This is a genomic window from Terribacillus saccharophilus (assembly GCF_046592895.1).
Classification (GTDB): Bacteria; Bacillota; Bacilli; order Bacillales; family Amphibacillaceae; genus Terribacillus; species Terribacillus saccharophilus_D.
Map to the genome: position 1 here is coordinate 115,344 of NZ_JAWVPU010000003.1, position 57,671 is coordinate 173,014.

At 42.7% G+C, this 57,671-nt stretch carries 59 protein-coding genes and 1 riboswitch (2 of these 60 cut by a window edge); of the genes, 7 read left to right on the forward strand and 52 right to left on the reverse strand.

Annotated elements, in window-relative coordinates; all coding sequences use genetic code 11:
- On the reverse strand, positions 1-14 hold the 5' portion of the coding sequence (locus SFC66_RS11475; protein ID WP_411218866.1) for a helix-turn-helix transcriptional regulator. Its footprint begins 196 nt before the window's first position; 14 of the gene's 210 nt are visible here — the first part of the coding sequence; it begins with the start codon at positions 12-14; its stop codon lies beyond the left edge, outside the window.
- A gap of 140 nt (positions 15-154) precedes the next feature.
- The gene (locus tag SFC66_RS11480) at positions 155-3,838 is read right to left on the reverse strand and encodes a 5'-nucleotidase C-terminal domain-containing protein (RefSeq protein WP_411218867.1); all 3,684 of its coding nucleotides are present in this window, start codon (positions 3,836-3,838) and stop codon (positions 155-157) included.
- 172 nt (positions 3,839-4,010) lie between these two features.
- Here SFC66_RS11480 and SFC66_RS11485 point away from each other — a divergent pair, with 172 nt between their 5' ends.
- Positions 4,011-4,226: a hypothetical protein gene (locus SFC66_RS11485; RefSeq protein WP_411218868.1), complete on the forward strand. Its 216-nt coding sequence runs from the start codon at positions 4,011-4,013 to the stop codon at positions 4,224-4,226.
- A 197-nt stretch (positions 4,227-4,423) separates the two neighbouring features.
- Positions 4,424-5,767, forward strand: a complete 1,344-nt coding sequence (locus SFC66_RS11490; RefSeq protein ID WP_411218869.1) for an MATE family efflux transporter — start codon at positions 4,424-4,426, stop codon at positions 5,765-5,767.
- A gap of 69 nt (positions 5,768-5,836) precedes the next feature.
- Here SFC66_RS11490 and SFC66_RS11495 read toward each other — a convergent pair whose 3' ends face one another.
- The 11 genes from SFC66_RS11495 to SFC66_RS11545 form a co-directional block, all read right to left on the reverse strand.
- Positions 5,837-6,064 carry a YczI family protein gene (locus SFC66_RS11495; protein WP_411218870.1) on the reverse strand — a complete coding sequence of 76 codons (228 nt, stop codon included), beginning with the start codon at positions 6,062-6,064 and terminating at the stop codon, positions 5,837-5,839.
- A gap of 21 nt (positions 6,065-6,085) precedes the next feature.
- Positions 6,086-6,739, reverse strand: a complete 654-nt coding sequence (locus SFC66_RS11500) for a hypothetical protein (protein WP_411218871.1) — start codon at positions 6,737-6,739, stop codon at positions 6,086-6,088.
- 113 nt (positions 6,740-6,852) lie between these two features.
- Positions 6,853-7,194: an SdpI family protein gene (locus tag SFC66_RS11505; protein WP_411218872.1), complete on the reverse strand. Its 342-nt coding sequence runs from the start codon at positions 7,192-7,194 to the stop codon at positions 6,853-6,855.
- A 666-nt stretch (positions 7,195-7,860) separates the two neighbouring features.
- A complete protein-coding gene (locus SFC66_RS11510; RefSeq protein WP_411218873.1) occupies positions 7,861-8,553 on the reverse strand; it encodes an ArsR/SmtB family transcription factor in 693 nt (230 codons plus the stop codon).
- 276 nt (positions 8,554-8,829) lie between these two features.
- Positions 8,830-9,813, reverse strand: coding sequence for a tRNA dihydrouridine synthase (locus SFC66_RS11515; RefSeq protein ID WP_411218874.1), 984 nt, complete (start codon positions 9,811-9,813; stop codon positions 8,830-8,832).
- 178 nt (positions 9,814-9,991) lie between these two features.
- Positions 9,992-10,318, reverse strand: coding sequence for a hypothetical protein (locus SFC66_RS11520; protein ID WP_411218875.1), 327 nt, complete (start codon positions 10,316-10,318; stop codon positions 9,992-9,994).
- Between the two features lie 25 nt (positions 10,319-10,343).
- Positions 10,344-11,120, reverse strand: coding sequence for a lysozyme inhibitor LprI family protein (locus tag SFC66_RS11525; protein ID WP_411219110.1), 777 nt, complete (start codon positions 11,118-11,120; stop codon positions 10,344-10,346).
- A 201-nt stretch (positions 11,121-11,321) separates the two neighbouring features.
- Positions 11,322-12,005 (reverse strand): N-acetylmannosamine-6-phosphate 2-epimerase, encoded by a 684-nt coding sequence (locus SFC66_RS11530; protein WP_411218876.1) that lies wholly within the window; start codon positions 12,003-12,005, stop codon positions 11,322-11,324.
- Positions 12,006-12,125: 120 nt separating this feature from the next.
- Positions 12,126-12,515, reverse strand: a complete 390-nt coding sequence (locus SFC66_RS11535; protein WP_411218877.1) for a DUF6792 domain-containing protein — start codon at positions 12,513-12,515, stop codon at positions 12,126-12,128.
- A 5-nt stretch (positions 12,516-12,520) separates the two neighbouring features.
- Entirely contained in the window at positions 12,521-13,129 is a 609-nt protein-coding gene (locus tag SFC66_RS11540; RefSeq protein WP_411218878.1) for a hypothetical protein, read from the reverse strand.
- A gap of 639 nt (positions 13,130-13,768) precedes the next feature.
- Complete coding sequence (locus SFC66_RS11545; protein ID WP_411218879.1) at positions 13,769-14,296, reverse strand: TetR/AcrR family transcriptional regulator; 528 nt, start codon at positions 14,294-14,296, stop codon at positions 13,769-13,771.
- A 145-nt stretch (positions 14,297-14,441) separates the two neighbouring features.
- Between SFC66_RS11545 and SFC66_RS11550 the strand changes: the two genes are divergently transcribed.
- Positions 14,442-15,374, forward strand: coding sequence for a ketopantoate reductase family protein (locus tag SFC66_RS11550; protein ID WP_411218880.1), 933 nt, complete (start codon positions 14,442-14,444; stop codon positions 15,372-15,374).
- A 462-nt stretch (positions 15,375-15,836) separates the two neighbouring features.
- On the opposite strand, the gene SFC66_RS11555 is transcribed toward SFC66_RS11550, so the two are convergent.
- Positions 15,837-16,157: a carboxymuconolactone decarboxylase family protein gene (locus SFC66_RS11555; RefSeq protein WP_411218881.1), complete on the reverse strand. Its 321-nt coding sequence runs from the start codon at positions 16,155-16,157 to the stop codon at positions 15,837-15,839.
- 24 nt (positions 16,158-16,181) lie between these two features.
- On the reverse strand, positions 16,182-16,547 hold the full coding sequence (locus SFC66_RS11560; RefSeq protein WP_411218882.1) for a tautomerase family protein: 366 nt from the start codon (positions 16,545-16,547) through the stop codon (positions 16,182-16,184).
- A 137-nt stretch (positions 16,548-16,684) separates the two neighbouring features.
- Between SFC66_RS11560 and SFC66_RS11565 the strand changes: the two genes are divergently transcribed.
- Entirely contained in the window at positions 16,685-17,563 is an 879-nt protein-coding gene (locus SFC66_RS11565; protein WP_411218883.1) for a LysR family transcriptional regulator, read from the forward strand.
- Between the two features lie 216 nt (positions 17,564-17,779).
- Here SFC66_RS11565 and SFC66_RS11570 read toward each other — a convergent pair whose 3' ends face one another.
- From SFC66_RS11570 to SFC66_RS11615, 10 genes are all read right to left on the reverse strand, one after another.
- Positions 17,780-18,736 carry a DNA/RNA non-specific endonuclease gene (locus SFC66_RS11570; RefSeq protein WP_411218884.1) on the reverse strand — a complete coding sequence of 319 codons (957 nt, stop codon included), beginning with the start codon at positions 18,734-18,736 and terminating at the stop codon, positions 17,780-17,782.
- A 1,105-nt stretch (positions 18,737-19,841) separates the two neighbouring features.
- On the reverse strand, positions 19,842-20,159 hold the full coding sequence (locus tag SFC66_RS11575) for a hypothetical protein (RefSeq protein WP_411218885.1): 318 nt from the start codon (positions 20,157-20,159) through the stop codon (positions 19,842-19,844).
- Between the two features lie 21 nt (positions 20,160-20,180).
- On the reverse strand, positions 20,181-20,636 hold the full coding sequence (locus SFC66_RS11580) for a hypothetical protein (protein ID WP_411218886.1): 456 nt from the start codon (positions 20,634-20,636) through the stop codon (positions 20,181-20,183).
- A complete protein-coding gene (locus SFC66_RS11585; protein WP_411218887.1) occupies positions 20,633-21,136 on the reverse strand; it encodes an RNA polymerase sigma factor in 504 nt (167 codons plus the stop codon). Before SFC66_RS11585 ends, SFC66_RS11580 begins: the two co-directional genes overlap by 4 nt.
- A gap of 507 nt (positions 21,137-21,643) precedes the next feature.
- A complete protein-coding gene (locus tag SFC66_RS11590) occupies positions 21,644-21,829 on the reverse strand; it encodes a hypothetical protein (protein ID WP_411218888.1) in 186 nt (61 codons plus the stop codon).
- Positions 21,830-22,780: 951 nt separating this feature from the next.
- Positions 22,781-23,008, reverse strand: a complete 228-nt coding sequence (locus SFC66_RS11595) for a DUF6792 domain-containing protein (RefSeq protein WP_411219111.1) — start codon at positions 23,006-23,008, stop codon at positions 22,781-22,783.
- 130 nt (positions 23,009-23,138) lie between these two features.
- On the reverse strand, positions 23,139-23,747 hold the full coding sequence (locus SFC66_RS11600) for a hypothetical protein (RefSeq protein ID WP_411218889.1): 609 nt from the start codon (positions 23,745-23,747) through the stop codon (positions 23,139-23,141).
- Between the two features lie 215 nt (positions 23,748-23,962).
- On the reverse strand, positions 23,963-24,157 hold the full coding sequence (locus tag SFC66_RS11605) for a hypothetical protein (RefSeq protein WP_411218890.1): 195 nt from the start codon (positions 24,155-24,157) through the stop codon (positions 23,963-23,965).
- Positions 24,158-24,244: 87 nt separating this feature from the next.
- Positions 24,245-24,838, reverse strand: coding sequence for a hypothetical protein (locus SFC66_RS11610; RefSeq protein ID WP_411218891.1), 594 nt, complete (start codon positions 24,836-24,838; stop codon positions 24,245-24,247).
- 241 nt (positions 24,839-25,079) lie between these two features.
- Positions 25,080-25,568, reverse strand: coding sequence for a hypothetical protein (locus SFC66_RS11615; protein WP_411218892.1), 489 nt, complete (start codon positions 25,566-25,568; stop codon positions 25,080-25,082).
- A gap of 803 nt (positions 25,569-26,371) precedes the next feature.
- On the opposite strand from SFC66_RS11615, the gene SFC66_RS11620 reads away from it, so the two are divergent.
- The gene (locus tag SFC66_RS11620) at positions 26,372-26,740 is read left to right on the forward strand and encodes a hypothetical protein (RefSeq protein WP_411218893.1); all 369 of its coding nucleotides are present in this window, start codon (positions 26,372-26,374) and stop codon (positions 26,738-26,740) included.
- Between the two features lie 676 nt (positions 26,741-27,416).
- Here the strand turns inward: SFC66_RS11620 and rlmD are convergent.
- Both rlmD and SFC66_RS11630 read right to left on the reverse strand, forming a co-directional pair.
- The gene (gene rlmD, locus SFC66_RS11625) at positions 27,417-28,802 is read right to left on the reverse strand and encodes a 23S rRNA (uracil(1939)-C(5))-methyltransferase RlmD (RefSeq protein ID WP_411218894.1); all 1,386 of its coding nucleotides are present in this window, start codon (positions 28,800-28,802) and stop codon (positions 27,417-27,419) included.
- Between the two features lie 109 nt (positions 28,803-28,911).
- Complete coding sequence (locus SFC66_RS11630; RefSeq protein ID WP_411218895.1) at positions 28,912-29,829, reverse strand: diacylglycerol kinase; 918 nt, start codon at positions 29,827-29,829, stop codon at positions 28,912-28,914.
- A gap of 307 nt (positions 29,830-30,136) precedes the next feature.
- Here SFC66_RS11630 and SFC66_RS11635 point away from each other — a divergent pair, with 307 nt between their 5' ends.
- On the forward strand, positions 30,137-30,799 hold the full coding sequence (locus SFC66_RS11635; RefSeq protein WP_411218896.1) for an O-methyltransferase: 663 nt from the start codon (positions 30,137-30,139) through the stop codon (positions 30,797-30,799).
- Between the two features lie 235 nt (positions 30,800-31,034).
- Here the strand turns inward: SFC66_RS11635 and gatB are convergent, their stop codons facing one another.
- The 11 genes from gatB to SFC66_RS11690 form a co-directional block, all read right to left on the reverse strand.
- Positions 31,035-32,465 carry an Asp-tRNA(Asn)/Glu-tRNA(Gln) amidotransferase subunit GatB gene (gatB, locus tag SFC66_RS11640; protein ID WP_411218897.1) on the reverse strand — a complete coding sequence of 477 codons (1,431 nt, stop codon included), beginning with the start codon at positions 32,463-32,465 and terminating at the stop codon, positions 31,035-31,037.
- Positions 32,462-33,928 carry an Asp-tRNA(Asn)/Glu-tRNA(Gln) amidotransferase subunit GatA gene (gatA, locus tag SFC66_RS11645; protein WP_411218898.1) on the reverse strand — a complete coding sequence of 489 codons (1,467 nt, stop codon included), beginning with the start codon at positions 33,926-33,928 and terminating at the stop codon, positions 32,462-32,464. The genes gatB and gatA overlap by 4 nt, the downstream gene beginning before the upstream one ends.
- Positions 33,929-33,939: 11 nt before the next feature.
- Positions 33,940-34,230, reverse strand: a complete 291-nt coding sequence (gene gatC, locus SFC66_RS11650; RefSeq protein ID WP_411218899.1) for an Asp-tRNA(Asn)/Glu-tRNA(Gln) amidotransferase subunit GatC — start codon at positions 34,228-34,230, stop codon at positions 33,940-33,942.
- Positions 34,231-34,488: 258 nt separating this feature from the next.
- The gene (locus SFC66_RS11655; RefSeq protein ID WP_411218900.1) at positions 34,489-34,629 is read right to left on the reverse strand and encodes a hypothetical protein; all 141 of its coding nucleotides are present in this window, start codon (positions 34,627-34,629) and stop codon (positions 34,489-34,491) included.
- Between the two features lie 14 nt (positions 34,630-34,643).
- Positions 34,644-35,909 carry a helix-turn-helix domain-containing protein gene (locus SFC66_RS11660; protein WP_411218901.1) on the reverse strand — a complete coding sequence of 422 codons (1,266 nt, stop codon included), beginning with the start codon at positions 35,907-35,909 and terminating at the stop codon, positions 34,644-34,646.
- A gap of 217 nt (positions 35,910-36,126) precedes the next feature.
- Positions 36,127-37,350 (reverse strand): CamS family sex pheromone protein, encoded by a 1,224-nt coding sequence (locus tag SFC66_RS11665; protein WP_411218902.1) that lies wholly within the window; start codon positions 37,348-37,350, stop codon positions 36,127-36,129.
- Positions 37,351-37,363: 13 nt separating this feature from the next.
- The gene (gene ligA, locus SFC66_RS11670) at positions 37,364-39,370 is read right to left on the reverse strand and encodes an NAD-dependent DNA ligase LigA (RefSeq protein ID WP_411218903.1); all 2,007 of its coding nucleotides are present in this window, start codon (positions 39,368-39,370) and stop codon (positions 37,364-37,366) included.
- A 14-nt stretch (positions 39,371-39,384) separates the two neighbouring features.
- Entirely contained in the window at positions 39,385-41,604 is a 2,220-nt protein-coding gene (gene pcrA / locus SFC66_RS11675; protein WP_411218904.1) for a DNA helicase PcrA, read from the reverse strand.
- 13 nt (positions 41,605-41,617) lie between these two features.
- Positions 41,618-42,307 (reverse strand): heptaprenylglyceryl phosphate synthase, encoded by a 690-nt coding sequence (pcrB, locus tag SFC66_RS11680; protein WP_411218905.1) that lies wholly within the window; start codon positions 42,305-42,307, stop codon positions 41,618-41,620.
- A 138-nt stretch (positions 42,308-42,445) separates the two neighbouring features.
- Complete coding sequence (locus tag SFC66_RS11685; protein ID WP_411218906.1) at positions 42,446-43,438, reverse strand: Gfo/Idh/MocA family protein; 993 nt, start codon at positions 43,436-43,438, stop codon at positions 42,446-42,448.
- Between the two features lie 14 nt (positions 43,439-43,452).
- Positions 43,453-43,755, reverse strand: a complete 303-nt coding sequence (locus SFC66_RS11690) for a YerC/YecD family TrpR-related protein (protein ID WP_411218907.1) — start codon at positions 43,753-43,755, stop codon at positions 43,453-43,455.
- 161 nt (positions 43,756-43,916) lie between these two features.
- Between SFC66_RS11690 and SFC66_RS11695 the strand changes: the two genes are divergently transcribed.
- The gene (locus SFC66_RS11695; RefSeq protein WP_411218908.1) at positions 43,917-44,144 is read left to right on the forward strand and encodes a YgaP family membrane protein; all 228 of its coding nucleotides are present in this window, start codon (positions 43,917-43,919) and stop codon (positions 44,142-44,144) included.
- 37 nt (positions 44,145-44,181) lie between these two features.
- Here SFC66_RS11695 and purD read toward each other — a convergent pair whose 3' ends face one another.
- From purD to SFC66_RS11765, 14 genes are all read right to left on the reverse strand, one after another.
- Complete coding sequence (gene purD / locus SFC66_RS11700) at positions 44,182-45,435, reverse strand: phosphoribosylamine--glycine ligase (RefSeq protein WP_411218909.1); 1,254 nt, start codon at positions 45,433-45,435, stop codon at positions 44,182-44,184.
- 18 nt (positions 45,436-45,453) lie between these two features.
- Positions 45,454-46,980 carry a bifunctional phosphoribosylaminoimidazolecarboxamide formyltransferase/IMP cyclohydrolase gene (gene purH, locus SFC66_RS11705; RefSeq protein WP_411218910.1) on the reverse strand — a complete coding sequence of 509 codons (1,527 nt, stop codon included), beginning with the start codon at positions 46,978-46,980 and terminating at the stop codon, positions 45,454-45,456.
- A 5-nt stretch (positions 46,981-46,985) separates the two neighbouring features.
- Positions 46,986-47,555, reverse strand: coding sequence for a phosphoribosylglycinamide formyltransferase (gene purN, locus SFC66_RS11710; RefSeq protein ID WP_411218911.1), 570 nt, complete (start codon positions 47,553-47,555; stop codon positions 46,986-46,988).
- Positions 47,552-48,577: a phosphoribosylformylglycinamidine cyclo-ligase gene (gene purM / locus SFC66_RS11715; protein ID WP_411218912.1), complete on the reverse strand. Its 1,026-nt coding sequence runs from the start codon at positions 48,575-48,577 to the stop codon at positions 47,552-47,554. Before purM ends, purN begins: the two co-directional genes overlap by 4 nt.
- Positions 48,578-48,587: 10 nt before the next feature.
- Positions 48,588-50,000 carry an amidophosphoribosyltransferase gene (purF, locus tag SFC66_RS11720; RefSeq protein WP_411218913.1) on the reverse strand — a complete coding sequence of 471 codons (1,413 nt, stop codon included), beginning with the start codon at positions 49,998-50,000 and terminating at the stop codon, positions 48,588-48,590.
- Positions 49,976-52,198: a phosphoribosylformylglycinamidine synthase subunit PurL gene (gene purL, locus SFC66_RS11725; RefSeq protein ID WP_411218914.1), complete on the reverse strand. Its 2,223-nt coding sequence runs from the start codon at positions 52,196-52,198 to the stop codon at positions 49,976-49,978. The genes purF and purL overlap by 25 nt, the downstream gene beginning before the upstream one ends.
- A complete protein-coding gene (purQ, locus tag SFC66_RS11730; protein ID WP_411218915.1) occupies positions 52,182-52,865 on the reverse strand; it encodes a phosphoribosylformylglycinamidine synthase subunit PurQ in 684 nt (227 codons plus the stop codon). The genes purL and purQ overlap by 17 nt, the downstream gene beginning before the upstream one ends.
- The gene (gene purS, locus SFC66_RS11735) at positions 52,862-53,113 is read right to left on the reverse strand and encodes a phosphoribosylformylglycinamidine synthase subunit PurS (RefSeq protein WP_411218916.1); all 252 of its coding nucleotides are present in this window, start codon (positions 53,111-53,113) and stop codon (positions 52,862-52,864) included. Before purS ends, purQ begins: the two co-directional genes overlap by 4 nt.
- A complete protein-coding gene (gene purC / locus SFC66_RS11740) occupies positions 53,110-53,823 on the reverse strand; it encodes a phosphoribosylaminoimidazolesuccinocarboxamide synthase (RefSeq protein WP_411218917.1) in 714 nt (237 codons plus the stop codon). The genes purS and purC overlap by 4 nt, the downstream gene beginning before the upstream one ends.
- Before the next feature lie 25 nt (positions 53,824-53,848).
- Positions 53,849-55,144, reverse strand: a complete 1,296-nt coding sequence (gene purB / locus SFC66_RS11745) for an adenylosuccinate lyase (protein ID WP_411218918.1) — start codon at positions 55,142-55,144, stop codon at positions 53,849-53,851.
- Positions 55,141-56,268 (reverse strand): 5-(carboxyamino)imidazole ribonucleotide synthase, encoded by a 1,128-nt coding sequence (gene purK, locus SFC66_RS11750; protein WP_411218919.1) that lies wholly within the window; start codon positions 56,266-56,268, stop codon positions 55,141-55,143. Before purK ends, purB begins: the two co-directional genes overlap by 4 nt.
- Positions 56,255-56,746, reverse strand: a complete 492-nt coding sequence (gene purE / locus SFC66_RS11755) for a 5-(carboxyamino)imidazole ribonucleotide mutase (RefSeq protein ID WP_411218920.1) — start codon at positions 56,744-56,746, stop codon at positions 56,255-56,257. The genes purK and purE overlap by 14 nt, the downstream gene beginning before the upstream one ends.
- A gap of 102 nt (positions 56,747-56,848) precedes the next feature.
- Positions 56,849-56,948, reverse strand: a riboswitch (purine riboswitch).
- 109 nt (positions 56,949-57,057) lie between these two features.
- Entirely contained in the window at positions 57,058-57,276 is a 219-nt protein-coding gene (locus tag SFC66_RS11760; RefSeq protein ID WP_411218921.1) for an NETI motif-containing protein, read from the reverse strand.
- Positions 57,239-57,671, reverse strand: partial view of a DUF2179 domain-containing protein gene (locus tag SFC66_RS11765; protein WP_411218922.1) — the 3' portion only. Its footprint extends 143 nt past the window's final position; the window shows 433 of its 576 coding nt (coding positions 144-576); the start codon falls outside the window, past its right edge; its stop codon occupies positions 57,239-57,241. Before SFC66_RS11765 ends, SFC66_RS11760 begins: the two co-directional genes overlap by 38 nt.

Sequence of the window (57,671 nt, forward strand, 5' to 3'; positions counted from 1 at the left end):
TTGACTTTATTCAAGTCATACACCCTCTCCAGTGCAGTAAAGGTACATTATATGTGACAATTACCAAGTATGTCAATTATATATTACATTATCTATCCTCTCCAATATATGTATAAGAGCCATGAAGACACAGCTTCATGGCTCTTATACATCCTTATCTTTTTACTCTCTTTTGATGAACAATCAAAACAGTTCCGCCCAGCAAAATAGTCAAGCAGCCCATTAAGATCCAATTATAAATTGGTGTAGCAGTATCAGGCAATTTCTTGCCCTCTTCTGTTTCATTATCAAGCTGTGTTCCATCACTTATTGGCACTGTTATTTGGTTGCCAGCATTTGATGGTTTCGGTTCAACCACTAAATTTTTATCCGGCTGTTGTGTGTCAGGATCTTTGGTACCTGGATCGTCTGTTCCTGGTTCTATTCCTGGATCATCTGTTCCTGGCTCGCTTCCCGAATCATCTATTCCTGGATCATCAGTTCCTGGCTCTGTTCCTGGATCATCAGTTCCTGGTTCTTCTGTCCCTGGATTCTCTGTTCCCGGATTTTCTGTTCCTGGTTCTTCTGTTCCTGGTTCCTCTGTCCCTGGATTCTCTGTTCCCGGCTCTTCTGTTCCTGGATTTTCAGTTCCCGGTTCTTCTGTTCCTGGTTCCTCTGTCCCTGGATTCTCTGTTCCCGGCTCTTCTGTTCCTGGATTCTCTGTTCCCGGTTCTTCTGTTCCTGGTTCCTCTGTCCCTGGATTCTCTGTTCCTGGATCTGTCCCTGGCTCTTCTGTTCCTGGATCCTCGGTTACCGGTTCTTCAGATGCTACAATGTCGCTCACGCCACGTGGTTTTAACTGAATGGTACCGTTGAACTGACTGGATACACCAGTAATCGTTACATTACAGTCATTTTCAAATGCAAAATCACTGAAGACTAGCCCTGTACGATTATCCACTCGTACAAGTACTGATTCTCCGTTTTCACTCGTAGCTGTGAATTCGAATGTTCCATAATCATTGACTTGCTGCAGATTCGAAATGGTGACATTTTCAAGCTGTACAAGCTGCGCTTCATTTTGCGCAGAAATCGTTGCAGGAGTTACCTGAATTGGTGCCGGCACCTCGGCATCGCCAATTTTTTCCTGGCTAGTAGGAGAAGCTATTTGCATTTCCCCGCCATATTGCCCCTTCACGCCTGTTATGCGGACCAGATCACCGGGTGCAAAATCCTTTGCGTTTTGGAATACATAAATTCCAGCAGTCTCGTCTTGTACATAAAATCCTTTGCTGCCCCAGCCGCCTGTATTGGTAGTGACTACTCCTTCAATAGTGACTTCTTCACCGTCTTGGATTTGACGAGCATCCGAGATAGCAATCGTCTCCTTAGGCTCTCCTGGCTCTGTAGGATTTTCAGGACTTTCTTCTTCTACAAACTCGTATGTTGATGGTGTCTTCAAGCCTGGTACGGAGAAGTAAGTTTCCAAGTCCCCAGTTATTTGAACTAATTCACCTAAGTTATCAGGGTTATCGACTAAATTCAATTCACTTCTGATGGATCCTGTCGGCAATTGAACAGGAATAATTTTTTCCATATTTCGTTCATTCGGTGAATCAGCTAACATCAGGTTTGTTGCAGTAAAGTCGCCATCAAACTTACCTGTCATCGTACCGACAATGTAGCCTTGTACTGTTTTTGTTCCTTCATTTGCTGCAATCGCTTCTGCAACTGTCACGTAATTTCTTTCTTCCGGCAATGTTTCAGAAGAATTATCGGTAATGCTGATACGAGTTCCTTCTCTATAATCAATGGCGTTTTCTTGACTGCTGACGTACTTGACTACCGTTTCCCAAACCTTCCCGTAGTCACCGTCAACTGTCTGATCGGCTAGATTATAATAACTGCCGCCATGCATATAATCGTTATATGCTACCGTATATTCTTTGGATTCATCCAACGGACTGCCATCTGGCAGTGTAAAGATAACATCCGTGAATTTATTATTCTCTTTGATCAATTCATAGTGTAGTCCGGATACTTGTACATCAATGCTATTGTGATAATTAGATTGTGTCAGGATAACTTCTTTCAATTTATCCAAAGTCGTTTTCACAACTGCTACTTCATTCCCAAAACTATCAAGGAACTCAATTTGTTTGTCTGTAATGGTACCTGCTGGAATATTGCCCGCTACAGATGAACCGTTTAGAATGGCAAAATCAGCATCCGTTGCCGAACGAATGGAATCAGTATACAAATTACCTAATCCCGAATCACCTGCTCCATTATTTGCAGACGATAGACCATTTTCCGTACGCCCGATTTCAGTTCCATCAATCGGAGCCTCATTGGATACTTGCGTTGTGATGCGCTCGTTTCTGGAGTAGTTGATATTCTCCCCTTCAGCAGTCAGATGTTTTGCATAAGCGATCATCGCATCGGTCATTGTTCCCGATAATGCTTCAAGTACTTTTCCATCAAAGTTATAGCCACTTCCACCTGTACCGATATAGTCGCCCACTGCAACAATATAAGTTTTGTCATCTTCTATCGGCGCACCATCAACTTCTAGTTCTGCATCGATATATCTGCCAGTGTTGTTTGTGATGATTTTGTAATGTAATCCAGATGTTTGCAGATCAACGGAGCTGCGACGTTCATAGGAATATTTGATAACTTCTTTCAGTGCTGCACCAGTCATCTCATATTTCATGATTTGGTTTGCAAAAGGTTCGATTGTATAAATGTCATTGACGGTTACTTTTCCTGCTGGTATATTGGCTCGAATTCCGCCATTATTCGTCAACGCCACATCCGATTCCGTTTTGAAACGCATGGCATCTGTCCAGAAGTTTCCCAGTGCTGTATCAAGGCTTCCACTTCTGCTTAGCCCAGTATCTGTATGGCCAATCTCCTCGGTTAATAATTCTTCCATTTCTGCGTTATATTGATCGACCTTGCTTTGTATTGCAGCATCAACTTCTGTCAATGCGCTGACTGGCTGCAAGAAGCCATCTACTTTTTCCACCGCTTGTGTTTGCGGATTATAAGTAATCGTCAAATTACCCACATTTGTACCATTTGAACCTGTTTGTACAATCGGCGTGCCATTGACAACTTTCGGTTCGTTTAATGTCGTATGAGAATGCGCACCGATGATGACATCAAATGAATCCACTTCTGCTGCCAATTTCTGGTCTTCTGAATAACCAAGATGTGAAAGTGCAATGAATACATCTGTCTCATCTTCTAAATAACCGTATTTTTTAGCTGTCTCGATTGGATCCTCAAACGTTATTCCTGTCGTGTTATCAGGAGAAGTGGATGGAGGCGTCTCGGTCAGCGAGAGCACGCCCACTTTCAGACCATCAACGTCGAAAATCTTATAAGGCTCTGGCTGAGGAAAGTCTGCTGCTGCATTTTCACCAACGATTGTATTTGCGCTCAACCACGGGAATTTAGCTTCCTTCATTCTATTGATCGTTTCTTCTTGTCCGTAATCAAAGTCATGATTACCCATGGTCATGGCTTGTACGCCCATGTCATTCAACAAATCGACAATAGGTTTACCGTATTGAAGATCTACAACCGGATTACCGCTGAATATATCACCAGCATCCAAGTACAAGGAACGATCCGCTTGCTCTCTTTCAGCATCTATATAAGCGGCAATCTTGCCAAAATCATCTATATTGGCGTGAAAATCATTCGTATGTAAAACTTTCAATTCAATAGATTCATCTCCGCTAGCGCCTAGGACGACAGAAGGAGAAAACACCCCAAACAAAGAATAAAATAACATGATCAAAACGGCAAAAACAGCAAACATCCTTGGTGCGTACTGCACACTCCTCATACCTTTTGCTCTCCCTTTATCTTCTATTTTCTTTGAACACATACTATGTAACTATATACTAATGCCCAAAAAATTCTGTAAATTAAATGTTAAATAGTGTAAATGTTTCGTTCCTACTTGAATAATTGCGTATAATAAATTGATATAATATTCACTTGACAGGAGATTCAACATGCTAGTATCCATAAATGGCAGCAAGATCACCTTATTCCAAGGCGCCACCCTAAAGCATGCATTATTAAAAACTGACCAAAATCTCTACGAAGCCGTCATGAATAAGCAAGCTGTTATCAAAGACCAAGAAGGCAATCTAACCAATATCAATGGTGCAGCGGCAGATGGATGGGCTTATACCATTGAGACGACAGAAGCATACAAGCAGTTATGAAATGATTTACTTCACCTGTTAAAAAGACCCGCACAAATCTGGCTGTCTTCTTAGATTGTGCGGGTTCTTGATTTATGTGATAACCTATTTTAGTGTTTTATTTCTGGAGTTGTTGTTTACGTTGTTCGCATGTTTTTACAGCAAAGTGATCGTTAGACGCAACACTGGCATCATACCAATAAGGAGTGTCAACCAACTTGGTGCAACAGGATTTTACGAAAGGTCGGATCGTGAAGCAGCTTATCACTTTTGCCGGTCCTATCATGCTTACGAACTTACTACAAGTATCCTATCAATTCATCGACAGTTTGTGGGTCGGAAATCTACTTGGCGCAAATGCATTAGGTGCGGTAACTGTTTCCTCGACCATATTGCTGACAGTGCTTGCATTCATCATTGGAATCAATAATACTACACTGACAGTTTTGTCCCAACAGCGAGGACGAGGTGACACACAAGGCCTGAAAGATTATCTTAATGCCTTTGTTGTGGTACTTGGTTTATTATCCATATTTGTAGGAATATTTGGTTTGCTGTTTTCCCGGCAAATTGTCGTCATGCTCCATACTCCAGCTGACATGGTCGAACAAGCAAAAGTATATCTGCAAATCAACTTTGTCGGCATTTTATTCCTGATGGGATACAATTTCATCGGTACTGTTTTAAGAGCGCTTGGAGATAGTAAGACACCGCTGAAGTTTGTACTCATTGCGGTCATCTTGAACACAATACTGGTTCCGGTATTCATCTCAGGTTTCGGCTGGGGAATCCAAGGCGCAGCATATGCCACTGTACTGTCGCAAGCAATCTCTTTTCTTTTAGGCTTGGGCTATATGCTTCGCAACAAACTTGCTCCATTGTCGGTTCCTTATCTGCCAACGAAAGAACAAGTATTACTTATCTTAAAACTGGGTATTCCCTCTGGATTGCAAATGATGGTCATCTACGCTGGTGTAACAGCAATCATGAGTGTGGTCAATTCATTTGGCGGAGCGGTCGTTGCTGGATTCGGGGCTTCCCAGCGAATTGATAGTCTGATCACGCTGCCTGCCATGGCATTAGGTACAGCCGTCAACAGCATGGCTGGCCAGAATATCGGTATCGGCCGCTGGGATAGAGTAAAGGAGATAGCGAAGTACGGCGCATTGTACAATTTAGCCATCATGCTCATCATTGCAGTGCTCGTCTTTTTACTGGCAGAGCCGCTGACCAGCTTGTTCATTGGAGAAAAAGGTGCTGTTTCGTTCGGTACCGATTATTTGAAAATCATCGCCTTCTTCTATCCATTCATCGGACTGAATTTCATTTTGAACGGGATCGTCCGCAGCTCAGGTGCGATGTATCAGGTACTCGTTTTAAACGTCCTTTCCTTCTGGCTGCTGCGTTACCCGCTGACATCTATCTGTTCCCATTTCCTCGGAGAACACGGGATTCCACTAGGAATGGGGATTAGTTTCATCTTAAGCAGTATCTTTTCTTTTTCTTATTATAAGTGGGGAAAATGGGATAAAAAGCAGCTTTTCATAGAGGAGAAGCGTTGAATAAACATAGGACCAGACCAAGCTTTTTTCTGCTTGATTTGGTCCTGTTTTTTTTGTGTCATGAAACAGTTAAAAACTAGTGTAGACAGCTACAAAAAGCACGAATAAGGCAATACCAAACAGTGTGATGGCCATTGGCTTACGCTCTCTCTTTATTTCAGAAAACCCCATTATAATTAACATCAATCCCATCAAATATTGTAAATAAATAAGGGCATTAGATTTGCTTGTTAAAATACTATAAACCGAAAGAAATACTACAATTACCGCCAAACCTATATGCATTGCTTTTAACAATACTGCACCCCTCCAAAAGACTTAGAGTTCCCGATTCATTTCACCAGATTTAATGATGACATCTACCTCCCATGCCTGCCCCCATTCGATATGATTTGCCGTGTTCGAAACATCGATTTCTTTATTTATTTTCACTATTTTCCTTTCATGCGGCATCAATTCGACTTCATATGGCTCACCATTGTTCATAAGTGATACCATTGGCGTTTCACCTTCAGGAATATCTTCATATAATTCGACGGTGAACTGTACCTTGTCATTGCTGTAATTCTCAAAAGGCAGTTCACATTCTCCGTCCATGGTTGATTCACCTACCATCTCTAATACACACGAACTCCATTCTTGCTCGTAATTCACGGCATGAACACCCGTAGCAATTGTATGTTGGTAGGCACTTACAAGCATGGTGGGTACGAAAACAATCACTACAATAGCTAACACGACTACCCGCTTATGATACCTTTTCAAAGATCTTGTCAGGAAAAATAAACTTATAATAAATAGAAGAATGGCTGCTATATTCACAAAATGCAACCCATTGTAGGTTGCCGGAATATCCAACTGCATTGCAATTGTTTCGCCTAAAGGATATCGATTTGGAAAAGGAAAAGTCATTACTGCAGATAGAGTGAAAAGAACCAGTCCAACCACTAACAATTTCATATTTTCAATCAAATAAACTCCCCTTTCCGCTCTTTAATAACAATTATCTAAAACGTATACGAAAGTCATACTTTTGCGTTTCAAATATATGTTAATCAGTTAGTAATTTATCAAATTAACCCTTGTCAATCTGTCTGTTGTTTCATCTCTTCTTCTTTCCGCTTCAATTCCCATTCCGTTAAACCAAAAACTAAAAATAAACACACAATCACCCACAGCAATTCAGCAAACACATAAAACTCATTATCATAGCGGAGAAACAATAATACCAGCCCGCCAATGATACTATTCATCACCCCTGCCAACACAAGCAGCTTCCCAGCATATGACTGTCCTAAATTCCATAACACATCACTTTTCATGGAACGTTTCGTTCGATAGCCTGCTATTCTGCTGATATTTCCTGTTTCTGTTCTGAGGATAAGACTAGCCATCAAGTGACCGATACCGCATATGAGAATCAGCATATTAAATCACCTACTGTCTTTCACAAATTTAGTGACAAATCAACATTAAGGCGGATTATATTAATTGTACGAGAAGGTTTAACTGCATTGCGAGGTGGTATATTTTGTAAAAACGAGATGATTTGATTGCACCTTACTTTTTTTACAGGAGGCTTCAAAATGGGTACCGAATCAATTTAAGTTGATGGTATATTTGTGCTTTACATGTGATTATAAGAACATTATGATGGAGCTAAACCAATAAATGGAATGGGTGTTTTGATGACTGCTACCGGCTGGCTCATTTTAGGCGTATGGATAATCGGTCTTTTAATATGGCTCATAACAAGAAGATTGTCTTATATGTTTCTTTATTTCGCATTGTTTTCCTTGGTTTCGTTCATATACAGACTAAGCACTGGATACACATTTAGTGATGCTTTTTTCAGCGCGTTCGGTTTGGTGGACATTGTGGTTCTTGTTGTAGGTGCAGGATTGCTGATAGAGAAAATAAAGGAAAGGAAATCTGAGCAATCATGAACAGATCATCCGATAAGTCAGACTTCCTTCTCCTATCCACGTTTTACATGTAATTTTTTGATGTAAAAATTTCCCTTTGTCTACTGTTCCAATCTTCCTATGTATGCATCTACTGGCGCATGCATTCCACCTTTATTCAAGAAGCATTCAATCTACAGTTTCCAGTCCAAAAAAGTCGTTAAACCCTATTTTCCCCGCGGCAGTTATCCTGACTTCACGAGATGCTGCGCCGCTCTCGATCCATCCTAGTTCCGTATACCTCTGCAGCAGCCCATTTCCCAGAGCCCCTCCAACATGGTGACTGCGTTCACTCCAGTCAAGGCATGTGTGTGAAAAGGAACGCCGCTTTTTCGCCATGCTCTTTATGTCTACTCCTAATTCCTTAAAAAAGACTTCTCCCTTGGAGGTCACGATGAATTCCCTTTCATTTCTTGCTATATAATCTTCCCGCTGCATGATATCAGTCAATTGGACGCTGACACGCCCTGCTAAATGATCATAGCAAGTTCGCGCATTTTCTAACCTTTTCAATTGACTTGATTGCCTTAACGATCGAACTTCAGGTGGGGGAGATATGGACATGAATATTTCAAGGGTATGTGCCACTTCATCATTTGCTAAGCGAAAGTAACGAAATCTCCCCTGCTTTTCCGTGATGACAATACCATTTTCAAGCAATTTTCCAAGATGAAAACTCGCTGTCTGAGGTTTGATAGCTGCCATATAAGCCAGTTCACTGGCCGTATGGAATTTTCCATCCATCAGCGCTGCCAGTATGGTTGCTCTCGAATTTTCCGTGAGGAGAGAAGTCAGTGCCGCTATGTTAGGACTTACACTCATTCATTATCACTCCCGTAATCCATACTTCGATGAGTATCTTCTTATTTCCATTTTATACTATTCCAGATAATTCTCAATGGGAGGGTTAAAGCTAAGCTACCGGAAAATCAAACAATGAATTCGGAGTGATTGAGGCTTGAAAAGCTATATAATCAAGGGATTGATAATTTATAAGTAAGTAATATTCAAAAGAACCTTCGTTTTCAATATAACGAAAAGAACTGGATTTCGGAGATAAATACCGAAATCCAGTTCATATTAAACTTCGTATAAACCTTACTGCTCTTCCGCTCCAACAAGATACTTACTCTCAAATTCATCGAGTAAGGCACGCACTTCATCTGTCGACTTCGTGTTCATGCATTGATTCCTCAACTCACTTGCCCCTCGGAATCCGCGGAGATAAATTTTGAAAAAGCGTGGAAGTGGTTTGTAGGCACGCGCTTCTTTTTTAGAATATTGATCATGCAGGTCTAGGTGCAGTCTTAAAAGATCCAGCAATTCCTTGCTGGAATGCTCTTTTGGCTCCTTTTCGAAGGCAAAAGGATTGGTGAAAATACCCCGTCCAATCATAATTCCGTCAACGCCGTATTGTTCAGCAAGCTTCAAGCCAGTTTCGCGGTCTGGAATATCGCCATTGATTGTCAACAACGTATCCGGAGCTATCTCGTCACGAAGCTTCTTGATCTCCGGAATCAATTCCCAATGTGCATCCACTTTACTCATTTCCGCTCTTGTACGCAAATGAATGGAAAGATTGGCAATATCCTGCTGCAATACATGCGTCAGCCAGTCACGCCATTCCTCTATATCCGTGTATCCTAGTCTTGTTTTCACACTTACTGGAAGCCCGCCTGCTTTGGCAGCTTGCACCAATTCAGCAGCAACTTCCGGACGGCTGATAAGGCCGCTTCCTTTTCCGTTACCTGCAACGTTTGGAACAGGACAGCCCATATTGATATCTACACCTTTGAATCCCATTTCCGCCATGCCGATACTCATCTGGCGGAAGTTTTCAGGCTTGTCTCCCCAAATATGCGCCACCATTGGCTGCTCGTCTTCCGTGAACGTCAATCGGCCTCGCACACTATCGATCCCATCTGGGTGACAATAGCTCTCTGAGTTAGTGAACTCCGTAAAGAATACATCTGGTCTGCCAGCTTTGCTTACTACATGACGGAACACAACATCCGTCACATCCTCCATCGGCGCCAGCACAAAAAATGGTCGTGGTAAATCACGCCAGAAATTATCTATCATATAAAAAATCCTCTCATTATAAATACAAGGAAAACTATAATCTTAAAAAAATCTTCTTTTACACTTATAGCATGATGCAGCACACTTTATCAAATCACAGTATATTTCGAAAATAAATATGTTCACTAAAAAAACGCACAGTGTAACGAGAATTATTTCCGCTACACTGTGCATTCAATTATGTTCCGAAAGTACGGAACATATTAGTAAAATGTAAAACAAAAAGCAAAATATAAATAATCATGAACCCTAACCAAATTGAGAATGCACCAATTGCGCTATGTATAACTATCATACTTATTCTGATCCACAAACGCTTAATATGAAATGCATAAATCACACCGAGAATTGGAAGCGTGATAAGAACTAAGGCAATCATAACCATAACGATAGGATGAAGCTCATCGATATACACTTCGATTAAATTCCATGCGCCAGATGCGGTAATCCCAACCAAAATTGCAATATAAAATGACCAGTTTTTCTTAGAAAGGTACTTCAACAAATCCTCCTCTCCTTTGTATTAGATACTATTTCATATAGTTCTCCAGTAGTTCAAAGCACCGCTCCTCCGTAAGGTTTACCAATACAGTCGTGTACTCCAATTGTTCCTCCGTACCGCCTTCATATTTTAACGACGCTTCTTTTGCGCTACTATCACGATAATTTATCCATTCACGCTGATCTTGTCTGACTTGCTCCATATCTTCCTGACTTAGCTGGTTCTCCAGCACTTGGTATATTTCATTTAATAATCCATCCCAAGTATCAAAATTATTTCCTTCCACATTTTTCATCGCATATGTGGATGAATCTGCTGGATTATTTCTTAATTCTTCTGTTTCTGTGCTGGCTGCATGTAATTTTTCAAGATATACTGCTTTTCGGCTAGCAGCCTCTTCTGTTGGTGTAGCTTCCTCATTCTGAACTGTAGTTGAATTTGTTGCTTTCTCGCTTATATCTTCCCTGCTGACAGTTTCCGTTTCACTATCGGCATTTTCCTTCTCTTCATTCTTGTTTTCTGATTCATTCTTGCTAGCACCTTCATTCTCTTTCTTGTCTACATCCGTTTTCTCGTCACTACCTGTATCCTTCCCATCCTTATCTTTCTCCTCTGGGACAGCACTTGAATCATTTTTTGCAGAATCTGTTTCAGCCGGATCTTCGTTAGTGTTTTCTGTCGTATTTTGGTCAGGCACATTTTTATCTAGAGCAGCATTCGATTCGTTTGGCGCATTTCCACAACCAGCTAATACCAAGAATCCAGCCGTACACATCCCTAATAGAAATTTCTTTTTACTATTCATCACGATCCATTCTCCTTTTTTTATATATTTCCCTTCACAAACCGTAATCTAAGTTATGTAATCGGTTAATCCTTGTACATCTTACCATATATACCCAATTATTGTGAATGTATATATCTACAAGAATTACAACGAAAAAAAACAGAGCAGAATCCCAATGGACCTACTCTGTTGAAAATATGCTCAACTTACAACCTTCAGCTAATATGATTTTATTTCCTCGATGAATCTATTCGTGATCTGCTGCGGCCTAGTAATGGCACCACCAACAACCACCGAATGAGCACCAACTTGTAAACAGCGTTTAGCTAGCTCTGGCGTCAGTATGTTTCCTTCCGCAATGACAGGTAAACGGACATGTTCGATTACCTTCCTTAGAAAAGCAAAATCATCATCATAAAGCTTTTTGTCGTTCGTCTCCTCCGTGTACCCATATAGTGTCGTTGAAACACAATCAAAACCAAGCTGTTCAGCTTGTATCGCATCTTCCAAAGTAGCAATATCGGCCATCAATTGTATGGTTGGTGCAGTTTCTCGAACATACTGTACTAACTCACTTAACGCGATATTATCAGGCCTATTCCTTCTTGTAGCATCCATTGCAATCATCTCACACCCGCTAGCCAGCAATTCGTCAACCTCCTGATAGGAAGGTGTTATGTATACCGGGGAATCTGCATAATCACGCTTTACTATTCCGACGACTGGTAAATCTACTTCTTTCTTTATTTCAACGATGTCTTCTTTGGAATTCGCGCGTATACCTTTTGCTCCACCTTGCTTCGCAGCCAAGGCCATCTTGGACATGATAAATGAACTATGCAGCGGCTCATCGGGTAAAGCCTGACAAGATACAATCAAGTTATTTTTGACTTCACTTAGCATGTTGATTTCCCCCCCTGGTTATTGGATGCTGGTAGAAAAGCAGACTGGATTAACATTGCATCCAGCCCATCATAAAAAATTATGCATTTATACTTTTCTCTGAATCCTCCTCGATTTCTTTCACAGCTTTTGCAGGTACACCTGCCACAACCGTATTTTCCCCCTTACTAAGGCAAACATTTGAGATAGATTTTCTTCTTCCTTGAATAATTTTTCCACCGCTTCTCTGTAGCTTTCAATTAATGTATAACCGCTCTCAACATTAACTTTTAAATCGTGAATCTGTTCATCTAAGTCAGCATTTTGCAATGGTTCAATGACTTCTACCACAGATACGTGGTTTGAATCAGATGAATGATATATTTCTACATTACCTTCAAATAATTCTCCAGCTTCTTCTAGGTAAATGGATTTGAATTTGGTCTCTAAATCGTTAGAAACTAAATTATCGTACTCCGAGTTAACAAGTCTTAGCCATATGTTTGAGGAAGTGATTTTGTCTAAAGACATCTGCCTCACTCCCCTTCGTTCTGAGTAAGCTTAATAGATTGAAATACTCCAAGTATCCTTTCCTTCTCGGACTCAACAAGCTTACTACATTTATCTGTGTCTACATCTTCACCACAAGTAATATCAGCGAATATTTGTATATTCTCATCATTGTCATTCCAAATCAACGTAGCAAAGCCGGGGAAAGGACCAGAAGAATAATTAGCTACTTCTATTTTTTGATTCTCGTACTCAGATGAGACATTCTCGAAATTCAATTCATCCCTCATCTTCTTAGACATTCCCTGTTTGCTCGTTTCTTCATCTCCCATAAATCCGTAATATTTCAACTGGATATTTGTAATTACATCAAGGCTCTGATCAGTATGTGAAATAGTAATAAATTCACTATCATCCTTTGATGACTTACTATAACTTCTTTCATCTATAGTCATATCTTCAGGGAAATCCATCGTGAATTTCTCAGACTTTGCTTCGAAAGGATAAAACCCCTCTCGAACCGGTTCAGTTGATTGAAGATAGTCACGAGTAAATTCATCCTGAAATGCCGGTACATCCGGCAAGTATTTTTGATCCATCTCGGATGGAGAAGCAGTCCTTTTTTCGTTTGACATACTACATCCTCCTAACACAATAGCCGTTAAGATAATTAGCAGTAATTTAGTTTTCACAGAGTGATACCTCCGCTTTTTTGATGCTTGTTACGATAAATTGTACAAAACCAACAACTACAATCACAGGGATATAGTGGCTATTTGTAAAAACCATACTTTTGTATTGGGCATTATTACCAATACACTATGGGAACATATAATTAGATTTCAAATTTTTTTACTGATAAACACGATAAACAAACAATTTCTGGTGGTAAGCTAATACAGCTGCTCAAGGAACTGCTGAAATCGCTCAAGTAATCCAAAACAAATTTACTAAACTAGAAATCCTTGCACTACAGTATGCCGAAAAATAAAGGAATTCTATCACAAGGTACTAGAAAAAGTTGAAATAAAAGACCAAGATGTAGATGACTACTTAGAAACAATGATCTATAGCAAGGAATTCAAATCAACCCCTCATTACAATGTTGTATCTATGGATGCAATTCAAGGTAGTGATTATCCTAGCATTGTTAAGAAGACTTTGGATGCTATGGATAGGAAAAGGATATTATCACTAAAAAATATTTATTTTAATTAGAATAGTATACGGCTCGATAGTACTCCTCAGTTTTATTCATATCCAAGATTATGACCTTACCGAATAATTGAAAAGACTATCCCTTCTAATTCAGCAGCAATATCTGATGGAGATGCTTTCAATTCATCTTCTAATAACCACCATTCAATAACACCTAAGATAGTCGATGTGATAGCTTTTTTCTTCAGAATACTAACAACGTGAAGATCAACCAAATCCGAGGTTTCAATAAAAGTAGATATAGATGATTTTAGTTCGTTCTGGAATAATTGATATCCTTCATTCCTCAATAAGGGTTCAATAAATTTGTAATTATCCTTTAAGTAATCAAAAGCTAAAGTAAGTGCGTGGCTAATCTCTTCTTTATTATGAAGACAGTATTGGTTCATCTGATTTATATAGTCCTTTAATGTTTCTTCCAACAATGCATATTTATCCTGATAATGAAGGTAAAAAGTGCCTCTGTTAATATCGGCTGATTTTGTAAGTTGATTTACTGTGATTTTATCGAATGTTTTCTCATGAAGTAACTTAAGAAAAGTATTTATTATCAGCTTTTGCGTTTTTCTTTTTCTTCTTTCCATCTCCACACCTCAACACTTTTTATATTATGTTCATTAAACAACATACCTTCGCTTTTGATGATTTGTTCCATTTATTACTCATGATACTATTAGATCAACACCTGTTCAGTAAATAATGAAATGTTTGATCACTGGAGGGAATTCTATGAATATCTTAATTATTGGGCGTGGAGTGATTTCTACTCAATATGCGTGGACTTTCAAAGAAAACGGAAACAATATCGACTTCTATATCAGACCGGAATCTAAAGATAAGTATACCCCCATGCTCAGCTTGCAGCTCGAAGATAGGAGGAGAAAACGTCAGCTTGAAAAAGTAAATGTATCTTGGGAAACTAACTTACGCTATGAAATACCAGAAAACCATGACTATGACTTGATACTTGTGAGCATTAATATTGAACAAATCGGTTCTATTGTAGCAGCATTAAATAACAAGGTTAATAAAGCCACTGTATTGTTCTTTAATAATTTTTGGGAAGATCCCGCGAAGCAGACAGAACATTTACCACAATCCCAGCTTATATACGGTTTTCCTGGTGCTGGCGGCGGAACGGCCGGTACAAATGTAATTAATGGTGGATTTTCTTCTTCTATCATGATAGGTGATATAGGGACAGCTTCGAAGGAACGTGTTCAACAAGTGTACACGCTATTTGAGCAAGCTAATTTCACCGTCAAAAGACAAGCAGACTTTAAAAAGTTCTTAATGAATCACTTCCTCTTAAATGTAGCTATTGAAATAGAGGTTCTAAAAGAAGGTAGTTTCATAAGATTGATGGATTCCATCCATGGCTTGGGTAATATCTCCATTAATCTTCGACAACTGAAACCAATAATGAGGAATCGAGGAATGAAATTTGATGCCACGAATACTTTACTTTCAATGCTATCACCAAAGATGTTAGGCATCATAATGTCCAAGTTAATATTTAAAAATGGCAGTACAGCACGAGTTTTAATGGAAGGAAACAATACGATAACTGGGCGCAGTGCAAAATTAATTCTTGATGAAGCAAGAAGAAAAAACATACATATAAATACACTGGAAAATATCAGTAACCTCTTGCCGTCATAAAATAGTCTGGCAAGTTTGCACATTAATTTAACCAAGGGATACACTCTCTAAGTTATGTTCTAGCTCTCTTAATATTTTTGAACTGTACGTTACGCCGCTTTCCCCAAAGTCCAATGAAAAAGACAACTATATACGCCCATCTATATCTCCAAACGCAAAAATAAGTTTTAAAGTTACAGACAAAATAAATTGCCATTTTTACAAAATTGGCCGTTCTTCGCTCTTTTAAATATAGTTCTCCGATAAAAGAAGGAAGAGAGTGATGGGGATAGCTTGGAGTGGCAAGGGCTGCGCATGAAATAGAACTGGAAATCGGAATTTGTTTATTCTTCCGATTTCCAGTTCTTTTAAAATATGCTATAAAGAATAGATTTAAACTTTAACACGTCCATTCACACACATTAATATAACTCCTGAAGGATTATAATTAACTTCACTAAAGAAAAGAAATATAGCATCCCCTTAATCTCGAAAGATCATTTTAGCAGTCTCTAACGCTGATGCTGCTTTTGGCCAGCCGACATAAAAACTAAGATGTGTAATTACTTCTATAAGTTCTTCTTCTGTAACACCATTTTCTTTTGCCAAATGTAAATGGTACTTAAGCTGGTCTAAATTGCCTCCGCTTACCAGGGCTGAGACTGTCACCATACTTCGATCTCTGAGACAAAGTTCTTCTCTCCGCCACAAATCACCAAATAGTACTTGCTCTGAATAATCAACAAATGTTGATGCAAAATCCCCAAGGGACAATCTCACGGCTGGTTTTATTGGTTTGTGCATATCCTTTCTCCTTTCCTCCTACAATCACATTATCATTTGCGCAAGACCATCTCCAAAGGACCAATTCTCCAGACCTGCTTCCACTAACACAATAAATATATTTTCTTTAGGTATATCGATTTCATTGTGCAATCGATTAGCTAATTCCTTATATAAGGATTGTTTCTGTTGCTGCGTCCTTCCTGAACCACATGTGATTTGAATATACAAAAGACTAGTATTCCTATCATTGCTAAGAAGATAATTCGGGTCGTATATAAATTCTTCTTTTTTGTGAGAATGGTATACTTGAAAACAGTCCTTTTCCGGTACATTGAATTCTTTCATTAGTGCCTTCATTATCGTGTTGCTTATAAGAGATAAACTCTCTTTATCGTGCTCATTCTCCATATAACTCACTCTTACGAACGGCATTTGGATGTCCTCCCCTCTCCCTTGGTTAATTTAATTTTACGCCCCAAAACTTGTTCTGTATAATTGATTAATCTGCATAATATTATTCACAAATCGAATGGAGATTATTGACAATGGATTTAAAGGAGTTAAAAGCATTTCAAACAGTTATTCAAGAAGGTACATTTTCAAAAGCTGCCCAAAAACTGAATTATGCACAGTCAACTATCACCAATCAGATAAAAAGATTAGAAGAGGAATTGGGATTCAAATTATTTGTAAGAGGCTGGGAGGCTGAGTTGACCCCTTCAGGACAAATTTTTGCCAAAGAGATAGATCAACTTATCAACCACTGGGAATTTGTATTGGATAAGTCCCAAAGATTGCAAAAAGAAGAAGTTGGAACACTTCATATAGGTGTCATAGAGCCCGTTGCCACCTCTATTCTTCCCGCTGTCCTCCAAAAGTTCAGAAGTCAAAAACCCAATATTACATGCAATTTCATTATCGGTAATACTGACTTTCTCCACAAAGGACTGCTCAATGATGAAATAGATTTTGCCATTTCAGGGGAACCAGTCATGCACACACAGCAATTTGAAGAGCTATACAAAGAAGAGATTTCTTTCATCATGGCAAAGAAACATGCTGAAACAATTGGGGACATTTCCTCAATCAAGGATCTTTACGAGCACCCCCTTTTCATTGGTGGAGAAAGGTGCCTATATTACATGAAATTACATAAGGAACTCTCGCGGATGCATGCTAAACCCTTCACTTATACAATTGGGCAGATTTCTGCCATACCGGAATTCCTTGAAGTTTTCCCTTCAATTGGAGTGGTACTTTCCTCTTTAGCATTATCTGACAAATTCATCAAAGTACCGATTAAAATGGAGGACCCCTTTATCCCAATAGGTATCTTAAATAAAAATGAATCAAATCTATTCCTGAAAAACACAACGAATCTATTGTTTGAGCTATTTCGTCAAGAAACTTATCCATCCTCTTAATTTTTGCCTTAAAGGAGAAGAGAAAAGAACAGACAATAATAAGAATAGCTGTGCAAAAAAGACCCGGAAATCGGAAATGTTTATTTCCGAAATCCAGGTCTAATCAGGAATGTTTATTTTAGTTAGACAGAGTAGAAAAAATGGTATATCAATTGAATTTTAAAACAAAGTCCAGCGAGAATATGTTCTTTCATTGATTATTAAAGTTATGGCGGTTTATTCACCTACCATTCCGTCATTATCACGATCGTCCATATATGGGTATAACCAATGATCTTTTGTTATTGGCATACTAAAACCTGCCGCTTTTGCCTCTTTAATCGTCACCTGTCCATTACCGTTTAAATCAACACTAGCAATATCACCGTTTGTGTTTGAACTGGTTGGTTCGGAAGGCTTATTACCTGTTAATCCGAGTGATTCGTTCACTTCGTCCGGGTTCACATTGTCAAATGTATCAACAATCACTTCACCCTTTAAAGTATATGTATATTTATAACTTGACGGAATCTGCGTTTCTGTATCCGGATAGGTGATAATGGCTTCAAAGTCAGTGGCCCCTCCTGCATCACGGATACTTTTTTCCAAATAGGCTTGATCACCGTGCCGATTGAGCGTGCTGTCTTGAGGTGTGATGTTATAAGCATTCGATACACCGCCTAAAGAATCGGCAATGATATGTCCCTCATCCAACACGTCACTTTCGACACCAGGAACTTTCGCCTCGTCAGAATAGTATCTACCTGTCGATAATACAGGTTCGCTGCTGTCATCCTGTAGAATGATTTCGTCAGCAATGACACGTACTAGTTGCCCGTATTCATTAGTAAATGCCCAATATTCACGGTCTCCATAACCAATGTCAACAACGACGTTCGGTTGACGATAACCAGACAAGTCACCACCATCGACTTCAAGGATATCGTATCCTTGAAATTCTTCGTCATCTGCACCCGTTATAGCTTCTTTCTCTTGAGGAGGCTCCGCTCTTCCTGGTTCATCCGCAGCCTGCGCTTCAGCTTCTTGCTTTTCAGTTTTTGTATCTGAATTCTCTGCTGCTACTACTTTTGAAACTGTTTCTTTATTTGTAGTGGCTGTATTTTCTACATTTGTACAACCAACCATGAAGATGATTGTTAATAGTAAAACTAAATAGTTCATTTTTGTTTTCATTTTAGGATGCTCCTATAAGTTTCGTATTGTATTCGCTTGGGTGTAAATCCATGAGATCTGCTACGCTGCTTCTTTACCTTGACTTCCAAAGATATGTTTCTAACTCTTGTAAGGTTAATAGATCCATCCTTTATGTTTCTCCTATTAATATTTCTTTAAGTAGATTCTTGTAGTTGGATAACTGACTAGTTCAATTTTATCATATAGAAAACTTAATATGCTTACAGTAATTTCTTGATTAATATAATTCTTAGTAATACTTTAGGCCTCTTTTGCTGGACTTGATACAAACGACAATGTAAAAAACCCTTAAAATTAGTAGAAGTATTACTAATTTTAAGGGTCCTTTATAGGATGATCTTGTACATATACTAACTTAGCCGTCCAATAGCAATACAGGTTAGACATGAAGATAAGATATTCTAAGATACGATGTAAGACCTTAATTGATTTAACGTAATAGAGTGTCGCTATAATTATCCCCATAGATCATTCTCATATGTTCTTTATAAATCTTTTCAAACTCTTCTCGTTCTTTTTAGTAAAATGGTCAAAGCGTGAATCATTATATTTTGCTGATTTTGTGGCGGCGTCTTTTCATCAATTACTACTTCATTCCTTGTCACTACATAATTATAATTCTTTTCTAATCAACCCCGTCAACTCCTTAACTTCTGTTAAAGAGAGAAGAAAGTGTTGCAATCCTTATTTATTTAAATATTTATATCGTGTTTTTTGTTAATATTAGTGTTGGCGTTATTCTGCACATGAAACAACTCTATTCATCTTATCTATCCTAATGTGTTCTTACTTTTTAACTATTTGGATAAAAAGCTTTCCAATAGCCATTTATATAAGTGAGATTAATTGGAATACGTGGACAACTACCTTTGCTATATTTTTTCCTCATAGGATGTCTTTCCATTCGTATAACTATACCAATACCAAAATATACATATGTATAGGGTTGTGATTCGGTAATATTGTTTTAGGCATTCAAAATTATAGTTATCCAATTTAATTTTTAAAAAAAAGACAATCCAATTTGGATTGCTCTTCTGTAGACTTCACTTTATTACTACTTATAAGCTTTCATAAATGAGTTTTAGTCTGCAGCCTGCCTCATTGCCTGTTTTCTCTTTAATAATAGGTATACACCCGAACCAAGTGTTAAAATGCCTGGAATAACATATAGGACTGATAATCCATAAAAACCGGTGATAGTAGTAATTATCAATAAGATACTTGCAAGCACTGGACGCTTCTTCATTAATGAAGCGGCAATTATAGCGACAATGCCACTAATCATACCCACCATACCATCATTACCAAAACCATAAGAATCATCAACCACCGCAAACAACTGAGCCAATAAAGATATAAGAAACCCCAGAATACCACCAGTTAAAGCCAATGCTTTCATTATAAACACTCCTTTTTTATACTAAATCATCAGAAAGGCTAACAAGAACAGCACATCGAAACTTAATAAAGGCCAAAACACTCGCTTTCTAAATCCAATTAACGTTAAGATATTTGCAATTATGGACAAAGGAACGTAATAAAGAATTAAATCTGATTTAATCATACCTAAATTAAAATCTGGTCTACTTAACAAAGAGAATATCAATATCCCCCTTGATAGAATCAATAACCCCATAATCATTTGTCTAAACAACTTTAAAGATTTGAACTCATTAGTGAGTGCTTGTGAAGGGACCAATCTTTCTTTTTTATCATTCTCTTCCATGTAATTGAAGGAACTCAGTGACCTTATTTCTTTATATTCATCTGAATTCTTAAAATGATTATCCAATATAACTTTTACTTCAGGGTCAAGTTCATCATAAAAAACAAGTAATTCCTTAGCCAATATATGAAAATCCTCTTCTTTATTCATTTGTCTCCCTCCCTATATTTCAACCATCTTTTTTTCATCCGAAATAAACGAACTTTGAGTGTAGCCTCTGGAAGATTGAGAAAGACTGCTATTTCCTTAAAGGTGAATCCATAGTGTTCTTTAAGTAAAAAGATATTCTTATCGACTGCATTCAGATCTGAAAGAAGTTCATTGATTGCTTCAGATTGAATGATTTTTCGTTCCAGTTCATTCTTATCTGTGGCATTTGAATTTATTATAAAATCATCTTCAAGCAAATCTGGTCTCTTTTTCCGATAGTAATCGATTAATTTGTTTTTCGAAGCCTTAATTAGCCATCCCTCAAGTGATGCAGTTGAGTAAATCAATTCGGGCATTTGCAGTAATTTCGAAAAAACTTCGTGGATAATATCTTCTGCCAATTGTTCATCTCTGGTTAGTGTCATTAGATATCTTTTTAAGTTCGGGTAATTCCTTTCATACTCTTCGGTGATTAGATCCAGAGGTTTCCTCCTCGTCACCTTGAAAACCCCTTCCTGCTGACCAGCTTCAATTAGAAAACGAACCAGGTTTATAAAAAGTTACACACGGGTTGTAATTTTTTCCCTTCTAACACTTAATGGATAATATGATTAACGATACATCATATCCGAATCCCAATATCATTTGCGAAAAAACTAATTTCAAGAGATAATTTGAGTAATCAATTTGGGTTGGGAGTGGTGTATCTGAATACTCAAGAGAACGTAAAAAGAAAAAGTCTTAACTTACCCCTGGCGACTACTTGTGAATCAAATGGGGTAAAGCGGTTACGAAGAGAAAATGAACTCCTACTTAAAAGAATTCAAGAACTTCGATCTGGACCGTTTGGAATTTGTTCATGGTTTAATAAATGATCAAATATAACAAACGGCAACCTAACATAGGTTGCCGTTTGTTGTTTGTAAGACATTACTAAATAATAAAGATGGCCTATCTGTGATGAGATGAGTATCAAGCAAAAATAAAGAAGGAGGGAATTCCCTCCTTCACAAATCGTTATGTTCGTTCCGGTATTTAGCGGCTCGTGATAGATAAATTACAGCGACAATCATCAGCACCAATCCTATAATTAGTATAACTGGCATAGTGGCAAACGATCCCCATAACAATCCACCTGAACCTAATAGTAAAGCAGAAATTCCGGCACCCTTGTTAAACGATTTGGTACTCATAAAATCACTCCCATGCTTGTTCTAAACAAGATGCTGCTTGACCTGTAGCAACAGACGCTGCTCCCGCTGCGCAGACTAGACAACCCGTACCCGCTGTTACTGCACAAGCCACAGCACAGATTGAGCCAACAGTAGATGCAACAGCACCAGGAACACCTAAACAATCCGCCCATTCACTCCAATTAACTCCTTGTGTCGTGAAACCACCTGAAGAAGTAGGTGCGTCTGCATATGGTTCGTTTGTAGCTTCCTTTCCTACTTGCTCCCCATCATGATAATATGCAACTTCAAAATTTCCTTGCTCATTTTCATATACCTATAATTCTGATGCAGTAAACAAGGATTATCTTCATACAAAGCGATGGAGACATTACTTAGTTTATGATATTGGTCTTTTAGAGGGTAACTAATTACGTATAGTCCGGACTCCTTCTCTTGCATAACCATAGGAGAAGAAAAGTCTATGTCTGAAAGATCTATAGAGATATTAACTTGATTATTATTGATAAGGGTATCTACAGCTGCGTTTAATTCATTGACAGCGCTTCGTCACTAATTTTGTCATATTGTTGATACATATCTAAGAGCTTTTGTTCACCTTCCGCTGCTTGGTTACTTGCTGCAACGGAACTACTTGAAAAGGACATTGAGAATAATAAAATCAACCCTACAAATAGATTTTTTCAAAAAGATCTAGTAAAGGAGCAACTTTCGTATGCCACTCGGTAAAGAAATAAATCAAAACCTAATCAAGAATGCTAAGAAGATTGCAGCCAAACCTCAGAGGTTCAAAGAAAGCATCTAAAGCTTTTATCTCAATAACAGAGAAAAAGAGTATCAACAAAACCAACTTGAAATGTCACAGCTCTTAAAAGATTTAGATAGTAGACAACAACAATAGTGAATCTGTAGCAAAGTTTGTCCTTTATAACTTTTTGGTTAAAAAGGATTTTATAAAACTAAATCAAATCTACTTTGAAAGGAACAATACGTGATGAAGAATACGCCTTTGGCATTAAAAAACCAGTCTGGACCATTAGTTGAGCCTTGTGAGATGACATACATCTCTTTTCGGTTTCCGTCATCAACATAAATAGCTGTTCCATCATATCCAGTGGATTTGAGAATATCGTTATTGGAGTCTGTACTATCGAAGATTTTTATTTCCGCATTTAGTATCGAACCTGTATCTTAATATATTTGCTTTATTTTAGACTCCATTTCCCGGGCATCCATATTCTTATATTCTTCATCAGTCAGCCGCATAGATATATATATTTATAATCAAGTATATTCTGCGTCATTCAACTCACTTACCTTTACCATCAAGGAATTTTATAGATTTAAGGACTTCTGTTACTTTTTCCCTTTCCTCATCTTGTAATGAAGCACATTCATCTTTGTCGATATCTTTTCTACACATAATATCTGTAAATATCTGTGCTTGCTGATCATTGTCATTCCAAATAAGCGCAGCTAGTGTCAAGGTAGAATCATCCGGTTTTATTTCTGCCACTTCAATGTACTGATTCTCATAATCCGCTTCTAGTTTTTCAAAATTCAATTCCTGCCCGGCTCTTCTATTCATATAATCCTTACTCCATTCAATGTCAGATACAGGACTAATATAGTGAATGGTGAACTCATCCATCGCTGCTATATCATTGTCTTCATAATGGAATATGAGAGATTCATATAGTTCGTCTGGCTGTGCGTTACTGGTATCATCAACAACCATATCTTCAGGGAAGTGAAGAGTGAATCCATTCGTCTTAGAGATTAATGGGTAATAACCGTCTTTAACTTGTTCAGTAGACTGCATGTATTCTCTTGTATATTCATCTTGAAATGCCGGTACATCTGGTAAATCATTCGGATCCATCTCAGAAGGGGAGAGGGACTCTTTTCCATTACTCATACTGCATCCTCCTATAATCAGCGTTGTTAGAATCAGAAAGATTACAAATTTAAATTTCACGCAGTGGTACCTCCATAAGCTTCGGATTATTGCTGTAGTCCATAAAAATCATACAAAACACATCCAATCATTCCCAACAATTGTATAAGCCTTTTGCAAAAACGGTTCTTTAGTCTTGGGGATATGTGCCAGTGTTATTTTCCTGACAAATGCTATTATCCTTCTTCCTCCACATTTAATGGAATAATCTTGCCATTTGGGTACTCCTTTACCAACTTGCCATCCTTCTCGTATACAATATACGTATTATTCTTTTTTGCCTGTTCCATGGCCACTTCCCCGGTTCGTTTTATGTACTCATCCATCCACGCAAACTTCCTCTTTGGTCGATTGTTTTTGTTATCTGACATACTTGAACCTCCTATAAAAATTTTACTTCAGAAGACGCTCAGAGGCTCCTCATACAACTTTCACATTTCCCCTTTACTTTCGCCTATTTATCTCATTCTTGATAGCCCAATTGCCTTTCCACTTGCATTGTGAGCTGCTTTATAAAACGGGTTATACCTCTTTTCATCTGAATTTAGAGAGCTGACAATCAAGTCTATATCCGGATTAGAAAGAGAGAATAATTCCATCTTTTTATTTATTCTTTTAGCAACATCATTAATAAGTGGAAACTTCTCTAGTAGTATATCCTCATCATACACTAAGTCAATTCCATTCCAATCACTAATAATAATCACCTTTGAAGGTACTGCAATCAACTTTTCATTCAGTATGAAATCAAGATTCTTTAGCGCAAAGTCAACAGCCATAATCTCTCCATAGATACTTACTGTTTGCATACTGCTATTATATTGTTTTTTAGATTTTACAAATGTACATCCTTGTCCTACATAAATAGCTCCTAAACCAAATATACCTTGTCTTTTTAATTCTGAAGCATCAACAAACACACGAAGAGTTTCTTGATCCCATAACCAATTATCTGCTCTCTCTCTTGCTTCTTTTGGCGGCACCTTTTGTTCTCTATGAAGTGCTGCTTTGTTTCCATTCCCATTGTTTTGATACACTCTCCTATTCTTCAACGGAAATCCTCCTTTTACTATTGACTATAGGCAAAATAAAAACAGCTCACATCCGATTGAATGTGAGCTGTTTCGTATTTATTAGACTATCTGTACCTTTAATTTTAATAGTCATCTTAATTCCTGCTTCCTAAGAATCTTAACTATACTTTTCAGATCCAACTTATTAAATCTATTCTACCATTTTCATCCTTCATCTGATATTAATGAAATAATTTATTTAAAAAGACTTTCTAACTTTTTAGTTAGAAAGTCTTGGTGTCTGATTAATGGACAAGGAGTTAACAAGATCATCTTTATCTGAACCAACTACAAGGATACTCATATCTGGTACTCGGTTGAAGTCAATCACACCTTTTCCGGAAGTAGGAATTTCTTTAGGGTCACTAGATACTTTTCCACCCAGAATATCAATTAGGTTTTGTGGTTTATAAAGAGTAAATCCGGTGCTGTCTGTTGTTTTATTTTTAGTCGGAACACCATTTATGGTTGGAGTCCATGCTCTCACATTGTACATACCGTCTGGCGTATCCTCTGAAACATAAATACGTCCAGGTGTTTGGATGCCCATTGTGTAAGTGTCACTAAGCGTATATTCCACAACAAATTTATCTTTAGACTTCTCAAGAACACGAGGTGCAAACACTTGGTTTGTATTGTGTGTGCCGGAAGCAGATAGAACTTTACCATCGGATGTTTGGAAGTACACATCTTCTGGAATATTAGGCAAGACGTTTTGCGGTCTTACGCTAGTTCCTTTGCCTTTAGAATTACTAGATGCTGGCTCTGTTGAAGAATGGAGGAGATAATCCCACAGATTAAATCATATGGAACCCCTATGTAGAGCCTATTCTGATTATTGAGCCGATAACTTTTGATGGGCTTGAGTTAAATCATACAGCGAAATATAACAGATTTAGGATGATGTTATATCTCATAAATTTATCCGATTTCACCATAATGAAAATATGTATAAACCGTTTGGTTGAGCCATTTCTATATTCTCCTTTATTGGTAGGATTACTGGTACAGATTCGAGTTAAATATAACACTTTTGGGACAAGATAGATGGAAAAGATACGAATGAGCGAGCGTTTTTACATCGTTAGAAAAACAGTTGAAAAGGGTTGGTACTAAACACTGTATACACATACTTCTTAACTTTTTAGTTAAAAAGAAAAAGACAGCACTCAATATGGAACCAGCCTGAGTTTCTGTATTTAAGTTGATTGGCTTATACGACTGTCTGCCCTTCTTATTTACTCACGCTCTTTCCTCGAATGTACCGACTTTTTAGTAGGAGACAGAAGTATTTAGCAGGGAGACCGGAATGAAATAGAATCAGTAAAAAGAACATTAATAGAAAAGTTATAGGAACAAGATGAGTCACATAAGCGTACTTACTAGAAGGGGAGAGTTAAATGTTGCTTACATCTTGTTACCAAAAAATACCGCTGTAGATGCTATTGCAAATTTGAATAAAAAGATGTAATTTAATAAAGCTTGAATTTTTTAGTAAGAGAGGTCTTATTTATGAAAAAGTTGTTAGGAAGTTTAATTGCAGGTCTTTTAATCGTTGCTCTTGCAGCATGTGGCGGAGAGGCAGAGGAAAAATCAAAAGCTTGGTCCGGTGAATATACTGTGACTCAAGATAGATTTGATGATAGTGGTATGTACTATGCTACTGTTGAAGTAAATAACGTTGATAGCGAAGACTCACTCAATGCATTTATTGAAACCTTTAAAGAGGAAAACCCTAAATATACCGAAGGAGATTCCTTATTCATGAGAATCGACGATGGTGGAGATAACTGGAGTAGTTTTAAAGAAGCTAACAATCAAAGAGGTGCAGCACAAACTGGCCTGGAAGCCAATGCTTCCGAAACTGTATACAAAGATTAATATCGACTACACACAAGAAAGAGCCTAATTCAGGCTCTTTTTTTGATGATGTTATTATTCGTTGTTATATCGAGTAGAATATTTCGTTAATAATAACAAAGGTATAGGGAACCTATTATTTAATGGAGTATAAAAGAATGACAAAATTGATGGTGTTAGAAATAGGACATAGTATGAAGGATTTTCAGTTTTAGGTGGTTGAACAAACTCTTAAGGAACACATGAAAGAAATTGTTACATTCATTCCTTTCTATATGACCTCTATTTTAAATGTATTCTTTTCTCTTATGTCTCAATTTTTTATCTAAAGTTTAAATATTACAAACTTAACTGAAAATCTTAACTCTACTATGTACAACAATAATAAACATTTCCTAAAAAGACCCGCTCCAGCCCGCATTCCACCGTTCAAGTTAAAATAAAGATTTCCTACCAAACCCCCATTTTCAAACTTTTTCTGTTCAAAATTGGCCGTTTTTCACCCGCTTTTCCACCTGTTTTTTCACCTTTTTTCTTCAGATAAAATAAAGATCTCCGATAATGGAAGGAAGAGAAAATCGAGAAAAGACAGTCAGGACAAGGGATAATAGAAAAAGACCCAGAAATCGGAATTGTTTATTTTACCGAAATCGGGGTCTTATTAGGAAAAGTTTATTTTTACTGAGAAATGTTTATTTTAGTTAGACACCTTCAACTCAATCTCCGCCACACACTCAATGTGACCAGTTTGCGGGAACATGTCTACAGGCTGTACTTGCTTTGTTTCGTATCCGCCGTCTTCCAAGTAGCGCAAATCACGCGCTAGTGTGCTTGGGTTGCAGCTGACGTAGACGATGCGTTTTGGTTTCATGTCGATCATGGCTTGAAGCAGGTCTTCTTCACAGCCTTTACGTGGTGGGTCGACGACGATTACGTCTGGGTTGAGGCCTTGGGCTTTCCACCATGGCATGACTTCTTCGGCTTTGCCGACGTAGAATTCTGCGTTGTCCATGTGATTGAGCTTGGCGTTCATTTTTGCATCTGATACTGCTTGTGGTACGATTTCCACTCCATAGACTTTCTTCGCTTTTTGAGCTAGGAAAAGGGAGATGGTACCGATACCGGAATAAGCGTCGATGACTGTTTCATTGCCGCTCAGATTGGCATATTTCAAAGCTTGATCGTACAATACCTTCGTTTGGGCCGGATTGACTTGGTAGAAGGATTGTGCGGAAATAGCAAATTTGATATCTCCGATTGTATCGTAGATGTATTCTTCACCCCATAGCAGCTTTGTTTTGCGGCCAAGGATGACATTTGTGCGTTCTTTGTTGATGTTTTGCACGATAGACTTGATTTGCGGGTATGTTTCATGAAGCTCGGCTACGAGTTCTTTCGCATATGGCAGTTCGTTCATGCGTGTGACGAGTACGATCATCGTCTCATTTGTTTGCTGGCCAGTGCGGACCATGATGTGGCGCAGGTCACCGCGATGTGTTTCTTCATCGTAAGCAGAGATGCCTAGGCGGCTGGCGATGCGACGAACGGCTTCTACCATGCGGTCGTTGACTTCATCTTGAATGACACATGTTTCCATGTTCTCGATGATGTCGTGGCTGCGTTTGCGATAGAAACCAGTGATCATCTCTCCGTTCCGCTCTGCAGTCGGGATTTGGATCTTGTTGCGATAACGCCATGGATCATCCATACCTAACGCTGGGTGAACGGGTACATGTTCCAAATGACCGATTTTCTTCATAGCATTCTTCACTTGCTTTTGTTTCATCTCTAGCTGCAGCTGGTAACTCATATGTTGAAGCTGACAGCCACCGCACTGTATATAAACATCACATGGCGGTTCTACCCGCGCTGGGCTTGGCTTGGTAATCTCCATAAGCTTACCGAAGCCGAAGTTCTTTTTCGTCTTGATTACTTTCACTTGGGCTGTTTCACCTGGCAGTGCATATGGGACAAACAAGGGATAGCCGTCTACTTTGCCGACGCCGTCTCCATCATGCGTCAAGTCTTCGAAGGTCAGTTCGATTGTTTGATTCTTTTCAACTGGTGGCGTTAATTTTGCCATTTTCATCGTCCTTTTTGTTTTTGCTTTCAAGATTGTATCATATTGTGGCGGAAATCAGAAATCCGGGTCTATTGCCCGGGAAATATGTCGAAAAAAGAAACAAGACAGCTTAGTTCGCTAAGCTATCTTGTTTCTGGATGAATTCTTCTGTGACAAAGTATTCGATATGCTGGTGCAAATTGACGAATTCACCCGGCAGCAAGCCGCCATATTCCCCGTCAATATTCAGCTGCATCTTATCAGCAGGTTTGACCTTGATCCGATTCGCTCTTGTATAGAAGATAAGATCATGATCTAAGTGCGCTCCCCGTATAGCCAAGGAAGCGATGCGGATGAATTCCGCAATATTTGTCTTACGCAAGATGACAAGGTCGAACAAGCCATCATTCACGAGTGCATCTGGTGCAAGTTTTTCAAAACCGCCGACAGAGTTCGTGTTCGATACAAGGAATAACATGATTTCATCCTCGAACCATTTCCCGTCATACTCTATCTCTACTTTAATCGGGCGAAGCGATGGCAGCATCTCGATGCCTTTCAAATAATAAGCCATTTGACCAAGCATCGTTTTCGTCTTGCTTGGAACATCATACGTAAGTTCTGTCAGCTTTCCGCCGCCAGCGATATTCATGAAATAATGGTCGTTGACCTTCCCGATATCAAGCTTACGTGTTCTGCCTTCCACTATGATCTCGGCAGCCCGCTTGATATTGCGTGGTATGAATAATGCACGAGCCAAGTCATTCGTCGTCCCGACCGGAATGATTCCGAGCTTCGGCCGGTTAGGCTGTTCTGCCAAGCCTGAGACGACCTCATTGACAGTACCGTCCCCGCCGCATGCAACGACAAGATCGTAGCCCCGCTCCACTGCCAAGCGTGCTGCCGCCGTAGCATCTCCTTCACACGTGGTCGCATGCGCCGAAGTTTCATAGCCTGCCTTTTCAAAAATTTCTAATACATCCGGGAGTTCCCGTCTGAACGCTTCTTTACCTGAAGTTGGATTGTAAATGATCCGAGCGCGCTTCATTGTATTGCCTCCTACCAAACCTTACGTTCACATTGTCCAAGTCCTATCATAGCTTTTTTTTCCTATTTTGAAAAGGTCTTTGTCTGCTTCTGGAAGCCTATCACCAGTCAGTATGGGAAAATCAAGAATCATTTAACCCGTTTTCATGTAATTTCCCATTTCCGGGGATTAGTTATATCCTTTAGCCAAAACCAGTCGATCTTCTTTGTGCATCCAGGATAAAATTTATTGATTTCTTCCCCATGCAATGCATTTCTTTCTTACTTCCCTATACACTTAAAGTACAGAAAAGAAGGAGATGAAGTGAGTGGAAAACAAATGGAGTGGCGTAGACAGGCTTTTTTTGAATAGTTTGCTGACGAACGATGAAAATCTTGATTATGTACTTGAAGCAAATCGAGCTGCTGGTTTGCCCCAAATCGATGTTTCACCTCTACAAGGGAAACTATTGCATTTGCTGGCAAAGGTCAAAGGAGCTAAGCGCATTCTCGAAATCGGCACACTTGGCGGCTACAGCACCATTTGGCTTGGGAAAGCCCTTCCTGCTGACGGAAAGTTATACTCACTGGAAGCTCATCCTTACTTTGCCGAAGTGGCACGGGACAATATTGCCAGAGCTGGATTGCAAGACAAGGCAGATGTCATTATAGGAAATGCGCTAGATACCCTCCCCTCACTCCTTGAGCAAAATAGAAATATCTTTGATTTCATCTTCCTTGACGCTGACAAACCAAGCTATCCTGACTATTTGAAATGGTCCATCAAACTAGCAGCACCAGGTGCAATCATCATAGCTGATAATGTCGTCAGAGAAGGCGAAGTCGCAAATCCGCAAAGCACTGACGAACGTGTCCAGGGTATACAGCAGTTTCTCCAATTGATTGCCAATGAACCCCGCATCGATGCTACAGCGGTCCAGACGGTTGGCAGCAAAGGCTATGATGGATTTGTACTTGCATATGTTAAATAAACTTTTAAATCGAGAACGTATCAGTGAACAACATGCGCTTCGTATTTAGAAAACGGTGACTGTCAAAGCTATGAGGTTGGGGTTGACTTCCATTACTACTTCATCTATATAATCCCATTAAAATATTGCGGCTTCTTTTACGACATCCTGCCATCATAGTGCTTGAGAGCTTAATAGTCTGTAACTTAAACTTCAATAAACACACAAAAATCCCGCACAAGGCGGGATTTTCTAATTAGCGTTTATTCATTTCCGCAATCAGGATTTTGTTAACCATCGGCGGGTTGGCTTGGCCTTTTGTCTGTTTCATGACTTGGCCGACCAGGAAGCCGAGGGCACGGTCTTTCCCGTTCTTGAAGTCTTCGACAGACTGTTCGTTTTGATCAAGGATAGCTGTGATGATTTCAGTCAGCTGTCCTTCATCAGAGATTTGGACAAGTCCTTTATCCTTAACGATCTGCCCTGGATCGCCACCATTTTCAATAAGCTCCGCGAATACTTTTTTAGCTAGCTTAGAGGAAAGAGTGCCGTCTTCAATCAATGTGATCATCTTAGCTAGTCCTTCTGGCGTCAATGCTGTATCAGCAAGGTCTTTCTGCTGCTTGTTCAAGTATGCAGAAACCTCACCCATCAGCCAGTTGGAAGCAGCTTTAGGATCAGCATCAGCTTTCAATGTCGCTTCGAAGAAATCGGACATTTCCACGCTTAGCGTCAATACCATTGCGTCATACGCTGGTAAGCCAAGCTCGTTCACATAGCGTGCTTTACGAGCATCCGGAAGCTCAGGGATGGATGCACGGATGCGTTCCTTCCAAGCATCGTCAATGTACAATGGTACAAGATCCGGCTCTGGGAAGTAACGGTAGTCGTCAGATCCTTCTTTGATACGCATTAGGATGGTCTCTTTTGTAGACTCATCATAACGGCGTGTTTCCTGCAGGATTTCTCCTCCGGCAAGCAAGACCTTCTGCTGGCGTTTTTCCTCGAACTCAAGACCTTTTTGGACGAATGCGAAGCTGTTCAAGTTCTTCAGCTCTGCTTTCGTACCGAATTTCTCTTGTCCGATCGGGCGAAGGGAAATGTTGGCGTCACAGCGAAGGGAGCCTTCTTCCATCTTCACATCGGATACACCAGTGTACTGGATGATGTTGCGAAGCTTCTCAAGGTAAGCATACGCTTCAGCTGGTGTACGAAGATCTGGCTCAGACACGATTTCGATCAATGGCGTTCCTTGACGGTTGTAATCGACAAGGGAGTAGCCGTCGCCTGTGTGAGACAGTTTACCAGCGTCCTCTTCCATATGGATACGTGTGATACCGATTTTCTTTGTATAACCGTCCACTTCGATTTCGATCCAGCCATTCTCTCCGATTGGCTGATCAAATTGTGAGATCTGGTAAGCTTTCGGGTTATCCGGATAGAAGTAGTTCTTCCGGTCGAATTTAGTATGTGTCGCGATTTCACAGTTCAGTGCCATCGCTGCTTTCATCGCAAAGTTCACTGCTTCTTTATTCAGAACAGGAAGCACACCTGGGTACCCAAGGTCGATCGGGTTGGTGTTTTCATTTGGTGCGGCACCGAATGCATTTGGGCTCGGGCTGAAAATCTTGGATTTCGTTTTCAGCTCCACGTGTACTTCGAGTCCGATGATAGTTTCGAAATTCATCCTTTTACGCCTCCCAATGCCGGTTTCTGTTTGTGATGATCAGTCGCTTGCTCGAATGCGTGAGCAGCACGATAGATCGTCGCCTCATCAAAATGCTTACCGATGATCTGCAAGCCGATCGGCAGGCCTTCGCTTGAGAATCCGCAAGGCAAGGAAATCCCTGGTACGCCCGCTAGGTTTACAGGGATAGTCAGGATATCTGTTGCATACATTGTCAATGGATCTTCCACTTTTTCGCCAACTTTGAAAGCTGGAGTCGGAGTTGTCGGTCCAACGATGACATCGTAGTCTTCGAATACTTTGTCAAAATCGTTTTTGATCAATGTACGAGCTTTTTGTGCTTTTTTGTAGTACGCATCATAATAACCGGAGCTAAGTGCAAACGTACCAAGCATGATGCGGCGTTTTACTTCCTCACCGAAACCATCGCGGCGGGAATATTTGAATACATCGACCATGTTTTCCGCTTGAGTGGAGCGAACGCCATAACGGACGCCGTCAAAACGGGCCAAGTTAGCAGATGCTTCAGAAGAAGACAGCAAGTAATAAGCTGCTACTGCATAACGGGAGTGCGGCAGGGAAACTTCTTCCCAAGTTGCGCCAAGATCTTCATATACTTTCAATGCAGCCTTGATGGATTCACGTACTTCATCAGAAACACCTTCGCCAAGATACTCGGAAGGTACAGCAATGCGCAAACCTTTCACATCTTGTTTCAAAGCTTCTGTGTAGTTCGGAATCTCTACGTCAGCACTTGTAGAATCCATTTCATCATGACCGACGATTGCTTGCAGCAAATGTGCGTTATCTTCAACCGTACGCGTCATCGGACCGATTTGGTCAAGAGATGATGCGAATGCAACAAGACCGAAGCGGGATACAAGACCGTATGTAGGCTTCAAGCCGACTACACCACAGAATGCTGCTGGTTCACGGATGGAACCGCCTGTATCGGAACCTAGGGAGAAGAACACCTCTCCTGCAGCTACAGCAGCTGCAGATGCACCGCTGGATCCGCCTGGAACGTAATCTGTGTTCCAAGGGTTGCGAGTCGTGAAGTAAGCAGAGTTCTCATTGGAAGAACCCATCGCGAACTCATCCATGTTCAATTTACCGATTGTAACGGTTTTCTTATCTTTCAGCTTGGAAACGACTGTCGCATCGTAAAGCGGATCAGTGAAGTTATCAAGGAACTTACTCGCACATGTCGTACGAAGACCTTTCGTCACGATATTATCCTTGATGCCGATCGGAATACCGAATAACGGGTTGTCGCTGCCCTGCTCGTCCAATTCCTTCGCAGCTGCACGTGCATTTTCTTCATCAAGCGTCAAGAAAGCTTTTACTTCATCGTCCACTTCCTTGATACGCGCATAGGAAGCATCCACAAGATCTGTTACTGTGATCTCTTTGTTATGTAGCTTTTCCTGTAATTCTTTCAATGTATAATCAAACAAAGACATAATCTTCCTCCTCAGTCCAAAATCGACGGCACACGGAACTGGCCATTCTTCTGATCCGGTGCATTTTTCAATGCATCCTCCCGGTCGATCCACTTACGCGGTTCATCCTCACGCATCACGTTCTTCAAATCAAGCACATGTGTCGTAGGCTCCACATTATCCGTATCAAGCTCATTCAAAAGCTCGGCATAACCGATAATCGCATCAAGTTCCTTCGTCATTTTCTCAGCTTCTTCATCAGTGATTGCAAGACGCGCCAAATGCGCTACGTGCATCACCTGTTCTTTCGTAATCTCTGACATACTGTCACCTCCGGAATTCACCTTACATGTATATAAAAATGATCATAGCAAAAGGAGCTGCCGTAAAGCAACCAGACTATAACATATAACTATTTTAGCACCTTTTGACCGCCAAACAAAGCCAAGCACGATAAAAAGAAAAAGCCCGCCTTATCTGAAGATAAAGCGAGCGATTGAGGGTCTTACTTAAGGGAAATAGTACATGGTGTACTTATTCGGCGAAGGAGTGGAATCTCCTTCAAAAAATAAGATTTAATTTTAGCGCTCTGTTAGTTTAACAGACAAAACACCCGGAGTTGCTTCAAGGGCCCCATCATTTGTATTCGTGTTAGTTTGCCCGACTACTGCACTAACACCTAAAACCGCAATAAGACCAGTAACAACTAATAGCTTTTTCATAAGATAATCTCTCCTTAGAATTTTAGTAATTTTTGATAGTTAGAACTTGCCATCTTATAATAATGAGCAGCATTTTTATATTTCTTTTGCTTTTCAAAGTGTTCACCAATCATATTAGCGTAATTCACAATATTGGCATAATCACTCTTCCCTGCTAAGTATGGCAAGAATTCATTGATAATTGTGTGTTCTAATTGATTGTACTCGTTATAAATGGCATATTTATAAACATCCAACTCAAGTTTAAAAGTCTTTTTGCTATGAGCTGGCAGTTCTTCTACAAGATGATAATTCTTTTCTAAGATTGATTTAGCTTCTTCTAATCTTTCGCTATTATAGTACTCCTTTATTAAGGAAATAATAGTATTAAACTGAGTTGCTGTTATATTACTTCCCATTTCATAGGCTTGTTCTAGATATTTTATTGCCTCATTACTTTCACCCAAGGTTGAGTGAAGATATCCAAGGTTATGATTTGACAGTTGTACAACTTCTGAGTTCTCAGTTATTTCCCCTAGGTGCTTAGCCATATTGTATTGCTTTATAGCCATATCCACCATATGCATTCTTCTATAACTGATTCCAAGAAGAATATGACACTGTGCACACCTTACAAAATTATAATTTTGTCTGAATACCTCAAGTGCTTTGTTCGCATATTCCATTGATTTAAGATTATTAATCAATTTAGTATGTGTGACTGCCAGAGTATAGTATATATCAGCTATATCAGATTCAGTCAGTTCTATACCTTTAATCAGCGATTCAGCAATTTCATAAAAATGAAGAGCTTTTATATTGTCATCTTCATTGATTTGATAATAATTCCCTAGATACTTATTCCAAAAGAAGTTCTGCTTAGAATCAAAAGAATACTCTAAATTCGAGAGTTTTTCTATTTGATCCTTGGTCTTCCCATCTTGATTGCTGACTAAGTAATATCTTATCTTATGGATTTCAAAAAGAATTTCATAGTCAGAATTGCTATTTTGAAATAATTCCTCTAATTCTTTGAATCTTGCATCCTGTTCTTCGCGGCTTTGTGTAACATAAAGAAGATTAAACCATTCTTCCGCCTTCTCCTTGATCATATCCTCATTTTCCGCGTTAAGCTGGATGCCGAGTCTTTCGCATAATAATGCAATGACTTCGGGGCTGGCGTCTGTTTTTTGGTTTTCGATTTTGGACAGGTAGGATTCCGAAACTATGCCCGCTGCTAGGTCTTCTTGTGTCATGTTCTGCTTGATTCTATGTAGTTTAATTAAAGGGCCTATTTCCATTTGGGCTGCACCTCGAAACTATTTATTTCTTTTCGTGTAAGAGCTTGTGCCCAAGACCATTGCTGGGATGTGTTCCTGATTTCATTCTAACATATCCCAGCATTTAGTATATTGGGAAAGTAGGGAATACAGAGTATGCTTCTGTGCCTATTTCCTGGTGATACTTTCCTAGTCTTGTCTGATATTGTGTTTTTCTGTCTATTTCAGCAGGGTGGCTTTAATTAAGGATATTGACTTCTGGTTCTTTGGCGTCTTTTTCCCTCGTGATGATAGCTTCTGTCTTATCATTGGAGGTGATGTTGATCTCAAGATCATAGTAATTCGGGAAGATGTCCATGACCTGGCTGTATGCATATTGTGTAAAGGCAACGACTTCTGCGTTCCCTTCGAATTGAATCGGTATTTCGATCGTGAGTTTTTTCAGCTCATCGTTCTGATAGAAACCTCTGCCGACCATGCCGGTATAGTTCGGGAAGAAGCTTGCCACTTTCGTTGTGAAAGCAGTGATATACTGACTTTCATCCGGGTGGTTCTCTTCTGCATCATCAGATGGGAAAAGGACATTTTTTTCGTTCAGTTTATCCCAATCTCCTACTGAGCTGCTGCCTTGGTCCACTGTTGTCTCAGCGACAAAGTGACCTGGGACGACGGATTCCTTCTTGGCTTCCTGATAAACAGCAATATGGATCGGAACATCGCTTAAGCCGTCCATACCGCGCATCCTTTCGACAATCTTCTTGGCCATCTCATTTGCTTGTGCAAGCATCTCATCCTGCGGGATATCTTCACGATACGGCCCTTTTCCGCCAGTCGTGAACTGGTATTCGGACTTCATCGCAAGTGCGATGGAAACACCGCCCAGTTTGATATCTCCATTGTCATCCTCGACCATATAATCCTGCTCAAGGATGTGGGAGAGGTATTTCGGATTATCACGGAAGTCTTTCTCCGAGGCTTTTTCCTCATTCAATTCGGGATTGAGTCCAAGCTCTTTGGCTTCTTCCGCTTTTTTCGCTTCGGCTGTTGCATCCTTACCCTTATCCTGTGCTTTGGCATACCGTCCGATCCAGCTGTATAGCGTATCGCTATCAAGCATTTGGCCTTCACGGAAATAGTAATCCTCCGGACTGAACACGTCCTTCGAATGATTGCGCAGTCCTTCTTCCACCTCGTCTATATCGAGACGGTTGGCAATCTGATTGATGATTACACCACGGGCAGCGCTCGTCTCATAATTGACGACACCCTTGGATTCTCCTTTCTCATACGGAAGCAATACTTTGTATTCTTCGTCCGAGAAATTGTAGCTGGAAACAACAGACGTCTTTTCCCCGCCGTCTGCCGTTTCCTGCTTGACCTCTTCTTCCCCGCCGCCGGACGGACCGCAGCTAGCCAGCAATACGAGTGCCCCCATACTAAGAACACCTGCTAATTTCTTCATGTGTTTCTCCTCTCTATTCCTGTAACGCTTCTACCAAACGTGCTTCATCCCATATCTCAACGCCGAGTTTTTCTGCTTTTTCGTACTTCGATCCAGCGTCCTCACCGGCAATCAATAAATCTGTTTTTTTGCTGACACTTCCTGTGACTACACCGCCGAGTGCTTCGATTTTCTCTTTTGCCTCCGGTCGTGTCAGAGCTTCCATCTTACCAGTCAAAACAATCGTTTTACCGCTGAAGATACTGTTGGAGGTGACTTCCTGCGGCTTGATGCCTTTGTAGGTCATATTGACTCCGACGGCTTTCAATTCATCGATCAGCTGGATCACTTTATCTTCTTGGAAATGCTGATAAATGGAGTCAGCCATCTTCTCTCCGATTTCATCCACAGCGACAAGCTCCTCCACGGATGCCTGCTGCAGTCTGTCTATCGTCTCAAAGGCTTGCGCCAATGTTTTCGCTGCCTTCGCCCCTACAAAGCGGATGCCTAATCCAAACAGCAAACGCTCCAGGGAATTATCCTTGGATGCCTCGATCGATTTCAGCAGATTATCCGCTGATTTCTCGCCCATACGCTCCAGTTCAAGCAAAGCGTCACGGTCGAGCTTGTATAAATCATCTATCGTATGCACCAGTTCCGAGCGATACAGCTGGATGATGACCTTTTCCCCAAGTCCATCGATATTCATGGCATTACGGGAGACAAAGTGAATCAAACCTTCGACAAGCTGTGCCGGGCAATTCGGATTGATGCATCGAAGTGCCACTTCTTCTTCCAAACGGACCGTTTCACTACTGCATTCCGGGCAGTGCGTTGGCATATGGAATTCTTCCTCGTCACCACTGCGAGCGTCCGTTACGACACGCACGACTTCCGGTATGATATCCCCAGCTTTTTTGATGACAACCGTATCCCCGATCCGAATATCTTTATCACGAATCAAATCTTCATTATGCAGCGTTGCCCGCTGGACTGTCGTTCCGGCAACCCGGACCGGTTCCAGCAATGCAGTCGGTGTGATGACACCAGTACGCCCGACATTCAGCTCGATATCGTAAAGCTTCGTCGTCACTTCTTCAGCCGGGAATTTGTAGGCGATCGCCCAGCGCGGTGTACGGGCTGTGAAGCCAAGTTCATCCTGCTGCTCCCGCTTGTCCACCTTGATGACGATACCGTCGATTTCATAGCTCAAATCGCGGCGCTTGGCACTCCATTCCTCGACATAAGCCAGCACTTCCTCGATTGACTGGCAGCGGCGGCGTTCTTTGTTCGTCTTGAACCCTAACTGTTCCAAATAGTCGAGCAGTCCGCTGTGGGAATCCAAATCATTTGTCTCCCATTGTCCGGAACCGTATAAGAAGACATCCAGATTACGGCTGGCTGCGATTTTCGGATCAAGCTGACGCAATGATCCAGCCGCTGCATTACGCGGATTCGCAAATGGTGCTTCTCCGTTTTCTTCCTTCTGCGTATTCAGGGCAGCAAACGATTTCTGCGGCATGAAAGCTTCCCCGCGCACCTCGATCGCTTCCTCCAGATCTATTCGAAGCGGGATGCTGCGAATTGTCCGTAGATTCTGTGTGATATCTTCCCCAGTCGTTCCGTCACCACGTGTTGCACCTTGTACGAATTCTCCATTTTCGTAACGGAGGGACACGGCCAGCCCATCGATCTTCAGCTCACAAATATACGAAAAATCATCTGTGTCCAAGCCGTTCCGGACCCGTTTGTCAAAGCTGCGCAGATCGTCTTCGTTGAAGGCATTGCCAAGGGAAAGCATCGGTACCCGGTGCTCCACCTTGGTGAATCCTTCGAGCGGCTTGCCGCCGACACGCTGAGATGGGGAATCACTTGTCACAAGATCAGGAAACTCCGCCTCGATATCCAGCAGGCGCTTCAATATCTGATCGTACTCATAATCGGACACCTGTGGATTATCAAGCACGTGATAATCATAATTATACTGATTGAGCTTTTTGCGTAAATCCGTTAGCTCTAGGTTTGCTTCTTCTCTGTTCATGCCTTCCACCTCGGTTAAGCTTTTGTAATCGGTGCGAACGAAGCAAGCAGCCGCTTGATGCCAACAGGTGCTGGGAATGCGATATCAAGCTCCATCGCTTCTCCTTCTCCGTTGACCTTCACTACCGTTCCTTCGCCCCATTTCTTATGGACAGCCTTGTCGCCGGGGCCCCAGCCGAGTGCATCTGCACCTGACTTCGGTTTCGGCTTGCGCACGATGCGCTTTTGCTCCTGCGGTTTAGCCGCCGGGCGGCTGCTGCCAAGTCCGAATGGGTTTTGTTTTGTTTCTTGTATGCCTTCCAGCAGTTCACTCGGGATTTCACCGATGAAACGACTGACCGGGTTCATATTCGTCCGACCGAATAATGTCCGCATCTTCGCATTGGTGAGGAATAATTCCTCTTCTGCACGAGTGATGCCCACATAAGCGAGACGGCGTTCTTCTTCCATCTCGGTTTCATCCATCTGGGAACGGCTATGCGGGAATACATTCTCCTCCATACCGATCAGGAATACAACCGGGAATTCAAGTCCTTTGGCACCGTGCAGCGTCATGAGGATGACTTTATCATCGCTGGATGGATCTTCATCCATCGAATCGATATCAGCAATCAGTGCAAGATCCGTCAAGAAAGTGACCAATGTCTTGTCTTCACTCGTCGCCTCGAAGTTTTTCGTTACTGTCTTGAACTCTTCCAAGTTCTCAAGACGGCTTTGGGATTCGATGCTGCGTTCTGCTTTCAGCATATCCTCGTATCCTGAACCTTCCAGCACCTGCTCGACCATATCCGTTGCAGTCAGGAATTCCACCTGCTTGCTCCAGTTACTGATCATTGTTCCGAATTCACTCAAAGCATTGGCTGCTTTGGCACTCACGCCTGTAAAATCTACTTCCTTCAGCGTATCAAACAACGAGATATTATGTTCATTCGCATATGCTTGCAGCTTCTCGATCGATGTTTTCCCGATTCCTCGCTTCGGTTCATTGACTACCCGCTCGAAGCTGATGTCATCATCCGGATTGGCAATCAATCGCAAATATGCCAGCATGTCCTTGATTTCCTTACGGTCATAGAACTTCGTGCCGCCGATCATCTGATACGGGACGCCTGCTTTGACAAACGTTTCCTCAATGGAACGGGATTGGGCATTGGTCCGGTAAAGGATCGCGATATCACGATAATGGCGTTTCTTTTCCATCATGACCATTTCTTCTATTTTCTCTGTCACATACAAGGCTTCATCGCGCTCGGTAGCTGCTTCATAATAACGCAGTTTCGAACCATCGATATTGTCTGTCCAAAGATTCTTCGGTTTACGCCCTGTATTGTTGCCGATCACTTTGTTGGCTGCATCAAGTATCGTTTTCGTGGAGCGATAGTTCTGCTCGAGCATGACGACCTTGGCGTTCGGATAATCCTTTTCAAAGGAAAGGATATTCGTGATGTCTGCACCCCTCCAGCGGTAGATGGACTGATCGGAGTCCCCGACAACACAAAGGTTTTTATAACGGGAAGCCAATTGATTCACCAAGCGATACTGTGCATGGTTCGTATCCTGATACTCATCCACGTGGATGTACTGGAAACGGCGCTGGTAATATTGCAGCACTTCCGGCACCCGGTCAAACAGCTGGATCGTCTGCATGATCAAGTCATCGAAATCCAATGATTGATTGCGGCGCAGCGTCTTCTGATACAAATCGAATACTTCGGCCACTTTTCTTTCATATACACTGCCAGCTTCCTTGCTGTACTGTTCCGGTGTGATCAGTTCGTTTTTCGCTGAGCTGATGGCACCAAGCATCGCACGCGGATCATATTGCTTCGGATCCAGGTTCAAGCGTTTGAGTGCCTGCTTGATGACAGATAGCTGATCGCTAGTATCCAGTATGGAAAAGTTGCTATTATATCCTATTCTGTCTATATCACGACGTAAAATGCGTACACACATGGAGTGGAAAGTGGAAACCCAAATCTGGGATCCTTCTTCTCCGACCAATTTGTGCACACGTTCCCGCATTTCACGAGCTGCTTTGTTTGTGAAAGTGATGGCCAAAATACTGCGCGGCGACACTTCCTTCTCCCCAAGCAAATATGCAATCCTGTTCGTCAGCACGCGGGTTTTGCCACTCCCGGCGCCTGCCATGATCAGCAGCGGCCCCTCGGTATGCTGGACAGCCTCTGCTTGTTCTTTATTCAAAGCCTTTATTAAATCATTCGCCAATCGGCTCATGTTTGCACCGCCTTCATTTCTTTCCTTTTACTGCTGCCACTGTCTTCAGGGCAGCCTTTATATTATCATACACGCTGTTACCGACAATAATCACATCTGCAAACTGTTTCATTTCAGCCGCTTGTTCCGGGCTGGCAATGCCGCCTCCATAAAAAAGCAATGTGCTGGAAAGCTGGCTTTTCACCTTGCTGACGAGTGCCGGATCTGCATAAGCACCGCTGTTTTCCAAATAAAATATCGGTAGCTTATACATATGTTCAGCCATATAAGCGTAAGCAATGACATCTTCTTCGGAAGCTGGTTCACAATGCGTATGAGTGAACACTTTCGCTTCCGGATTGATGACACAATAACCTTCCATCATGATCTCATCCCAATGCATCATATCCCGGTAAGCCTTGACTGCTTCGTGATGCAGGCCCATGATATACTGCTTGTCCTTGCTGTTCATCACCATTGGTACATAATAAAAATCGAATCCAGGTGTGATGGAATCCAATGTGCTGATTTCCAGTATCACAGGGACTGTGTGGCGCCGGATCCGCGCCAGCAGATCAAGCACGCCATCCAATGTCACATTATCCGTACCGCCGACAATGATGGCATCCGTGCCGGACTCACAGATTTTCTCCAAATCGTCATCAGCGATTTCCTTTGCTGGATCGAGCTTGAATATATGTTGCCACTCATTCATGTTATACACGTGCGCATCCTCCATTACTTGCTTCCATAACGTTCATTATAGCAAAAATCGACTCGATAATTCAGTGGTTAGATGGAGGAAAATACGAAGAGTTTACGAACGAAGAAAGCCCGGCAATCATATGCCAGGCTCTACATGTCACTGCAAACGATCGGCTGGGTAAATCAAGCCGAACTGAATACGGGCTTTTTCCATGATTTCCGCTACCGTCAGTGCTAATTCATGTGTATTGATACTTGATTCCCGCTTGCCGGATTGAATCAAATTCACGAATTCTTCTATCTCATAAAACATGCGGTGATCATTATCCTGCGGACCACTGATGATCTTTTCCGTGCTGTCGTGATATTGGATTTTCACGTCCTCGAAATGCCCGATATGATCAATCATGATCGTGGCATCCTCGCCTTGAATTTCAGAAGGCAGGGTGGAGCTGGTGATTTTGGAGTAATAGACGACTGCCTCCATCTCCTCATAAGTGAGTGTGATGGTTGCCTGTCCGTCCACGCCAGATTCCAGCAGCGTTCCGCTCGCTTTTATTTCTTTCGGCTTGCCGAACAAAGCAGCTAGCGGATACAAGCAATAGATGCCGATATCCATCGTTGCCCCGTTGCTGAGCTCTGGATTGAAAGCATTCAGTATCGTGCCTTGGCGATACGCATCATAACGTGATGAATACTGGCAAAGCTGTGCCACGTAGCGCCGCACTGTCCCGATTTTACCCAGATGCTTTTTCACTTCCTGGAAATTCGGCAGGAAAGTCGATTTCATCGCTTCCATCAGCAGCACATCATGCTGTTTGGCGGTCTCAATCAGATCTTTCACTTCGGCTACATTGGAAGCAAGTGGTTTTTCGCATAATACATGCACGCCGTGCTGCATGAGGATCTTTGCCTGCTCGGCATGCAGCGCATTCGGGCTTGCAATATATGCTGCGTCGATTTCCTTGCTTTTGGCCATTTGCTCAATGTCGGTGAATGTATGTACTGCTTTGTGTTTGCTGGCGAATTCCTCCGCCTTTTCAAGCTTACGAGAGTAAACTGCTGTCAGTTCGAAATCTTTCACCTTTCTGCCTGCTGCTATAAAGGACTCGGTTATCCAATTCGTTCCGATCACACCAAAGCGCACCATGTCATACCAGCTCCTTATTCTCCTGTTTTCTCTTCCAATCGCTCAAGTACCGTATTATAGCCATCGTTACCGTAATTAAGGCAGCGTTTCACACGCGAAATCGTCGTTGTCGATGCACTCGTTTCCTGGACGATCGCATGATATGTCGCCCCATCCTTCAGCATTTTCGCTACTTGGAGACGCTGTGTGAGCGACTGTATTTCACTGATCGTCGCAATATCATCGAAGAAGCGATAGCATTCCTCCACATCCTGCAAAGAAAGAATCGCCTTGAATAATTCATCTAAATGCTCACCACGGAGCTTGTCAAGCTGCATGCAGCTACCCTCCCCATACACACAAATTGTGCTTCTTACCTTACCTTTATCATACATCATCTTGCGCCTTTTGCGTAATACGACATGCAATGGAATTTTTATACTAGCATAAACCTTTGCTGCAGCAGGGAAACTAAGGTCAAAAGAAAGGGGAGTGTCGAATGAAACCGAATATGGGGATAATCCAAGCTTTGATACGCATCGCAGCCGGTATCAGCATGGTTGGCTACGCAACAGCTGCACTTGTTACGAAACCGAAGCAGTTCACTGCACATTTGACCCTGCTGGCGGGCGCCATCAAGATCGCCGAAGGCATCGTCCGTTATTGCCCGAGCATGACCTTGATCAATCAATTCCGGCAGAAACGGGATTCCCAAGAAGAAGAATAAAAAGAAGAACTGGCATGCATACCAGTTCTTCTTTGCCTTATTCCCCGAATCCAATATCAGTCCGATAATGGAAGTTAGGGTCATCTTTAAAAATTTCCAGTCCTTTTTTGACACTTTTCACCGCATCGGCACGATTATGATGTACAGAGCCGATGAACAGTACGCGTCCACCATTGGAAACTAATTTGCCAGCGTTGTTTTCCGTGCCGGCATGAATGCAATAGACATCCGTCGGCAATTGTGTCAGGTCCGGAATTGGAAGCTGCTTCTCATAGCTGCCTGGATAGCCGCTTGCAGCAATGACGGTACCTGTTGCGTACGCATCTTTCCATGATAATTTCGGATCATCACCAGCTGTGACATCCTGCATCACCTGAAGTAAATCATTCTCGAGCAATGGCAGGATGACTTGCGTTTCCGGGTCACCGAATCTTGCATTGAATTCAATCACTTTCGGTCCATCCGCTGTTTCGATCAGCCCTGCATATAATACCCCCGTGAACGAACGGCCTTCCTCCACAAGTCCTGCCGCTGCTGGCTTCAGGATACGGCTGATTGCATCATCGATCACCGTTTGTTCCAGGTCGGGAATCGGCGCGAATGCACCCATACCGCCAGTATTCGGTCCTTGATCATTGTCATAAACGCGTTTATGATCTCGGGCAGGGACAAGCGGAAAGACATTGCTGCCATTGACGAAGGCCATCAATGAAAATTCTTTGCCTTCAAGGAAATCCTCGATGACAACAAGGCTGCCTGCTTGACCGAATTGATTGCCGACCAGCATGTTTTCTACAGCATCAATAGCTTCTTCAACTGTTTGAGCAACAACAACACCTTTTCCTGCTGCCAGTCCATCCGCTTTGACGACGATCGGCGCACCTTTTTGCGCAATATATGCTTTTGCTATTTCCACATCAGAAAACGTCTCGCTTGCTGCTGTCGGTATACCGTGATTGCGCATGAAGCTTTTGGCGTAATCTTTGCTGCCTTCGATCAAAGCGGCTTCCTTCGTTGGTCCGAATACATTTAGGTTTTCCTGCTGAAAAGCATTTACGACACCAGCAAGCAACGGAATCTCCGGCCCGACAAATGTCCAGTCGATTTGTTCTTCTTTTGCGAAGTGAATAAGGTCATCCACAGCGGTCACATCAATCGGCACACATGTTGCCAAGTCAGCCATTCCGCCATTTCCTGGTGCTGCATACAATTCTGTCACCTGCATACTTGAAGCGAGCTTGGCGACGATGCTATGCTCGCGGCCGCCGCTGCCTATCACAAGAACTTTCACAATGTCTCCCCCTGACGATTAGTGCTTGAAGTGGCGCATATCTGTGTAAACCATCGCAATATTGTGTGCATTACATACAGCTATGGAATCTTCATCACGCTTCGATCCACCTGGCTGGATGATAGCCGTCACACCAGCTTGTACGGCTGCTTCGACTGTATCCGGCATCGGGAAGAAAGCATCCGATGCAAGCACTGCACCAGCAGCTTTTTCACCAGCTTGTTCCAAGGCGATTTTAGCTGCTCCGACTCTGTTCATCTGCCCGGCACCGACGCCGATTGTCTGATCATCTTTGGCAACGACGATAGCATTGGATTTGACATGCTTCACGACTTTCCAGGCAAACAGTAAGTTCTTCAGTTCTTCTTCAGTTGGCTTACGGTCTGTCGCAACAGTAAGTTCAGCTTCTGTTACGGCACCCGCATCATAATCCTGCACAAGCAGTCCGCCGCTTACGCTGACAACCTTTTTCGGCTGCTGGATTTTGTCTGCTGCAAGCTCCAGCAGTCGGATGTTTTTCTTCTCCGTCAATAAAGTCAATGCTTCTTCCGTGAAGCTTGGTGCGATGACGATTTCCAGGAAGATTTCTTTCAATTGCAATGCCGTATCACGATCCACTTCCCCATTCAAAGCCACAATGCCGCCAAAAATGGATGTTGGATCTGCTTCGAATGCTTTGCGGAAGGCAGCAGAAATATTTTCTCCGATACCTACACCGCAAGGATTCATATGCTTGACTGCAACAGCAGCAGGCTCCTGGAATTCCATGACAATCTCCAAGGCAGCATTGGCATCCTGGATATTATTATAAGAAAGCTCCTTGCCGTGCAGCTGCTTGGCATTGGCAACAGATGCACCTTTTACGATCGGATCTTTATAGAATGCCGCTTTCTGATGCGGGTTCTCCCCATAACGCAAGGTTTGGACCTTTTCATATGTCACTGTCAATGTTTCGGTATTTGTTTCTTCATTCAACTCAGCAAAATAAGCCGCAATCATTGCATCATAATTCGCAGTATGACGGAAAACCTTGCCTGCAAGGCGACGTTTTGCTTCATAAGTGAGTTCACCCTGCTGCAACGCAGACAATGTCGTATCGTAATCTTCTGGATCGACGAGGACAGTGACGCCTGCAAAGTTCTTTGCTGCTGAACGAAGCATGGTCGGTCCGCCGATGTCGATATTTTCGATGGCATCTGCTTCTGTCACGTCCGGTTTCTCAATCGTATTCTTGAACGGGTAAAGGTTTACGACGACCAAATCGATTGGTGTGATATCACGTTCTTTCAGCTGCTGCATATGGCTTTCGTCATCTCTTCTAGCCAATAAGCCACCGTGGATGGCTGGATGGAGAGTTTTCACACGGCCGTCCATGATTTCATCGAATTTCGTGACATCAGAAGCTGCCACAGCTGGAATGCCTGCTTCCTGGAGCTGCTTCAGCGTGCCTCCAGTTGAAATGATGTCGTAATCCAAAGCTTGCAAACCTTTGGCGAATGGGATGATTCCTGTTTTATCTGATACGCTGATCAACGCACGTGGCATTACAGTCATTCCTTTCCGTCTTGTTCTGTTAGTATGTAATCTATCGTTTTCGGATAAAGTTTGTGTTCAACTGCTTGGATCCGCTGATGCAAGGTTTCATGTGTATCTGATTCCCGGACAGCAACTGCTTCCTGGGCGATGATGCTGCCAGTGTCCATGCCTGCATCAACATAATGAATCGTCACTCCGCTCACTTTCACACCTGCAGCCAAGGCTTGCCCAATTGCATCCTTGCCGGCAAATGCAGGCAATAAGGAAGGGTGGATATTCACTATTCGTGCTTGATAAGCTTCCAGCAAGGTGGGGCCGATCAATCGCATATATCCTGCCAGGAAAATCCATTTTATCTGCTTTTCCTGCAGCTTCAGAAGAATAGCTTGTTCATAGGCCTGCTTATCTGGAAAAGTCTTCGGATCGCAAACAAATACTTCTGTATTCCAATTTTTTGCTTTTTGGATGACCGGTGCTTCCGGTTTATCACAAACGACCAGCTCAATCGAGCAAGGCAGCGATGCCAGCACAATCGCTTCGGCATTGCTGCCGCTGCCGGAAGCAAATACGGCAGCGGCAATCATGCGGAAAACTCCACGCCCGTCTTTTCTGTCACTTCACCAATGATCCAAGCACTTTCGCCTGACTCCCGCAGAATTGATAATGTCGCTTCAGCATCTTCCTGCGAAACGATCAATGCCATGCCGATTCCCGTATTGAAAACACCGAGCATATCCTGTAATACAAGCTGTGCTTTATCCATCAGGAATTCATAAACAGCTGGTAGCTCCCAGCTATCACTTTGGATCCGGACACCTAGATTTTCGGGCACTGCACGCGGCAAATTCTCATGGAAGCCGCCGCCAGTAATATGAGAGATACCATGGATATCGATCTTCTCCTGAACAGCACGGACTGCTTTAGCATAGATTTTAGTTGGCTCGAGCAATATTTCGCCTAATGGACGATCAAATGGTGCATAGACTTCATTCAAATCCAAACCATGTTGATCGATCAAGCGGCGAACGAGCGAGAAGCCATTGGAGTGCAGACCGCTTGAAGCAATGCCGATGATCGCATCTCCTGCTTCGACATCGTTTCCGCTGATCAGCTTTGCTTTTTCCCCGATACCGACAACAAAACCTGCCAAATCATATTCTTCATCTCCGTACATACCTGGCATTTCGGCTGTCTCGCCGCCGATCAAAGCAGCGCCAGCTTCCACACAGCCATCGGCTATGCCTTTGACGATTTGTTCGATTTTCTCTGGTTCATTTTTGCCGCAGGCGATGTAATCCAAGAAAAACAATGCCTGAGCACCTTGCGCGATGATGTCATTGACACACATGGCAACAAGGTCGATTCCGACAGTATCATGCTGATCCATATCAAAAGCAAGCTTCAGCTTCGTGCCGACTCCATCGGTTCCGGAAACGAGTACCGGTTCTTTATAGGAGAAAGATGACAAATCGAACAGTCCGGCAAACGCGCCTACACCGCCAATGACTTCCGGTCGGTTCGTACGGTTGATATGTTTTTTCATCAAGTCCACTGCGCGATAACCTGCTTCGACATCGACGCCTGCTTCTTTGTAAAGTTCGCTCATGCTTGCCCTCCTAACATTTGTACGCCGGAAGCACGGTATCCGGATAAATTTCAGTTGGATAATTGCCTGTAAAGCATGCTTTGCAGATGCCATGTGTCATCGTATCGTTATCGCCGACGATGCAATCCTCCAGACCTTCGACTGTCAGGAAGGAAAGCGAGTCTGCTTCGATCAATTCGCGCATTTCCTCGATGCTGTGATTGGCAGCGATCAGCTCAGAAGTCGTCGATGTATCAATGCCGTAGAAACATGGATTCTGGATCGGCGGGGAAGCGATGCGCACATGCACTTCCGTTGCGCCAGCTTCCTTCAGCATCCGGACGATCCGTTTGCTTGTCGTACCGCGTACGATGGAATCATCAACCATGACGACACGTTTCCCTTTGACAATCCCGCGAACCGCAGATAGCTTCATTTTCACACCTTGTTCACGAAGCTCCTGGGATGGCTGGATGAATGTACGCCCGACATAACGGTTCTTGATCAAACCAAGCTCATAAGGAATGCCGGAAGCTTCGGAAAATCCGATTGCAGCTGAAATACTGGAGTCAGGCACACCTGTCACGACATCGGCTTCAATCGGCGCTTCCTGTGCAAGCACTTTTCCCATGATTTTGCGGGAAGCATGCACGTTCAGTCCGTTCAAATCAGAATCCGGACGGGAGAAGTATACATACTCCATCGAACAAAGCGATCTTTCAAGCGTGGAAGAAAAACGCTGTGTATGAAGACCTGCATCGCTGATTGTGATCAATTCACCAGGTTCCACTTCCCGCACATATTCCGCACCTGTCACATCAAAAGCACATGTTTCCGAACTAACGACCCAAGCATCGCCCAGGCGCCCAAGTGACAGCGGGCGCAAGCCCTTTGGATCGACAGCTACGAACAGCTGGGTTTCGGTAAGGATTGTCAGGCTGTAAGCACCTTTGACCATGCTGAGTGCCGACTTGATTGCTTCTTCTAGTTCAATCTGACCGCTGCGCTTGATCAAATGGGCAATCACTTCTGTATCGGAAGATGTCTGCAAGATGCTGCCCTGTGCTTCCAGCTGCTGCTTCAGTCCATACGCATTGACGAGATTTCCGTTATGCGCAATTGCCAAGCTGTCTTTTTGAGAGCGGAACAATAATGGCTGCACATTCTCATAGCCACCTCCGCCAGCAGTGGCATAGCGGACATGCCCAATCGCTGCATTACCGTTCAGCTCATTGAACTGACCTTCGGAAAACACTTCATTGATGAGACCGATTCCTTTGTGCAAATGCAGGTTTTCCCGGTCAGTCGTAACGATGCCGGCACCTTCCTGCCCGCGATGCTGCAAGGCATGAAGGCCGTAATACGTCACTTCTGCTGCTTTTTCATGTCCCCAAATCGCAAAGACGCCGCATTCCTCATTCAAGCCTTTGATTTCAGCAAGCATGGAATAGCTCCTTTCCAAAGTGCCTCGAGTGTCGGTACTGCTTCTGAAATGATGGATTTTTCGTCTTGTTCTATTTCAAGCTTTGCTTCTTCTGTCACCAAACCGATTTGCTTCGCGCTTGGTACTGCCTGCTCGAAAGCTGCCTGGTTTTCAGGCGAAACTGTCAAAAGGAAACGAGATTGTGATTCACTATAAAGCGCAGATGTGGCATCACCATCGATAGTCACCTTCGCGCCAAGCTCTGTGCCGAATAAGCTTTCTGCCAAGGCAACGCCAAGACCGCCTTCAGCCAAATCATGCGCAGAAGCTATCAATCCTTGCCGGATGCTTGCTAGTACTGCTTGCTGATTGCTCGCTTCCACATCAAGATCGATTGCAGGAGCTTTACCAAAGTAACGTCCTTCCAGTACATTCTGCAGCTCACTGCCGCCGAATTCCGCTTTTGTTTCACCTAACAGATAGATAGCGTGACCAGCTTGCTTGAATTGACTCGTGGTGACATGCGCCAAGTTCTCGACCAAACCTACCATTCCGACAATCGGTGTCGGGAAGATAGCTTGCTGATTGGACTCGTTATATAACGATACGTTTCCGCTGATGACTGGTGTTTCCAGAGCCAGACATGCAGCACTCATGCCATCGACGCTTTTTTCCATTTGCCAGAAGTTCTCTGGTTTATCTGGGTTTCCAAAGTTCAGGCCGTCTGTCAGCGCAAGCGGTTTTGCACCAGAGCTGACGATATTGCGCGCCGCTTCTGCTACGGCAATTTTTCCGCCTGTTTCCGGATCCAGATAAATATAGCGGGAGTTGCAATCCGTCGTCATCGCAATCGCTTTTTCTGTTCCGCGTACACGGACAATCGCTGCGTCACTGCCGGGTGCAACAACTGTGCTGGCACCGACCATGCTATCATATTGGTCGTAAACATATTCCTTGCTGGCAATCGTCGGCTGCTGCAAAAGCTGCTTCAGTACAGCTGCATGGTCCTCAACTGTTGGTGTATAGTCGATTGTCTGGAATTCCGTGTAATAGTCAGGCACCTTGGATTCCTTATAATAAACCGGTGCATCTTCAGCCAAGCTGTCAACCGGAATCTCGGCTGCAACTTCTCCATGATGCAAAAGGCGGAACTGTTTATCGTCCGTTACCGTCCCTACCGCAACAGCTTGTAGTCCGTATTTTTCAAATACTTCGATGATGCCTTGCTCTTGTCCTTTTTTCACGACAAGCAGCATACGCTCCTGGGACTCGGACAGCATCAGTTCATATGGTGTCATATGCTGTTCACGCTGCGGCACAAGATCCAGATTCATTTCCATGCCCATACCGGCTTTACTTGCCATTTCACTTGCGCTCGATGTCAGACCAGCGGCGCCCATATCCTGAATACCGACAAGTGCTTCATGTTGGATCACTTCCAAGCAAGCTTCGATCAAAAGTTTTTCCATGAATGGATCACCAACCTGGACGGAAGGGCGCTTCGATTCGGATTCTTCGCTCAAATCTTCCGATGCAAATGTTGCACCATGGATGCCATCACGGCCAGTCGGCGCGCCTGCATAAATGACCGTATTACCGACACCAGCTGCAATCCCTTTTTGGATATCCTTCTGGTCGATCAACCCTACGCACATTGCATTCACTAGCGGATTACCTTCATAGCTGTCGTCAAACTGGATTTCACCGCCCACCGTCGGAACTCCGACGCAGTTGCCATATCCAGCGATACCGTGCACCACTTCATCAAGCAAATACTTCACACGCGGTGTAGTCAAATTACCGAAACGCAAGCTATTCAATAAAGCTATCGGACGCGCACCCATGGAGAACACATCACGGATGATACCGCCGACACCTGTAGCTGCACCTTGGTAAGGTTCGACAGCTGATGGATGATTATGACTTTCGATTTTGAAGACTACTGCTTTGTCATCGCCGATATCGACGATTCCGGCGCCCTCACCTGGTCCCTGCAGGACATGCGGTCCTTCTGTCGGGAACTTGCGAAGCAGTGGCTTGGATGTTTTGTAGCTGCAATGCTCTGACCACATAACGGAGAAAATGCCTGTTTCGGTGAAATTCGGCTGTCTGCCAAGGATATTCTTGACGGTTTGGAATTCCTCATCTGTCAAACCCATATCCCGATAGAGACGATCTTGTTCGACTTTTTCCGGACTGATTTCAGCTTGTTGTAACATACATTTCCCTCCAGTGTCGTAGTACGGATTGGAACATTGCCAGACCATCGCTTGAACCGAGCAGATCTTCCACTGCACGCTCAGGGTGCGGCATCATGCCGAGCACATTACCTTTCTCATTGACGATCCCGGCAATATCGGCCCGGGAACCGTTCGGATTGTTCTTGTAAGTGAAAACAATCTGATTATTCCGTTTGAGCTCATCCAGCGTTTTATCATCACAATAGTAATTTCCTTCACCATGCGCAATCGGAATTCGGATTTCCTGCCCTTTTTCGTAGCCACTTGTGAACATCGTATCTTTTCTTTCAACAACGAGTGTCTCAAAATGGCACATGAATTTCAGCTTTTCATTGCGCAGCATCGCGCCTGGAAGCAAACCTGTTTCCAAAAGGATCTGGAAGCCATTGCATACACCAAGAATCGGGGTGCCTGCTTCTGCCTTTTGTTTGATCTGGTTCAACACATCCGATACAGAGGCGATTGCGCCGGAGCGAAGGTAATCACCATAACTGAATCCGCCCGGAAGCAAGATAGCATCATAGTCTTTTAGATTCGCATTTTCATACCATACTAAATCAGCTTCTTCGCCTAAACCGTCCTTGATCGCATGATACATATCCCGGTCACAATTGGAGCCTGGGAAAACGATGACAGCAAATTTCACGAGTGGATAACCTCCTCGACTGTATAGCTGTATTCTTCCATGACAGGGTTGGCAAGCAGCTTATCGCACATACGCTGTACTTCCAATGCAACATCCGCTTCATCCGAAAGCGTCATCTCGATGTACTTCCCTACGCGCGTGTCAGCCACATCCGGGAATCCATTTGCCTGCAATGCTTCTTGTACAGCCTTACCTTGCGGGTCCAAAACCCCTTCTTTCAGCGTGATGAAGATTTTCACTTTTTTCATTTTGCTGCCTCCAGTCGATTTAGAATTGCATCGTATACGTCGATCAAGTTACCTAAGTCTTCGCGGAATACATCTTTGTCCATCTTGCCGCCATTTTCCTTATCCCAAAGCCGGCATGTATCTGGGGAAATCTCATCTGAAAGAATGATATAGCCGTCATGATCACGGCCGAATTCCAGCTTGAAATCGACCAGCTGCAGACCTACTCGGTCAAAGAATGTCTGCAGATGCTGGTTGACTTCCAATGCTGCTTGCTTGATGAAAACAAGCTCTTCTTCATTCACATCCGTCAAAATCAATGCATGTGCATCGTTGATGATCGGATCGTCCATGCTATCATCTTTATAATAAAGTTCTGTTAAAACGGGTTGGAAAACGGTTTTTTCCGGAATGCCAAGCCTTCTTGTTATACTGCCTGCCGCCACATTACGCACGACCACTTCAAGTGGTACGATTGTCGTCTTCTTCACAAGCTGTTCTGTCTCGCTTAGCGGCTTGATGAAATGAGAAGCAACGCCCTGCTGTGCCAGGTATTCGAAAATATGGGTCGAGATCAGGTTGTTGTAACGGCCTTTTCCTTCGAAGCTTGCTTTCTTCTTACCATTGAATGCAGTTGCATCATTTTTATAAGACAGCACGAGCTCTTGCTCATTTTCAGTTGACTGAAATACTTGCTTGGCTTTTCCTTCGTACAGCAATTTCCCTTTCACGTTCTCCACCCCGTTTATCTTAGTATTATTCTAGTCCGATTTTATGGAAAATCTGATCGACGTTTTTCAAGTGGTACGTATAGTCGAAGCAGTCATCGATTTCTTCCTGGCTGAGGAATGCAGAGATGGATGTCTCTGCTTCGATAAGCTGTTTGAACTGCGTTTCTGTTTCCCAAGCTTCCATCGCTTTTGGCTGCACGATATCGTACGCCTGCTCTCGGCTCATGCCTTTGTCGATCAGTGCAAGCAGTACACGCTGTGAGAAAATGACGCCATATGTGCGGTCGATATTGCGCTTCATGTTTTCCGGGAAGACAGTCAGGTTCTTCACGATATTGGAAAAACGGCTCAGCATATAATCAAGCGCGATCGTTGCATCCGGCAAGATGACGCGCTCGGCAGATGAATGGGAGATATCGCGTTCATGCCAAAGGGCAACGTTTTCGTATGCTGTGACCATATGACCGCGAATCAGGCGGGACATGCCGACCATGTTTTCAGACCCGATCGGGTTGCGCTTATGCGGCATTGCCGAAGAACCTTTTTGACCTTTGGCAAAGAATTCTTCCACTTCGCGCGTTTCTGTTTTTTGAAGTCCGCGGATTTCCGTTGCGAACTTTTCGATGCTGGTCGCAATCAATGCAAGTGTGCTCATGTATTGCGCATGGCGGTCACGCTGCAATGTTTGGGTGGATACTGGCGCTGGCTTCAAGCCTAGTTTCTTCGTAACGTAATTCTCTACATATGGATCGATATTCGCATATGTACCGACTGCCCCCGAAAGCTTGCCATATTGGATTGTATCTGCAGCAGCGTCAAAGCGCTCCAAATTACGTTTCATTTCTTCGTACCACAATGCCATTTTCAAACCGAATGTCGTTGGCTCAGCGTGCACGCCATGTGTGCGGCCCATCATGACAGTATGCTTGTGTTCCTTCGCTTTCGCTTCCAGGATTTCGATGAAGTTGACGATTCCTTTGCGGATGATTTGGTTTGCCTGCAGCAAAAGATAAGATAAAGCGGTATCGACTACATCCGTGGAAGTCAGGCCATAATGCACCCATTTACGTTCCTCGCCCAATGTTTCGGATACGGCACGTGTGAATGCCACTACATCATGGCGTGTCTCCTGCTCGATTTCCAAAATACGATTGATATCGAAAGATGCGTTTTCCCGCAATGCTTTTACATCGGCTTCCGGGATGATGCCTAAATCGCTCCATGCTTCACATGCCAAGATCTCGACCTCAAGCCAAGCTTTGTATTTGTTTTCATCCGTCCAGATGTTACCCATCTCTTCTCTTGTATAACGTTCAATCATGCTTTGTTTCCTCCTAGTGATCGTGTAAAAGCGTCGGTTGCATCCAGTAAGGATTCACGTGACGTTCCAACCATTGTGAAGTGCCCCATTTTCCGTTTTGCTTTGGCTTCTTGCTTGCCATAATCGTGGATGTGGGCGAGTGGTCTGTCAGGCTGCTCCCAATACTGTTCCAGCTCTTCTCCTAATAAATTTATCATAACGGCGGCCCCGATAAAATGGACTGGCAAAAGCGGCAGTGCGCAGATGGCACGAACATGCTGCTCAAATTGTGATACCGTACAAGCTTCGATTGTGTAGTGTCCGGAGTTATGCGGCCTTGGTGCAACTTCATTCATGTAAATATCATTGCCTGATACAAACATCTCAACCGTAAAAGTCCCGACGACACCGGCAGCTTCGGCCAGCTTGCCAGCAGCGTGACGCGCTTGTTCGGCAACGTCCTCCGTGATGTCAGCAGGTGCGATGGTCCGGTAAAGAATGTGATCTCGATGCTCATTTTCGGCAACCGGGAAAAATGTCATTTCCCCGTCTTGCCCTCTTGTCAGGACAATCGATATTTCTTTATCGAAGGTCAGCCATGACTCAAGGATGCATCGGCCATTTTGTCCTACAAATGCAGCTGCTTCTTGCAAGTCAGCCTTGGATTCCAGTTTTAGCTGTCCTTTGCCGTCATATCCGCCGCGGCAAGTCTTTACAACAGCCGGAAATCCGATTTCCCTGACTGCAGTCAGCAATTCTTTCCCGTCTGTCACAATGGCAAAAGGTGCTACAGGAAGATCAAGCTCTTTCATGAGATTCTTTTCATTGGCTCGATCGCGGCTGATTTCCAAGAGAAGCGAACCTTGCGGAAGTTTGCCTTTTTCCTCGAGCAGTTTCGCTGCATCCAGATCGACATTTTCAAATTCGTAAGTGACGACATCGCTCAAGCTCTCCAGTTTCCGGATGGCGCCCTTGTCATCATAGGCTGCTTCGATATGCATATCCGCTACTTGGGCAGCTGGACAATCTGGTGTAGGATCCAAGACGATGATGCGATATCCCATATGCTTCGCGGCTGTTGCCATCATGCGGCCAAGCTGACCGCCGCCAAGAAGGCCGATGGTGAAGATATTATTTGGTCGCAAGCTGATTCCTCATTTCCGCTACTTGTTTCTTCATATCCTGCTGATACGCTGATAGCCGTTCGGCAATCGACTCATCGTGAGTGCCGAGGATTTGTGCTGCCAGGATGCCGGCATTTTTAGCTCCGGCTTTTCCGATTGCCACTGTAGCGACCGGGACACCGCCTGGCATCTGGACGATGGAGAGCAAAGAATCCATTCCATCAAGTGCTTTTGTCTGTACGGGAACACCGATGACAGGCAGTGTCGTTCTACTTGCGACCATACCTGGCAGATGTGCTGCTCCGCCAGCTCCGGCGATGATTACTTTCAAGCCTTTTTCCCTGGCACTCGCTGCATAGTCAAACATATCTTCTGGTGTCCGATGAGCTGAAATCACTTCTTTCTCAAACGGTATCCCCAGCTCTTCCAATAGCTTGCATGCATGCTCCATCGTTTCCCAATCCGAGATGCTGCCCATGATGATTCCAACCTCTGCCATCACAATCCCTCTTTCCTCGTTTTTGCCGTAAAAAAAGCCTATTCACCTCTCCCGCTAATTGAGAGAAGACGAATAGGCATACGATATCGCAGGCTCATAAACATGCAGTCCATCTTCCCCCATAGTCCGCCATTTACGGTAGCGGGTAGAGACTTCCGGACCATATTCCCGGAAATATATGAGGTACGATCTATAAAGCACAGCTACGTGCTATATTGTCAAAACTAGCCGTGTCTTTCATGCATATTTATGATAACAATTCTGACACATATCGTCAATGAAAAAATCGAACAATGGTCATATTGTTATATTTAATGTTCGGTTTTTAGTAATTTTGTATCAAAAACTACTTTCCTTCCAATCGGTTCTACCTTCTTTGTGCCATTCTCGGTTGTCTCCCTAAAAATCGGCTCTTCCACTTTCCGGACCGGCAGATAACCTTCTGCTTTGATACGATTCAAGCAAGCATCGATCGTTTCATTCTCGCCGAGCTCAAATCGTTTCTTTGCTGGCTTCTTTTCTTTTGGCATTGCGGATACGCTCCCTCTTTACACTCTTCACCCAGAAACCGCCGAAGATCTGACGAGGTTCGTAGGCAATGATGAAGGCTTTCGGATCGATTAACTTTATATCTTCATACAGCTTCAGCTCATATTTGCGAGGGGTGAGGATCTGCATGGCAAGACGGTCCCCATCCATCCCATAAGCGAACCAGCTGGTGACACCATAGCCTTTTTCACGCAACAATCGCGTGAACTCGATACTTGGATCAGAGGAGATGACGTTGACGGTAATATAGCCAAGTGCCAGCTTCTCCTCTATCTTCGAACCAAGCACAACACCGATCCCGAAACCAAGTGCGTAGGCAATCAGGTTCTGGATTTGATCCAGGTTATCCAAAACCAAGCCGAGGCCGACTGTATAT

What these genes read in the sequence shown, in the direction of transcription:
- SFC66_RS11480 (WP_411218867.1), bottom strand. Translation starts at nt 3,838, where the DNA reads ATGAGGAGTGTGCAGTACGCACCAAGGATGTTTGCTGTTTTTGCCGTT.
- SFC66_RS11485 (WP_411218868.1), top strand. Translation starts at nt 4,011, where the DNA reads ATGCTAGTATCCATAAATGGCAGCAAGATCACCTTATTCCAAGGCGCC.
- SFC66_RS11505 (WP_411218872.1), bottom strand. Translation starts at nt 7,194, where the DNA reads ATGCTGATTCTCATATGCGGTATCGGTCACTTGATGGCTAGTCTTATC.
- SFC66_RS11510 (WP_411218873.1), bottom strand. Translation starts at nt 8,553, where the DNA reads ATGAGTGTAAGTCCTAACATAGCGGCACTGACTTCTCTCCTCACGGAA.
- SFC66_RS11515 (WP_411218874.1), bottom strand. Translation starts at nt 9,813, where the DNA reads ATGATAGATAATTTCTGGCGTGATTTACCACGACCATTTTTTGTGCTG.
- SFC66_RS11525 (WP_411219110.1), bottom strand. Translation starts at nt 11,120, where the DNA reads ATGAATAGTAAAAAGAAATTTCTATTAGGGATGTGTACGGCTGGATTC.
- SFC66_RS11530 (WP_411218876.1), bottom strand. Translation starts at nt 12,005, where the DNA reads ATGCTAAGTGAAGTCAAAAATAACTTGATTGTATCTTGTCAGGCTTTA.
- SFC66_RS11535 (WP_411218877.1), bottom strand. Translation starts at nt 12,515, where the DNA reads ATGTCTTTAGACAAAATCACTTCCTCAAACATATGGCTAAGACTTGTT.
- SFC66_RS11540 (WP_411218878.1), bottom strand. Translation starts at nt 13,129, where the DNA reads ATGTCAAACGAAAAAAGGACTGCTTCTCCATCCGAGATGGATCAAAAA.
- SFC66_RS11545 (WP_411218879.1), bottom strand. Translation starts at nt 14,296, where the DNA reads ATGGAAAGAAGAAAAAGAAAAACGCAAAAGCTGATAATAAATACTTTT.
- SFC66_RS11550 (WP_411218880.1), top strand. Translation starts at nt 14,442, where the DNA reads ATGAATATCTTAATTATTGGGCGTGGAGTGATTTCTACTCAATATGCG.
- SFC66_RS11555 (WP_411218881.1), bottom strand. Translation starts at nt 16,157, where the DNA reads ATGCACAAACCAATAAAACCAGCCGTGAGATTGTCCCTTGGGGATTTT.
- SFC66_RS11560 (WP_411218882.1), bottom strand. Translation starts at nt 16,547, where the DNA reads ATGGAGAATGAGCACGATAAAGAGAGTTTATCTCTTATAAGCAACACG.
- SFC66_RS11565 (WP_411218883.1), top strand. Translation starts at nt 16,685, where the DNA reads ATGGATTTAAAGGAGTTAAAAGCATTTCAAACAGTTATTCAAGAAGGT.
- SFC66_RS11570 (WP_411218884.1), bottom strand. Translation starts at nt 18,736, where the DNA reads ATGAAAACAAAAATGAACTATTTAGTTTTACTATTAACAATCATCTTC.
- SFC66_RS11575 (WP_411218885.1), bottom strand. Translation starts at nt 20,159, where the DNA reads ATGAAAGCATTGGCTTTAACTGGTGGTATTCTGGGGTTTCTTATATCT.
- SFC66_RS11580 (WP_411218886.1), bottom strand. Translation starts at nt 20,636, where the DNA reads ATGAATAAAGAAGAGGATTTTCATATATTGGCTAAGGAATTACTTGTT.
- SFC66_RS11590 (WP_411218888.1), bottom strand. Translation starts at nt 21,829, where the DNA reads ATGAGTACCAAATCGTTTAACAAGGGTGCCGGAATTTCTGCTTTACTA.
- SFC66_RS11600 (WP_411218889.1), bottom strand. Translation starts at nt 23,747, where the DNA reads ATGAGTAATGGAAAAGAGTCCCTCTCCCCTTCTGAGATGGATCCGAAT.
- SFC66_RS11605 (WP_411218890.1), bottom strand. Translation starts at nt 24,157, where the DNA reads ATGTCAGATAACAAAAACAATCGACCAAAGAGGAAGTTTGCGTGGATG.
- SFC66_RS11620 (WP_411218893.1), top strand. Translation starts at nt 26,372, where the DNA reads ATGAAAAAGTTGTTAGGAAGTTTAATTGCAGGTCTTTTAATCGTTGCT.
- rlmD (WP_411218894.1), bottom strand. Translation starts at nt 28,802, where the DNA reads ATGGCAAAATTAACGCCACCAGTTGAAAAGAATCAAACAATCGAACTG.
- SFC66_RS11630 (WP_411218895.1), bottom strand. Translation starts at nt 29,829, where the DNA reads ATGAAGCGCGCTCGGATCATTTACAATCCAACTTCAGGTAAAGAAGCG.
- gatB (WP_411218897.1), bottom strand. Translation starts at nt 32,465, where the DNA reads ATGAATTTCGAAACTATCATCGGACTCGAAGTACACGTGGAGCTGAAA.
- gatA (WP_411218898.1), bottom strand. Translation starts at nt 33,928, where the DNA reads ATGTCTTTGTTTGATTATACATTGAAAGAATTACAGGAAAAGCTACAT.
- gatC (WP_411218899.1), bottom strand. Translation starts at nt 34,230, where the DNA reads ATGTCAGAGATTACGAAAGAACAGGTGATGCACGTAGCGCATTTGGCG.
- SFC66_RS11655 (WP_411218900.1), bottom strand. Translation starts at nt 34,629, where the DNA reads ATGAAAAAGCTATTAGTTGTTACTGGTCTTATTGCGGTTTTAGGTGTT.
- SFC66_RS11660 (WP_411218901.1), bottom strand. Translation starts at nt 35,909, where the DNA reads ATGGAAATAGGCCCTTTAATTAAACTACATAGAATCAAGCAGAACATG.
- SFC66_RS11665 (WP_411218902.1), bottom strand. Translation starts at nt 37,350, where the DNA reads ATGAAGAAATTAGCAGGTGTTCTTAGTATGGGGGCACTCGTATTGCTG.
- ligA (WP_411218903.1), bottom strand. Translation starts at nt 39,370, where the DNA reads ATGAACAGAGAAGAAGCAAACCTAGAGCTAACGGATTTACGCAAAAAG.
- pcrA (WP_411218904.1), bottom strand. Translation starts at nt 41,604, where the DNA reads ATGAGCCGATTGGCGAATGATTTAATAAAGGCTTTGAATAAAGAACAA.
- SFC66_RS11685 (WP_411218906.1), bottom strand. Translation starts at nt 43,438, where the DNA reads ATGGTGCGCTTTGGTGTGATCGGAACGAATTGGATAACCGAGTCCTTT.
- SFC66_RS11690 (WP_411218907.1), bottom strand. Translation starts at nt 43,755, where the DNA reads ATGCAGCTTGACAAGCTCCGTGGTGAGCATTTAGATGAATTATTCAAG.
- SFC66_RS11695 (WP_411218908.1), top strand. Translation starts at nt 43,917, where the DNA reads ATGAAACCGAATATGGGGATAATCCAAGCTTTGATACGCATCGCAGCC.
- purH (WP_411218910.1), bottom strand. Translation starts at nt 46,980, where the DNA reads ATGCCACGTGCGTTGATCAGCGTATCAGATAAAACAGGAATCATCCCA.
- purN (WP_411218911.1), bottom strand. Translation starts at nt 47,555, where the DNA reads ATGATTGCCGCTGCCGTATTTGCTTCCGGCAGCGGCAGCAATGCCGAA.
- purM (WP_411218912.1), bottom strand. Translation starts at nt 48,577, where the DNA reads ATGAGCGAACTTTACAAAGAAGCAGGCGTCGATGTCGAAGCAGGTTAT.
- purF (WP_411218913.1), bottom strand. Translation starts at nt 50,000, where the DNA reads ATGCTTGCTGAAATCAAAGGCTTGAATGAGGAATGCGGCGTCTTTGCG.
- purL (WP_411218914.1), bottom strand. Translation starts at nt 52,198, where the DNA reads ATGTTACAACAAGCTGAAATCAGTCCGGAAAAAGTCGAACAAGATCGT.
- purS (WP_411218916.1), bottom strand. Translation starts at nt 53,113, where the DNA reads ATGAAAAAAGTGAAAATCTTCATCACGCTGAAAGAAGGGGTTTTGGAC.
- purB (WP_411218918.1), bottom strand. Translation starts at nt 55,144, where the DNA reads ATGATTGAACGTTATACAAGAGAAGAGATGGGTAACATCTGGACGGAT.
- purE (WP_411218920.1), bottom strand. Translation starts at nt 56,746, where the DNA reads ATGGCAGAGGTTGGAATCATCATGGGCAGCATCTCGGATTGGGAAACG.
- SFC66_RS11760 (WP_411218921.1), bottom strand. Translation starts at nt 57,276, where the DNA reads ATGCCAAAAGAAAAGAAGCCAGCAAAGAAACGATTTGAGCTCGGCGAG.